Source organism: Microbacterium sp. CH-015 (assembly GCF_049707015.1).
GTDB lineage: Bacteria > Actinomycetota > Actinomycetes > Actinomycetales > Microbacteriaceae > Microbacterium > Microbacterium aurum.
Window position 1 is genome coordinate 1 of sequence record NZ_JBNAFJ010000005.1, and the last position, 54,961, is coordinate 54,961.

General features: G+C 71.0%; 52 protein-coding genes, 1 tRNA gene and 1 pseudogene (1 of these 54 cut by a window edge). 30 read left to right on the forward strand and 24 right to left on the reverse strand.

The features are described from left to right. The first annotated feature begins 218 nt into the window (after positions 1-218). On the forward strand, positions 219-758 hold the full coding sequence (locus ACPYN4_RS09060; protein ID WP_424446191.1) for a hypothetical protein: 540 nt from the start codon (positions 219-221) through the stop codon (positions 756-758). 19 nt (positions 759-777) lie between these two features. Here the strand turns inward: ACPYN4_RS09060 and ACPYN4_RS09065 are convergent, their stop codons facing one another. Both ACPYN4_RS09065 and ACPYN4_RS09070 read right to left on the reverse strand, forming a co-directional pair. Beyond that, a complete protein-coding gene (locus ACPYN4_RS09065) occupies positions 778-1,356 on the reverse strand; it encodes a GNAT family N-acetyltransferase (RefSeq protein WP_424446192.1) in 579 nt (192 codons plus the stop codon). Between the two features lie 67 nt (positions 1,357-1,423). Beyond that, entirely contained in the window at positions 1,424-1,750 is a 327-nt protein-coding gene (locus ACPYN4_RS09070) for an ArsR/SmtB family transcription factor (RefSeq protein ID WP_198159143.1), read from the reverse strand. A 16-nt stretch (positions 1,751-1,766) separates the two neighbouring features. Here ACPYN4_RS09070 and ACPYN4_RS09075 point away from each other — a divergent pair, with 16 nt between their 5' ends. The 3 genes and pseudogenes from ACPYN4_RS09075 (at position 1,767) to ACPYN4_RS09085 (ending at position 5,377) form a co-directional block, all read left to right on the forward strand. Beyond that, a complete protein-coding gene (locus ACPYN4_RS09075; protein WP_076690169.1) occupies positions 1,767-2,243 on the forward strand; it encodes an SRPBCC family protein in 477 nt (158 codons plus the stop codon). Positions 2,244-2,278: 35 nt separating this feature from the next. Then, positions 2,279-4,417: pseudogene (locus ACPYN4_RS09080) on the forward strand (DEAD/DEAH box helicase). A gap of 33 nt (positions 4,418-4,450) precedes the next feature. Continuing rightward, on the forward strand, positions 4,451-5,377 hold the full coding sequence (locus tag ACPYN4_RS09085; protein ID WP_084201940.1) for a DUF1990 family protein: 927 nt from the start codon (positions 4,451-4,453) through the stop codon (positions 5,375-5,377). Positions 5,378-5,464: 87 nt separating this feature from the next. On the opposite strand, the gene ACPYN4_RS09090 is transcribed toward ACPYN4_RS09085, so the two are convergent. Next, positions 5,465-6,091: a helix-turn-helix domain-containing protein gene (locus tag ACPYN4_RS09090; protein WP_424446193.1), complete on the reverse strand. Its 627-nt coding sequence runs from the start codon at positions 6,089-6,091 to the stop codon at positions 5,465-5,467. A gap of 169 nt (positions 6,092-6,260) precedes the next feature. Between ACPYN4_RS09090 and ACPYN4_RS09095 the strand changes: the two genes are divergently transcribed. The 4 genes from ACPYN4_RS09095 (at position 6,261) to ACPYN4_RS09110 (ending at position 9,152) form a co-directional block, all read left to right on the forward strand. Next, positions 6,261-7,049, forward strand: coding sequence for an alpha/beta fold hydrolase (locus tag ACPYN4_RS09095; protein WP_424446194.1), 789 nt, complete (start codon positions 6,261-6,263; stop codon positions 7,047-7,049). Between the two features lie 109 nt (positions 7,050-7,158). Then, positions 7,159-7,962 carry a thermonuclease family protein gene (locus ACPYN4_RS09100; RefSeq protein WP_239279558.1) on the forward strand — a complete coding sequence of 268 codons (804 nt, stop codon included), beginning with the start codon at positions 7,159-7,161 and terminating at the stop codon, positions 7,960-7,962. Positions 7,963-8,021: 59 nt separating this feature from the next. Next, positions 8,022-8,813: a hypothetical protein gene (locus ACPYN4_RS09105; protein WP_239279559.1), complete on the forward strand. Its 792-nt coding sequence runs from the start codon at positions 8,022-8,024 to the stop codon at positions 8,811-8,813. Positions 8,814-9,008: 195 nt separating this feature from the next. Beyond that, the gene (locus tag ACPYN4_RS09110) at positions 9,009-9,152 is read left to right on the forward strand and encodes a hypothetical protein (protein ID WP_239279560.1); all 144 of its coding nucleotides are present in this window, start codon (positions 9,009-9,011) and stop codon (positions 9,150-9,152) included. 35 nt (positions 9,153-9,187) lie between these two features. On the opposite strand, the gene ACPYN4_RS09115 is transcribed toward ACPYN4_RS09110, so the two are convergent. Together ACPYN4_RS09115 and ACPYN4_RS09120 are read right to left on the reverse strand one after the other, a co-directional pair. Beyond that, positions 9,188-9,559, reverse strand: a complete 372-nt coding sequence (locus tag ACPYN4_RS09115) for a histone-like nucleoid-structuring protein Lsr2 (RefSeq protein WP_076690174.1) — start codon at positions 9,557-9,559, stop codon at positions 9,188-9,190. 9 nt (positions 9,560-9,568) lie between these two features. Then, entirely contained in the window at positions 9,569-10,423 is an 855-nt protein-coding gene (locus ACPYN4_RS09120) for a helix-turn-helix transcriptional regulator (protein ID WP_239279561.1), read from the reverse strand. Positions 10,424-10,562: 139 nt separating this feature from the next. On the opposite strand from ACPYN4_RS09120, the gene ACPYN4_RS09125 reads away from it, so the two are divergent. Next, positions 10,563-10,913: a DUF485 domain-containing protein gene (locus ACPYN4_RS09125; RefSeq protein ID WP_239279562.1), complete on the forward strand. Its 351-nt coding sequence runs from the start codon at positions 10,563-10,565 to the stop codon at positions 10,911-10,913. After that, positions 10,910-12,544, forward strand: a complete 1,635-nt coding sequence (locus ACPYN4_RS09130; protein WP_424446195.1) for a solute symporter family protein — start codon at positions 10,910-10,912, stop codon at positions 12,542-12,544. The genes ACPYN4_RS09125 and ACPYN4_RS09130 overlap by 4 nt, the downstream gene beginning before the upstream one ends. Positions 12,545-12,629: 85 nt before the next feature. Here ACPYN4_RS09130 and ACPYN4_RS09135 read toward each other — a convergent pair whose 3' ends face one another. Further along, a complete protein-coding gene (locus ACPYN4_RS09135) occupies positions 12,630-13,184 on the reverse strand; it encodes a methylated-DNA--[protein]-cysteine S-methyltransferase (protein ID WP_424446196.1) in 555 nt (184 codons plus the stop codon). A gap of 215 nt (positions 13,185-13,399) precedes the next feature. On the opposite strand from ACPYN4_RS09135, the gene ACPYN4_RS09140 reads away from it, so the two are divergent. Further along, positions 13,400-17,095 carry an AAA family ATPase gene (locus ACPYN4_RS09140; protein ID WP_424446197.1) on the forward strand — a complete coding sequence of 1,232 codons (3,696 nt, stop codon included), beginning with the start codon at positions 13,400-13,402 and terminating at the stop codon, positions 17,093-17,095. Beyond that, positions 17,082-17,297 (forward strand): hypothetical protein, encoded by a 216-nt coding sequence (locus ACPYN4_RS09145; RefSeq protein WP_424446198.1) that lies wholly within the window; start codon positions 17,082-17,084, stop codon positions 17,295-17,297. Before ACPYN4_RS09140 ends, ACPYN4_RS09145 begins: the two co-directional genes overlap by 14 nt. 138 nt (positions 17,298-17,435) lie before the next feature. On the opposite strand, the gene mscL is transcribed toward ACPYN4_RS09145, so the two are convergent. The 3 genes from mscL to ACPYN4_RS09160 are packed head-to-tail and all read right to left on the reverse strand — an operon-like array spanning position 17,436 to position 18,792. Then, positions 17,436-17,858, reverse strand: a complete 423-nt coding sequence (gene mscL / locus ACPYN4_RS09150; RefSeq protein WP_424446199.1) for a large conductance mechanosensitive channel protein MscL — start codon at positions 17,856-17,858, stop codon at positions 17,436-17,438. A gap of 31 nt (positions 17,859-17,889) precedes the next feature. Further along, the gene (locus tag ACPYN4_RS09155; protein ID WP_424446200.1) at positions 17,890-18,171 is read right to left on the reverse strand and encodes an FmdB family zinc ribbon protein; all 282 of its coding nucleotides are present in this window, start codon (positions 18,169-18,171) and stop codon (positions 17,890-17,892) included. Between the two features lie 24 nt (positions 18,172-18,195). Further along, positions 18,196-18,792: a 5-formyltetrahydrofolate cyclo-ligase gene (locus tag ACPYN4_RS09160; protein ID WP_424446201.1), complete on the reverse strand. Its 597-nt coding sequence runs from the start codon at positions 18,790-18,792 to the stop codon at positions 18,196-18,198. Positions 18,793-18,870: 78 nt separating this feature from the next. On the opposite strand from ACPYN4_RS09160, the gene galU reads away from it, so the two are divergent. From galU to ACPYN4_RS09180, 4 genes are all read left to right on the forward strand, one after another. Next, the gene (gene galU / locus ACPYN4_RS09165) at positions 18,871-19,749 is read left to right on the forward strand and encodes a UTP--glucose-1-phosphate uridylyltransferase GalU (protein WP_424446202.1); all 879 of its coding nucleotides are present in this window, start codon (positions 18,871-18,873) and stop codon (positions 19,747-19,749) included. 34 nt (positions 19,750-19,783) lie between these two features. Next, entirely contained in the window at positions 19,784-20,416 is a 633-nt protein-coding gene (locus ACPYN4_RS09170; RefSeq protein WP_424446203.1) for a GNAT family N-acetyltransferase, read from the forward strand. Positions 20,417-20,530: 114 nt separating this feature from the next. Beyond that, entirely contained in the window at positions 20,531-21,454 is a 924-nt protein-coding gene (locus tag ACPYN4_RS09175) for a large exoprotein (RefSeq protein ID WP_239279570.1), read from the forward strand. Positions 21,455-22,063: 609 nt separating this feature from the next. Further along, a tRNA-Ala gene (locus ACPYN4_RS09180) sits at positions 22,064-22,136 on the forward strand. Positions 22,137-22,187: 51 nt separating this feature from the next. On the opposite strand, the gene ACPYN4_RS09185 is transcribed toward ACPYN4_RS09180, so the two are convergent. Both ACPYN4_RS09185 and ACPYN4_RS09190 read right to left on the reverse strand, forming a co-directional pair. Beyond that, positions 22,188-23,813, reverse strand: coding sequence for an AMP-binding protein (locus ACPYN4_RS09185; RefSeq protein ID WP_424446204.1), 1,626 nt, complete (start codon positions 23,811-23,813; stop codon positions 22,188-22,190). Between the two features lie 134 nt (positions 23,814-23,947). After that, a complete protein-coding gene (locus tag ACPYN4_RS09190) occupies positions 23,948-25,021 on the reverse strand; it encodes a Glu/Leu/Phe/Val dehydrogenase family protein (protein WP_239279572.1) in 1,074 nt (357 codons plus the stop codon). Positions 25,022-25,286: 265 nt separating this feature from the next. Here ACPYN4_RS09190 and ACPYN4_RS09195 point away from each other — a divergent pair, with 265 nt between their 5' ends. After that, positions 25,287-25,763, forward strand: a complete 477-nt coding sequence (locus ACPYN4_RS09195; protein ID WP_239279573.1) for a YbaK/EbsC family protein — start codon at positions 25,287-25,289, stop codon at positions 25,761-25,763. 10 nt (positions 25,764-25,773) lie between these two features. On the opposite strand, the gene ACPYN4_RS09200 is transcribed toward ACPYN4_RS09195, so the two are convergent. The 4 genes from ACPYN4_RS09200 to ACPYN4_RS09215 form a co-directional block, all read right to left on the reverse strand. Continuing rightward, a complete protein-coding gene (locus ACPYN4_RS09200) occupies positions 25,774-27,666 on the reverse strand; it encodes a glycogen debranching N-terminal domain-containing protein (protein ID WP_424446205.1) in 1,893 nt (630 codons plus the stop codon). Beyond that, positions 27,663-28,454, reverse strand: coding sequence for a carbohydrate ABC transporter permease (locus ACPYN4_RS09205; protein ID WP_239279633.1), 792 nt, complete (start codon positions 28,452-28,454; stop codon positions 27,663-27,665). Before ACPYN4_RS09205 ends, ACPYN4_RS09200 begins: the two co-directional genes overlap by 4 nt. A gap of 116 nt (positions 28,455-28,570) precedes the next feature. Further along, positions 28,571-29,689, reverse strand: a complete 1,119-nt coding sequence (locus tag ACPYN4_RS09210; protein ID WP_287269260.1) for a carbohydrate ABC transporter permease — start codon at positions 29,687-29,689, stop codon at positions 28,571-28,573. Positions 29,690-29,694: 5 nt separating this feature from the next. Further along, on the reverse strand, positions 29,695-30,954 hold the full coding sequence (locus tag ACPYN4_RS09215) for a sugar ABC transporter substrate-binding protein (RefSeq protein ID WP_239279576.1): 1,260 nt from the start codon (positions 30,952-30,954) through the stop codon (positions 29,695-29,697). Positions 30,955-31,143: 189 nt separating this feature from the next. On the opposite strand from ACPYN4_RS09215, the gene ACPYN4_RS09220 reads away from it, so the two are divergent. Continuing rightward, on the forward strand, positions 31,144-32,145 hold the full coding sequence (locus ACPYN4_RS09220; protein ID WP_281653062.1) for a LacI family DNA-binding transcriptional regulator: 1,002 nt from the start codon (positions 31,144-31,146) through the stop codon (positions 32,143-32,145). Between the two features lie 12 nt (positions 32,146-32,157). On the opposite strand, the gene ACPYN4_RS09225 is transcribed toward ACPYN4_RS09220, so the two are convergent. Next, a complete protein-coding gene (locus tag ACPYN4_RS09225; RefSeq protein WP_424446281.1) occupies positions 32,158-33,057 on the reverse strand; it encodes an IclR family transcriptional regulator in 900 nt (299 codons plus the stop codon). An 88-nt stretch (positions 33,058-33,145) separates the two neighbouring features. On the opposite strand from ACPYN4_RS09225, the gene hutH reads away from it, so the two are divergent. The 3 genes from hutH to hutI are packed head-to-tail and all read left to right on the forward strand — an operon-like array spanning position 33,146 to position 37,657. Then, the gene (hutH, locus tag ACPYN4_RS09230) at positions 33,146-34,714 is read left to right on the forward strand and encodes a histidine ammonia-lyase (protein ID WP_424446206.1); all 1,569 of its coding nucleotides are present in this window, start codon (positions 33,146-33,148) and stop codon (positions 34,712-34,714) included. A gap of 16 nt (positions 34,715-34,730) precedes the next feature. After that, on the forward strand, positions 34,731-36,464 hold the full coding sequence (gene hutU, locus ACPYN4_RS09235; protein ID WP_424446207.1) for a urocanate hydratase: 1,734 nt from the start codon (positions 34,731-34,733) through the stop codon (positions 36,462-36,464). Further along, on the forward strand, positions 36,461-37,657 hold the full coding sequence (gene hutI, locus ACPYN4_RS09240) for an imidazolonepropionase (RefSeq protein WP_239279580.1): 1,197 nt from the start codon (positions 36,461-36,463) through the stop codon (positions 37,655-37,657). The genes hutU and hutI overlap by 4 nt, the downstream gene beginning before the upstream one ends. Before the next feature lie 18 nt (positions 37,658-37,675). On the opposite strand, the gene ACPYN4_RS09245 is transcribed toward hutI, so the two are convergent. The 5 genes from ACPYN4_RS09245 to ACPYN4_RS09265 are packed head-to-tail and all read right to left on the reverse strand — an operon-like array spanning position 37,676 to position 40,939. Next, complete coding sequence (locus tag ACPYN4_RS09245; RefSeq protein WP_239279581.1) at positions 37,676-37,843, reverse strand: hypothetical protein; 168 nt, start codon at positions 37,841-37,843, stop codon at positions 37,676-37,678. Beyond that, positions 37,840-38,328, reverse strand: coding sequence for a SixA phosphatase family protein (locus tag ACPYN4_RS09250; protein WP_239279582.1), 489 nt, complete (start codon positions 38,326-38,328; stop codon positions 37,840-37,842). The genes ACPYN4_RS09245 and ACPYN4_RS09250 overlap by 4 nt, the downstream gene beginning before the upstream one ends. Next, positions 38,325-39,269 carry an arginase family protein gene (locus tag ACPYN4_RS09255; RefSeq protein WP_424446208.1) on the reverse strand — a complete coding sequence of 315 codons (945 nt, stop codon included), beginning with the start codon at positions 39,267-39,269 and terminating at the stop codon, positions 38,325-38,327. Before ACPYN4_RS09255 ends, ACPYN4_RS09250 begins: the two co-directional genes overlap by 4 nt. After that, a complete protein-coding gene (locus ACPYN4_RS09260; RefSeq protein WP_287272039.1) occupies positions 39,269-39,616 on the reverse strand; it encodes a gamma-glutamylcyclotransferase family protein in 348 nt (115 codons plus the stop codon). The genes ACPYN4_RS09255 and ACPYN4_RS09260 overlap by 1 nt, the downstream gene beginning before the upstream one ends. A gap of 51 nt (positions 39,617-39,667) precedes the next feature. Then, positions 39,668-40,939, reverse strand: coding sequence for a DUF445 domain-containing protein (locus ACPYN4_RS09265; RefSeq protein ID WP_424446209.1), 1,272 nt, complete (start codon positions 40,937-40,939; stop codon positions 39,668-39,670). A 34-nt stretch (positions 40,940-40,973) separates the two neighbouring features. Between ACPYN4_RS09265 and ACPYN4_RS09270 the strand changes: the two genes are divergently transcribed. After that, on the forward strand, positions 40,974-41,246 hold the full coding sequence (locus tag ACPYN4_RS09270; protein WP_076690198.1) for a metal-sensitive transcriptional regulator: 273 nt from the start codon (positions 40,974-40,976) through the stop codon (positions 41,244-41,246). A gap of 13 nt (positions 41,247-41,259) precedes the next feature. Here ACPYN4_RS09270 and ACPYN4_RS09275 read toward each other — a convergent pair whose 3' ends face one another. Continuing rightward, on the reverse strand, positions 41,260-42,420 hold the full coding sequence (locus tag ACPYN4_RS09275) for an acyl-CoA dehydrogenase family protein (RefSeq protein ID WP_424446210.1): 1,161 nt from the start codon (positions 42,418-42,420) through the stop codon (positions 41,260-41,262). 47 nt (positions 42,421-42,467) lie between these two features. Here ACPYN4_RS09275 and ACPYN4_RS09280 point away from each other — a divergent pair, with 47 nt between their 5' ends. Next, complete coding sequence (locus ACPYN4_RS09280; RefSeq protein WP_281653071.1) at positions 42,468-42,872, forward strand: pilus assembly protein CpaE; 405 nt, start codon at positions 42,468-42,470, stop codon at positions 42,870-42,872. 49 nt (positions 42,873-42,921) lie between these two features. Here ACPYN4_RS09280 and ACPYN4_RS09285 read toward each other — a convergent pair whose 3' ends face one another. Further along, complete coding sequence (locus tag ACPYN4_RS09285; RefSeq protein WP_424446212.1) at positions 42,922-43,677, reverse strand: alpha/beta fold hydrolase; 756 nt, start codon at positions 43,675-43,677, stop codon at positions 42,922-42,924. Between the two features lie 35 nt (positions 43,678-43,712). Then, on the reverse strand, positions 43,713-44,939 hold the full coding sequence (locus ACPYN4_RS09290) for an MFS transporter (RefSeq protein ID WP_424446213.1): 1,227 nt from the start codon (positions 44,937-44,939) through the stop codon (positions 43,713-43,715). Between the two features lie 405 nt (positions 44,940-45,344). Between ACPYN4_RS09290 and nrdH the strand changes: the two genes are divergently transcribed. The 7 genes from nrdH to ACPYN4_RS09325 all read left to right on the forward strand — a co-directional run. Further along, positions 45,345-45,578, forward strand: a complete 234-nt coding sequence (gene nrdH / locus ACPYN4_RS09295) for a glutaredoxin-like protein NrdH (RefSeq protein ID WP_076690203.1) — start codon at positions 45,345-45,347, stop codon at positions 45,576-45,578. Between the two features lie 60 nt (positions 45,579-45,638). Then, complete coding sequence (gene nrdI / locus ACPYN4_RS09300; RefSeq protein WP_076690204.1) at positions 45,639-46,070, forward strand: class Ib ribonucleoside-diphosphate reductase assembly flavoprotein NrdI; 432 nt, start codon at positions 45,639-45,641, stop codon at positions 46,068-46,070. Further along, positions 46,052-48,208: a class 1b ribonucleoside-diphosphate reductase subunit alpha gene (gene nrdE / locus ACPYN4_RS09305; RefSeq protein WP_076690205.1), complete on the forward strand. Its 2,157-nt coding sequence runs from the start codon at positions 46,052-46,054 to the stop codon at positions 48,206-48,208. The genes nrdI and nrdE overlap by 19 nt, the downstream gene beginning before the upstream one ends. A gap of 36 nt (positions 48,209-48,244) precedes the next feature. Continuing rightward, positions 48,245-49,225, forward strand: coding sequence for a class 1b ribonucleoside-diphosphate reductase subunit beta (gene nrdF / locus ACPYN4_RS09310; protein WP_076690206.1), 981 nt, complete (start codon positions 48,245-48,247; stop codon positions 49,223-49,225). 272 nt (positions 49,226-49,497) lie between these two features. Next, positions 49,498-52,440, forward strand: coding sequence for a YhgE/Pip family protein (locus ACPYN4_RS09315; RefSeq protein WP_424446214.1), 2,943 nt, complete (start codon positions 49,498-49,500; stop codon positions 52,438-52,440). After that, positions 52,437-54,611: a YhgE/Pip family protein gene (locus ACPYN4_RS09320; RefSeq protein ID WP_424446215.1), complete on the forward strand. Its 2,175-nt coding sequence runs from the start codon at positions 52,437-52,439 to the stop codon at positions 54,609-54,611. Before ACPYN4_RS09315 ends, ACPYN4_RS09320 begins: the two co-directional genes overlap by 4 nt. A gap of 12 nt (positions 54,612-54,623) precedes the next feature. Further along, positions 54,624-54,961: the 5' portion of a TetR/AcrR family transcriptional regulator gene (locus tag ACPYN4_RS09325; protein ID WP_281651783.1), read on the forward strand. It continues 325 nt past the right edge of the window; the window shows 338 of its 663 coding nt (coding positions 1-338); the start codon lies at positions 54,624-54,626; its stop codon lies off the right edge, out of view.

The window sequence follows — 54,961 nt, forward strand, 5'->3', positions numbered from 1 at the left end:
AATCACCACAGACCCCACACCGGGATCGGCGGCCAGACCCCCTCAGCCCGCGTTCACAACGTCACGGGGAAGTACAGTTAGCGCCCGATCACCGGGCAGCGCCCGATTAGGGATCCCGAGAGTGCGGGACTGTCACGATGGCGAGGAGTCGACTCGTTGGCCCAGCATCCTCGAGGGACGGTCCCGGAAGGCGACGCTCGACAGCGCATAGTGGAAGCATGACCGGCTTCACGCAGCTTGCCGATGGACTCGCCATCTTGGAGGCTCTTGATCTTGCTCGGCAGCGGAACGAGCACGCGACCGGCGTCACGTGGTCAGCACTCGATCGCCACGTCATCGACAGGGGCGACCTGCAGATCTTCCCGATCGCTCGCGCAGGCTCCGACGACGAGAGCCGCGAGCGGTTCCGGGGGATGGTCAGAGAGCTGTACTCCGACGCCATCCACTTCTTCGGTGGTGACGCGGTGCACGCCGAGCATCTGCTGACGCCCGACGAAGGCTACGGGAAGACGCTGGCCATGGCCGGAATCGTCAGCGAGAACCGCCTGTACATGTGGTTCATCGGCAACCACGGAGCCGTGCCCGTGGTGACCTCTGACCCGGAGAACAAGTCCACCGTCCTTGCGATCCACGTGATCCCTGCTGAGTGGGAGTGGACGCCGTGGGGTGGCACGAACACCGCACGGGGAGCCTCTCGTGCCCGCACGATGGCCAAGCGCTGCGCAGCGGCAGACCCGAGCTGGGATTGGCCCGCCTGACCCTCTGCGTACCCGAACCTCACGCCGGCAGGACGACCTTGCGCATGACGGTCTTGTTCTTGCCGATCCGGCGCTCGAACGTGAAGCCCGCCTCTTCGAACATGCCCGGCGTCACGTTGTGCAGGAACGACGCCGACACCCGCTTGCCCGGCTCAACGATGTTCGGGAACGACACCACCTCACCTCCGCCCGCCTGCGCGATCAGATCGAGCGCTCCCCGCAGCGCCTCGAGCGCGACCCCCTGGCGGCGATGATCTCGATCGACGAAGAAGCACGTGATGCGCCACGGGGCGGGGTGCGCCTCGCCGGCGTCGTACTCCTTGCGGTGGTAGATGCGGGGCAGCTCGGCAGGGCTGCCGTACTCGCACCACGCGATCGCCTGCTCGCCCTCGAAGACGAGCGCCGCGTGGGCGATGCCCTCCTCGATCATCCGCTTCTTGAACAGCGGGCCACCGGCATCCGCCTTCTTGGTCGTGGCCGTGTCGTCGTGGAAGTAGCTGCAGTAGCAGCCGCCCCACACGCCGTTGTGCTTCTCGGCCAGCGCCAGCCACGCCGGATACGTCTCGAGCGTCAACGCCCGGATCTCGTGCGCCGTCATGGCGCCATTGTCCGCCCGAACCGCTGGGGCCGCCAGGTGCCGGCGGCAGTGCCCGCGAGCCCTCGCGCTACGCCTCGTCCAGCTCTGCGAGCAACTGCACCGCAGCGCGGGCGTACTCGCTGATCCAGCGATCATGGATGCGCTTGATCGGCAGCGGGGCGAGCGAGAGGTGCCGCTCGCGACCGGACCTGCGGCCGGTGACCAACCCGGCTTCTTCCAGTACTCGCAGATGCTGCAGCACCGTCGTCCGATCGAGCTCCGGAAACAGCGTGCATAGGGCCCCGGTCGTCTGCGTCGACTCCTTCAACGCATCGAGTACCCGCCGCCGCACCGGCGACGCGAGCGCCTTGAAGACCCGATCGTCATCGGCGCTCTGGTCCTCGAAGGATGACATGTGATAAAAATACAACATGTCTGAAGCCACTCCGCTCGACGCGCTGTCTTTCACCGTTTCCGGCCGCATCTCCCGGCCCTGCGCAGAGGTCTACGAGGCGGTCGCCGACCCCGCGCAGCTGTCCCGCTACTTCACCACCGGCGGCGCCCGCGGCCGTCTCGAGGTGGGAGCGGACATCACCTGGGACTTCCACGACTTCCCTGGCGCCTTCCCGGTCACCGTCGTCGAAGCCGAACCGCCTCGACGCATCGTCATCGAATGGGATGGCGCCGCCACGACGGGGGAGAAGGGCGTCACGCGAACAACCTTCGAGTTCGAGCCCATCGACGACGACACCCGCACCCTGGTCACGATCAGCGAGTCCTCCTGGCTCGTCACGGCCGAAGGCGCCAAGCACGCCTTCGGCAACTGCGAAGGCTGGACGGGCATGCTCGCCGCGCTGAAGGTCTGGGTCGAACACGGCATCAACCTCCGCGACGGCTTCTACGCGTAGACCGCGATGTCGGCGGCACCGGCGATAGTGGGAGCATGACCACGACGACCTCCGCCCGCGCCGAGGCGCTCGACGTCCTGCGCACCCTCGTCGGGCGCGACGACGCCGACTTCCACGACGGGCAGTTCGAGGCGATCGAAGCCCTCGTCGAGGGGCGACGCCGCGCGCTCGTCGTCTAGCGCACCGGATGGGGCAAGTCGGCGGTCTACTTCGTCGCGACGCTCCTGCTCCGGCGCCGCGGCGGCGGCCCCACGGTGCTCGTCTCGCCGCTGCTCGCCCTCATGCGCGACCAGGTCGCCGCCGCCCAGCGCGCGGGCGTCCGCGCGGTCGCGATCAACTCCACCAACGCGCATGAATGGCGCGACGTACTCGCGCAACTCGACCGCGACGAGGTCGACGTGCTGCTGGTGTCGCCCGAGCGCCTCAACAACCCCTCGTTCCGCGACGAGCAGCTCCCGCAGCTCGTCGCGCGGATCGGCCTCCTCGTCGTCGACGAGGCCCACTGCATCAGCGACTGGGGCCACGACTTCCGCCCCGACTACCGGCGCCTGCGCGACCTCATCGCCCGCATCCCCGCCGGCGTCCCCGTGCTCGCCACGACCGCGACCGCCAATAGCCGCGTCGTGGCTGATGTCGCGGAGCAGCTCGGTGCTCTGGAAGGCGATGGCGGTGTGACGGATGCCGACACCCCGGCATCCGATGTCCTCGTCATCCGCGGCCCGCTCGCGCGCGCCTCGCTGCGGCTCGGCGTGCTGCGGCTGCCGAACGCGCAGAGCCGGCTCGCCTGGCTACTCAGCCACCTCGACGACCTGCCCGGTTCGGGCATCGTCTACACGCTCACCGTGTCCGCCGCGAACGACACCGCGCGGCTGCTGCGCGACCGCGGCTACGAGGTGCGCGCGTACACCGGCCAGACCGACGCCGACGAGCGCGAGGAGTCGGAGGCGCTCCTGAAGGACAACCGCGTCAAGGCGCTCGTCGCCACCAGCGCCCTCGGCATGGGCTTCGACAAGCCCGACCTCGGCTTCGTCGTGCACCTCGGCGCGCCCTCGTCGCCGGTGTCGTACTACCAGCAGGTCGGCCGCGCCGGCCGCGCCACGGCATCCGCCGATGTGCTGCTGCTGCCCGGCGCCGAAGACCGCGACATCTGGCACTACTTCGCGACCGCGTCGATGCCCGACGAAGATCGCGCCGGCCGCGTTCTCGCGGCCCTCTCGGCGGCCAGCGGACCGCTGTCGACCCCGGCGCTGGAGGCGATGGTCGACATCCGCCGCACGCGGCTCGAGCTGCTGCTGAAGGTGCTCGACGTCGACGGCGCCGTCGCCCGCGTGCAGGGCGGCTGGATCGCGACCGGTCAGCCGTGGACCTACGACGCCGACCGCTACACCCGCATCGCGGCGGAGCGCATCGCCGAGCAGCAGCACATGATCGAGTACGAAGAGCTCACCACGTGCCGCATGGAGTTCCTGCAGCGCGCCCTCGACGACGACACCGCCGCGCCGTGCGGCCGCTGCGACAACTGCGCCGGCCCGTGGTTCGCGGCGTCGATCGGCGAAGAGGCGACGGATGCCGCGTCCACCGCACTCGACCGCGTCGGCGTGCCGATCGAGCCGCGCCGGCAGTGGCCCACCGGAGCCGACAAGCTTGGCCTGCCGCTGCGCGGGCGCATCCCCGCGGAGTCGCAGTACGACGAGGGGAGGGCGCTCGCGCGCCTCACCGACCTCGGCTGGGGTGGAACGCTGCGCGAGATCTTCGCCGCCGGTGCCGCCGACGGCCCGGTGCCGCCGAACGTGCTCGCCGCGTGCGTGCGGGTGCTCGCGGACTGGGGGTGGGCGGAGCGGCCGGTCGCCGTCGTGGCGATGCCGTCGCGGTCGAAACCGCAGCTCGTCGCCTCGCTGGCGCGGGGGATCGCCGAGGTCGGACGACTCCCTCTCGCCGGCACCCTCGCCCTCGTGGACGGCGGTCCGACCGGCGGCCCGGGCGGCAACAGCGCCTTCCGGCTCGCGGGCGTGTGGAACCGGTTCAGCGCGGCGGACCTCGACCTGCCGACGGGGCCGGTGCTGCTCGTCGACGACCTCGTCGACAGTCGCTGGACGATCACCGCCGCCGCGCACGAGCTACGCCACGCCGGCGCGACAGCGGTGCTGCCGTTCGCCCTCGCGCTGCGCGGCTGACGGGTGCGCGCCGGCATCCGGCAGGATCGAGACATGCCGAGTTCGTTCACGCTGGTGACGGATGCCGCGGTGTCGCCCGAGGCCTTGTACGCGCTCTCGCTCGACATCGATGCGCACGTCGCGTCGATGCGGCAGTCGGGCGAGCGCGCCGTCGGCGGCGTCACGAGCGGATCGATCGGTCTTGAGGAGTCCGTCACTTGGCGGGCGCGGCATTTCGGCATCCGGTTCACGATGACCTCGCGGATCACCGAACTCGAAGAGCCGACCCGGTTCGTCGACGAGCAAGTGCGCGGGCCGTTCCGGTCGTTCCGGCACGAGCACCGGTTCGAGCAAGTCGGTAGCGGCACCCGTATGACCGACACGATCGAGCTGGCATCGCCTTTCTTCGGCCGACTCGCCGAGCGCGTCGTGCTGGTGCCGTATCTCCGGCGCCTCATTCGGCAGCGCAACGCTCACTTGCTCACGGCGCTCGGCGTCGCGCCGTCGACCGATCCCGAGGAGGTGACCTGGGAGCCCGGGGTCACTCACCCCTTCCGTGCTGCGCAGAGCGAGACGGTCATCGGCCGCGGCGACGCGTGCTGGCAGCGCGCGGCATCCGAGGTGCTGCGCTGGGGCGTGAAGACGCGCAGCGGCTTCGCCGTCGCATCACCGCATGACGTCATGCCGGGGGAGCGGCTCACCATCACCGCGCGCCTCGGGCCGTTCGTCGTGCGCGAGCCCGTGGAGGTCGTCGCGGTGATCCGACAGCCCGACCGCGTCGGGTTCTCGTACCGCGCGCTGCCGGGGCACCCCGTCCGCGGGGAGGAGGCCTTCGTCGTCCATCGTCATGCGGATGCGGTGCTGCTCAGCATCCGCTCACTGACAGCGCCGGCCGCGCGTGGCCCGTGGCGGCCGGCGTATCCGCTGCTGCGGGTGGCGCAGGTGATCGCCCGCCGCCGCTACCGCCGCGCACTGCGGTGACGGGTGCCTGGTGTCATGCGAGCGCGATGGCCGCCCCGCCCACCAATCGGATTCGAGCGGGCGTACACGTGCGGGCGAGTTCAGCGATCAGCTCGCGGAGGCCTCGAACAACATCCGTTCGTTCCAGCCTGACCGGCGCCTGGTCGCTGCGCATGCGCTCACCAACTCGGCCTCGTCAATCCACACGCCTCTCCGGCGTAGGGGTTCGGGCACCCTGTCGGCGTCGGGAAAGAGGCGACCAGCTGTCCACGGATCCCAGCGCCCGTCGGGGAGCCCCTGCACGTCGCTGACCCATGCCGGTGAGGGCAATCCGGATCGAGTGAGCTCGTGCTCAACGATGCCGGCAATCGCGGCATCCCATGTCGGAGCCAGGGGGAGTGGCGGATCGGTCGTCAAAGCCGCCTTCGCGAGCGGGCCCACGCTCTTGAGGTTGCTGGACAGCTGCACGAGCGCCTGTGCGCGATGTGCGTCGTCGAGATCGCGTCGAAGTGTCTCGGCGGTATCGGCTGCGCTCGCGCGCCGACCGGTATCGACGATGAGCAGACGCGCATCCGTCGCGGCGACAAGTGCCTCAACAGTGCTCAATCGCGCATCTCGACGTCCGGACTCGATCGCGTAGATGTTGCTCGCGTGTGTGCCCACCCGTAGCGCCAGTTCGGGCGCGGAGACGCCCGCGACGCGTCGGTGACGGGCGAGTTGCTCGAGCAATCCCATGTGTCGCCCCTAGGTCGAATGCGACCTACTATGCACCCGTCGTTGACGGCCGGCGAGAGGGTCGGCACGTTTCGTCTCGCTCGTTCCTCGCTCGCTCAACGACCGGTGGGCTGCGCGTGCCACGCCGGGACGCGCCGCGCCGTTCGTTGCGGCGTGAGAGATTGGGGACATGACTCACCTCTCCGACGCGCTCCGCCGCCCCGGAGCGATCATCCGATACTCCGACTCCGGCGGCGACGGACCGGCGGTTGTCTTCACCCACGGCGCCGGCATGGACCACAGCGTCTTCGCGCCCCAGCTCCAGGCGGTGCGCGCAACAGGCCGACGGGCGATCGTGCACGACCTCCGCGGGCACGGCGCATCGCCCCTCGACGACGGCATCCGGTTCACGGCCGCCGACGCGCTGGAGGATCTCGCCGCACTCCTCGACGCCCTCGATCTGCAGCATCCGGTGCTCGTCGGGCACTCGCTCGGCGGAAACCTGTCGCAAGCGCTCGTGCGCCGCCACCCCGATCGCGCCGCCGGCCTCGTCGTGATCGGCGCCACCTGGAACGCCGGCCCCCTCACCCCGGCGGAGCGCCTCGCGCTGCGCCTTGCGGCTCCGATGCTCGGACTCATCCCCGCCGGGCGCCTGCCCGGGCTCATGGCGAAGGCGTCGGCCGTCACTCCGGCGGCCGTCGCCGCCACCGAGGCGATGTTCCGACGAATGCCGAAGCGCACGTTCCTGGATGTCTGGCGCGCCACGGTCTCGCTCGTCGACCCCGACCCGGCCTATCGCACACCGGTACCCCTCGGCCTCATCCGCGGCGCCGACGACCGTACCGGCAACATCGCCACGGCGATGCCGCGGTGGGCCGCGGCCGAGGGCGTGACCGAGCACGTCATCCCGCATGCCGGACACGTCGCCACCCTCGACGCCCCGGAGGCGACGACAGCGGCACTCCTCACGCTCGTCTGACCGCGACCGGGCGGCCGCGGAGGGATGCCGGCGCGACCGCCGTTCGCCACGACACGGCGCCGGGCGGGGATGCCGGGATGGCGCGCCATGCGCCCCTAGGCTCGTGCTCATGCGTGGAATCTGGGGCCTCGCCGCCGTCGCTGCTGCCGTCCTCGTCCTGGCGGGATGCGCCGCCGAACCGTCGCCGCGGGCGACACCGTCCGCCAGCACGGCGGCGGAACCCGCCGTGACGGTCGACTCCGTCATCGACGGCGACACGATCGAGACGACCGCCGGCACGGTTCGCATCATCGGGATCGACGCGCCCGAACGCGGCGAATGCGGGTACGACGAGGCCGCCGCGCTCGTCGCGTCGCTCCTGCGTCCAGGGGATGCGGTCATCCTGCAGCTTCCCGATGGCGAGAACGATCAGGACCAGCACGGCAGGCTGCTGCGCTACGTCGACACCGTCGACGGCGTGGACGTCGCCGCCTCGGTGCTGGCCGCGGGGCTCGCCGTCGCGCGGTACGACTCGGCCGACGGATACCCCGCGCACCCGCGCGAGACCGCTTATCGTGCCGGCCAGCTCGCCACCCTCACCGCGGCCGGCGTCGTGAGCACGCCCGCCTGCGCCGCCGCAGAGGCCGCCGCCGCGCAGGCCGCCGCAGAGGCGGCCGCGGCGCAGGCCGCCGCCGACGCCGAGCAAGCGAGGATCGCCGCAGAGCAGCAGGCTGCGCAGCCCCCGGCTGCGCCCTCCGTCGATGAGTGGTGGCGACAGTACTCGTCGTGCACGAAGCTCAAGAAGAACCCCAACGGGCACCCCACGGGGCCGTTCTCGCGGGACAACCCTGCGGAGGCCGCCATCTACGACTGGTTCGCCAACGGCACCGGAAACAATGGCGACGGCGAAGGCGACGGCCTCGCGTGCGAGTAGGGCGAACGCGACCGTGACGCCGACCACGCCCGCGGCGTGCGACCTGGCAGAGTGAGTCCATGACCGACGTCGACGCCGAACTCGCGGCGCTGCGAGCCCGTGCGTACGGCGCGGATGCCGACATCCACGACGATCCGGTCGCGCTCGCGCGGTTGCGGGACCTCGAGGAGCGCCGCCGCATCATGGGGGAGGCGGCCGTCGCGCCATCGGCACCGGCCGCCCCGGCGGTCGGCCCGCCACCGTCCCTGCCCGCGTTCTCGTTCGTGTCGCCCCCGGCCGACACCGACGCCCGTCCGAGTGCCGGCCAGACCCCCGACCCGGACCGGGACGGGGCCGCAGACCCCGCGGCAGGCCCCGCCGCCGCACCCGCGGCATCCGGCACCGCGCCGCGCTCGCGTGGACGCCTGCTGCTGGCCTGCGCCGCCACGGCGCTCGCGACGGCAGCCGTCACCGCCGGGATCACCCTCTGGGCGGCGTCGGCGGGCGCCGAACGACCCGACGCCGTCGTGCGTCCCGCCGCCGACCCCACCCCGAGCGAGATCATCTCCGGTCCGTTCACCGACACCGTGCAGTTCGAGGACTTTCACGGCATGCAGGTGACAGTCGGAACGTCCGCCGGCGATCCGACGCAGCGCTGCGTCTTCGTCGCCGTCCCGCAGGGTGACTTCAGCAGCGGCACCGGCGGCTGCGCGATCGTCCCCTTCGACCCCCAGCTCGACCTCGCCCTCGCCACCTATGCCGGCTCCGAGCTCGCCGACGCGTTCGGCTCCGACGCCGTGCTGCGGCTGCGCGTCGTCGGGGACGAACTGCGCGTCTTCGTCGCCCACGAGCCGCCCGGTACCGGCGCCTGAATCCGCGAGGCGGATCGCCGCGTGGGAGCGCGGCGGGCGGGCGCGCTCTTGGCATGATCGGCGAGTGAGCCGTCGTCCCCGCCACCGCCTTCCGATCGTCGTCGCCACGATCGCCGGTGCCGCCGTGGCCGTCGCCACGGCGATCGCGGCCCTCACGCCGCGTACGCCATCGACACCCCGCAGCGCGGGTCCATCATGCTCATGCACGACATCCAGACCGGGACCGCGCGGGTGTTCGGTCGGGTCGTCGCAGGTCTGCGCGACCGGGGCCTCGTGCTCGTCACCGTCGACGCGCTGTTCGGCGGCGCCGTGCCCGCCGGCATCGTCCGGCACGGCTGAGCGCGGCGGACGGGAACGCGCGGGGCGGATGCGCGTCAGTGCGCGGCGTCGTAGGCCTCGAGGACGGATGCCGGGACGCGCCCTCGCTCGGACACGGTGTACCCGTTGGCGCTCGCCCACTCCCGGATGGGGCCGTAGTCGCGCTGACCGGACCGCCGCTGCGGAGCCCGGCCGCCGCCTCCGCTGCTTCCGCGACGCGGCGCGCTCGCGGTGGAGCGTGCCGAGACCGACCGGGCGGCGGCGATGAAGGGGGCGAGCGCCGCGCGCAGCGCGGCGGCGTTCTCGTCCGTGAGGTCGATCTCGTAGGCGGTGCCATCGAGCGAGAACAGTACGGTCTCGCCGGCGCCCACCTCCAGCACGGTGCCGTCGAGGTCATCCACGAGCTGATGCACGATTCTGCGGGCCATGAGGGGAGCCTAGGGCAGCAGCCCGGCGCGCCGGGCCTTGGCGACGGCGGCGTGGCGCGTCCCGGCATCCAGCTTCGCCATCGCCGACTGCAGGTACGACTTCACCGTGCCCTCGCGCAGCGCCAGCGTGACAGCGATCTCGGCGTTGGTCTGGCCGAGCGCGGCGCACGCCAGCACATCGGTCTCGCGCGGCGACAGCTTCACGTCCAGCGGCTCGACAGCCGCGGCGCCGTCGTGCGAGAGCGCGGCCAGCCGGCGCTCGATCTCGCCGAGCCGCTGCCGCAGGCCGAGGTCGGCGACGTCGGCGCCGATGCGGCGGAGCTCCGCGTACGTCTCCCGCAGCTCTTCGCGCGCCGCGACATCCAGGCTCGGCGTCGCGTCGGGGGAGGGGACCAGCGACAGCCGGCGGTTCACCTCGTCGCGCACCCGCAGCTCGGTCGCCAGGTCCGACGCCACCTGCAGCGCGTTGCGCGCCGTGTTCTCCTGCAGCGGCGACTGCGCCCACGATCCGCAGTACAGCACCCCGCGCGCCCTGCCCGAGACGACTACCGGCACCGCGAACAGCGTCGCGATGCCCTCGCCGAGAATGGCACGGTCGTAGTCATGCGTGATGTTGCGGGACGAGCGGTAGTCCAGCGCCAGCCGGGGACGGCGATCGACGAGCGCACGACCGCCGAGGCCGCGGGTGGCCTGCACCACGAGTCCCGAGATCGAGGGCGTACGGGTGCCGACGATCGACGTCACCTCGACCGCATTGCCGCGCTCGAAGCCACCGAAGGCCACTGGCATACCCGTGCGGGCGGCGAGGTCGCCGACAGCGTGGGTCAGCAGATCCTGATCTGAGGCGAGGGCTTCGACTGCCATCGCATCTACCTACTTCCGGGGGTGACGGCTGCGTCACTCGTTTTCGTAGCGTCGACGATATCACGCGGCCGGTCGAGGACGACCGGACGTGTTCCGTTCGGAGGTGCATCCCCCGCACCGCATGAGGCAAGGAGGCCACATGTCCCATCCGTCCCCCGAATCCGCCCCGCCGGGCGGCATCGACTACGTCGCGGTCGAGGAATCCCCTCGATTCGTCGACCTGAAGAAAAGGCATCGCAGCTTCGTCTGGCCGCTGACGATCGCGTTCCTGGTCTGGTACTTCGCCTACGTGCTGCTGTCGTCGTTCGCGACGGAGTTCATGTCGACCCCGGTGTTCGGCGCCGTCAACGTCGGCCTGCTGATGGGGCTCGGCCAGTTCGTCACGACGTTCGCGATCACTATGTGGTACGTCTCGTACGCGAACCGCCGGCTCGACCCGGTCTCCGCGGAGATCCGCGCCGACCTCGAGGCGCAGGAGGCCGGCCGATGATCCTCCGACAGCTTCAGGGGCCGTGGGAGGCCGCCGCGGCCACCGCGACCGCCGACAACAACCCCGTCCTCAACATCTCGATCTTCGGCGCGTTCGTCGCGGTGACGCTGTTCATCGTCATTCGGGCGAGCCGCAACAACAAGACCGCCGCGGACTACTACGCCGCGGGCCGCTCGTTCACCGGCCCGCAGAACGGCTTCGCGATCGCCGGGGACTATCTGTCCGCGGCATCCTTCCTCGGCATCTGCGGCGCCATCGCCATCAACGGCTACGACGGGTTCCTCTACTCGATCGGCTTCCTCGTGGCGTGGCTGGTCGCGCTGCTGCTGGTGGCCGAGCTCATGCGCAACACCGGCAAGTTCACGATGGCCGACGTGCTCTCGTTCCGTCTGAAGCAGGGACCGGTGCGGATGGCCGCGGCCCTCACGACCCTCGCGGTGTGCTTCTTCTACCTGCTCGCGCAGATGGCCGGTGCCGGCGGGCTCGTGTCGCTGCTGCTCGGCATCCACGAGCAGATCGGCCAGTCGATCGTCATCGGCGTCGTGGGCGTCTTGATGATCGTCTACGTGCTGATCGGCGGCATGAAGGGCACCACCTGGGTGCAGATCGTGAAGGCGTTCCTGCTCATCGGCGGGGCCATCGTCATGACCGTCTGGGTGCTCGCCATCAACGGGTTCAACGTCAACACGCTGCTGGAGTCGGCCGTGGCCGCCTCGGCCACCGACCCGAAGGACGCGATCCTCGGCCCCGGCCTGCAGTACGGCAAGAACCCGTGGGACTTCATCTCCCTCGCGATCGCGCTCGTTCTCGGCACCGCGGGTCTGCCGCACGTGCTGATGCGCTTCTACACGGTGCCGACGGCCAAGGAGGCCCGGCGCTCGGTGGTGTGGGCGATCTGGCTGATCGGCCTGTTCTACCTGCTGACCCTCGTGCTCGGCTACGGCGCCGGCGCGCTCGTCGGCCCCGAGGTCATCAAGGCGGCACCGGGCGGCGTGAACTCCGCGGCCCCGCTGCTCGCGCAGGCCCTCGGCGGGCCGCTGCTGCTCGGCTTCATCTCGGCCGTCGCGTTCGCGACGATCCTCGCGGTCGTGGCCGGCCTCACGATCACGGCCGCGGCATCCTTCGCCCACGACATCTACGCGAACGTCGTGAAGAAGGGCAAGGTCGCCCCCGACGGGGAGGTCAAGGTCGCGCGTCGCACGGTGATCGTCATCGGCATCCTCGCGATCCTCGGCGGCATCGGCGTGCAGGGACAGAACGTCGCGTTCCTCGTGGCGCTCGCCTTCGCCGTCGCGGCGTCGGCGAACCTACCCACGATCCTGTACTCGCTGTTCTGGCGGAAGTTCACCACCCGCGGCGCGGTGTGGAGCATGTACGGCGGACTGGCCGCGGCCATCATCCTCATCGTGCTCTCGCCGGTGTTCTGGGGCACCGAGACGAGCGTCTTCAAGAACGTCGGCGTCGCGATCTGGCCGCTGAACAACCCGGGGATCGTGTCGATCCCGCTCGGGTTCTTCCTCGGCTGGCTCGGATCGGTGACCTCGCGGCGCGCGGAAGACCCCGTCAAGGCGGCCGAGATGGAGGTGCGCTCGCTCACCGGCTACGGCGCCGAGAAGGCGGTCGACCACTAGCGGTCTGTTCTGCACACCGAGACCCCGCGTCGCGACGCGGGGTCTCGGCGTCTGCGCGGGGTCTCGGTGTGGGTCCGCGACCGGCCTACACGGCCGCGGAGTCTGGCCCGCCGGCGCGGTCCGCGCCGGCGGCGGCCTCGAGGTCGAGCAGGAAGCGCTTGCGCTCGGGGTGGCCGCCGTACTCGCCGATCGACCCGTCGCTGCGCACGACACGGTGTGCGGGCACGACGATCGAGATGGGTGTGCGGGCACAGGCCGACCCCGCAGCGCGGTGCGCGCCGGGGGAGCCCGCCAGGATCGCGACCTCGCCGTACGACGCCGTCTCGCCGTAGGGGATCGTGCAGATGGCCTCCAGCGCCCGCCGCGCGAAGCCGTCGACGCCGGACAGATCGAGGGCGAGATCGAAGTCCCGACGGATGCCGGCGAAGTACTCGTCCAGTTGCGTCGTGACCGCGGCGGTCGCCGCCTCGTCGGGCACCGGCACGGCGCGCAGTTGCGCGCTGACCTCGGCGAGTGCGGCCTCGCGGGCGCCGACGGCGATCTCGAGCAGGTGGAGGACGGCGAGGCCCTCGTCGGTCGTGACGACGAGAGCCTCGCCGATCGGCGTCGGGTGCACCGAGTATGCGGCGGAGGGGGTCATGCGTCCATGATGGCGGCGCCGCGGCATCCGCCCGCCACGAGCGGCCCCGATTGTGGACAACCCGAGGCAGAGGCCCGCGGGGGAGAGGGCGATGACACCTCACCAGGTCACAGGCGTCACATCAGCCCCAATCCCGCGACAACCCGCCGCGTTGCGGGTGTCGGCCCGCGGCGGAGCCTAAGGTGTCGAGTGTGTGGCGAGCAGACGGTGGCGCCGTGCGAGGCGTGAGTGACGCCGACCACGGATACTCGGTGACCCCGGCCGACCTCGACCTGTCCGAGCCGGGCGTCGTGGTGACCCACGTGGCCGAGTCCGAGCGGGCGCGCCTGCGCGAGGAGGCGGCGCAGCTGGGCGGCCGCTCGACGCTGCTGCACTACACCGACGCCGGTGACGCGGGCATCGACATCACGAAGGCCCACCCCGGGAGCCTGCCCCAGTTCATCACCGGACGCTCGACGCTGCTGTCGAACCTGTTCCGCGACGAGGTGGCGCTGCGCACCGCGCGCCTCGCGGCCGAGCGCATCGCCGCAAAGGACGTCGAGCTGCGCACCACGCGGGGCCTCGACGCTGTGCACCTCGCCGTCGCGATCGCCGGGTGGCGCATCGGCGGCGTCTCGTACGCCGCGCCCGTTCTGCTGCGTCCCCTCGCCATCCGCCGCCATCACGCCGACTTCGACCTCAAGCTGCACGGCTCGTTCACGATCAACCCCGAGCTCGTCGCCGCCGCGCGCACGCACTTCGGCATCGTGCTCGACGGCCGCGCGCTCGCCGAGCTCGCCTACGACGACGGCGTCTTCAAGCCGCAGCCGGTCATCGACCACCTGCGCGCCCTCACGGCACACGTCGACACCTTCACGGTGCTGCCGCGCCTGGTCGTGTCGACCTTCGCGGACGTGTCCTCGGCGATGGGCCGCGACGCCGGCGACCTCGACCACCCCGTCCTCAACGCCCTCGCCGGACACGACGCCGACCGCGAAGACCTCTCCATCGTGCGGATGCCGCCGCCCGCCGTCGACGCCGATGAGCGCCCGCCGGCCGCGGACCGGCTGCTGCTGGACGCCGACGCGGAGCAGGAGGCCGTGCTCGCGCGCATCGTGGCGGGGCAGTCGCTCGCCGTGCACACGCTGCCAGGCACCGGTGGCACCCAGACCGTCATCAACGCCGTCGGCGAACTCGTCCGCGCCGGCAAGCGCGTGCTCGTCGTCAGCGCCCGCCGCTCCACGCTCGAAGGCGTCCGCCATCGCCTCGCCGGCATCGGCCTGCCCGGTCTCGCCGTGTCGCCGCGTCACCTGCACCGCGACCTCATCCGCGCGATCGCCCGCAACGAGAAGGCCACCCAGCCCAAGGTCGCCGACGTCGACGACGCCCTGGTGCGCCTGCGCACCGTGCTGCGCGACTATCGCGATGCGCTCACGCAGCGGCATCCGCGGGTCGAGGTCTCGCCGCTGGAGGCGCTGCGCACCCTCACGACGATCGCCGCCGGCACACCGCAGCCGTCCGCCGCCACGCGGTTCGACATCGCGACGCTGCAGGCGCTCGGCACCCGCCGCGCCGAGGCCGCGCACGCGCTCGCGACCGCCGCGCGACTGGGGGAGTTCCGCTTCGGGCCCGACGACTCGCCGTGGTACGGCGTGGCCTTCGCGACCACCCAGCAGGCGCGCGACGCGCACGCCCTCGCGGGGCGCCTGCACCGCACCGATGTGCCGGCGATCCTCGAACGCGGCTACGCGCTCATCGCGCAGACGCGGATGCGTCCGTTCTCGACCGTCGCCGAGCTCGGCGCCTACGTGCAGCTGCTGCAGGGCATCCGCGCGTCGCTCGACCGGTTCAGCCTGACGGTGTTCGAGCGTCCCCTCGGCGAGCTCATCCAGGCGCACGCGCCGCGCCGCGACGCGCCGTCGCTGTCGGGCGCTCAGCGCCGGCGGCTGAAGGGGCTGTCGAAGGAGTACGTGCGTCCCGGCATGCACATCACCGATATGCACGAGTCGCTCGTGCGAGTGCAGCAGCAGCGGACGCAGTGGCAGCAGCTCGTCGAGCCCGGCGTCATCCCCGAGATCCCGCTGGGGCTCGACGACGTCGCCGCCGCCTGGCAGCGGGTGGCCGCCGACCTCGGCCAGCTCGACCGGGTGCTCGGACGCACCGAGTCGCTCGCGTCGCTGCCGATTCCGCACCTGCTGCGCACCCTGGCCGGCCTCGCCGCCGAATCCGACGTGTTCGACAACCTCGTCGAGCGGGCGACGCTCCGGGGTGAGCTCGCCGAGATGGGTCTGGAGGAGCTGCTCACCGAGCTGTCGGTGCGGCACGTGCCCGAAGAGCACGTCGCCGCCGAGTTCGAGTTCGCGTGGTGGCAGTCGGCGCTGGAGGCGATGCTGCGCTCCGACCGGGCGCTGCTGGGGGCGAACACCGCCGTCGTGGACCGGCTCGAGCGCGACTACCGGCTCGTCGACGAGGCGCACGCCGCCTCGGCGGGTCCGCTGCTGGCCGCTGAGCTCGCGACGAAGTGGCGCATCGCCGTCGTCGACGAGGCCGAGGAGGCCGCCCGGCTGAAGCAGCTGCTGCGTGCCGGCGGGGCGAACGCCGCCGAGCTCGTCGCCGCCGCGCCGACGCTCGTGCGCACGCTCGCGCCGGTGTGGCTCGCCTCGCCGTACGAGGTGCCGCAGATTCCGGATGCCACCCCGTTCGACGTCGTCATCGTGGCGGATGCCGGGGCGCTCTGTCTCGCCGAAACCGCACCCGCGCTGCGACGCGGCGGCCAGATCGTCGCGTTCGGCGACCCGGTGACGCAGAAGCCCACACCCTTCCGGGTCGGGGCGGGAGCGGCGACCGCAGACGACGAGCCCGAGGTCGACTTCGACGAGGTCAGTGTCTTCGAGCGTCTCACCGAGCTCATCCCCGTCGACACGCTCACCCGCAGCTACCGGGCGGGCGGCGAGGACCTCGCCGAGCTCGTCAACGACGCGTTCTACGACGGCCGGCTCGTCTCGATCCCGTGGGCCGGGTCGTACCTCGGGCGCGGAAGCCTCAGCGTCGACTACGTCGAGGGCGGCACCGGAACTCCCGACCCCGTGACCGGCGCCGTGGAGAGCCCCGATGCCGAGGTCGCCCGGGTCGTCACCCTCGTCGTCGAGCACGCCGTCAACCGTCCGACCGAGTCGCTGATGGTCGTCACCGCGTCGGTGCGCCACGCCGAGCGGGTGCGCCAGGCGGTGGCCGCGGCCTTCGCCGGGCGCTCGGACGTCGCCGACTTCGTCGGCCGCGATACGGCCGAGCCCTTCGCCGTGCTGGGCCTGGAGGAGTCGGTCGCCGAGAGCCGTGACCGGGTGGTGTTCTCCCTCGGGTTCGGCCTCACCAAGCACGGCCGCGTGCTCAGCGACTTCGGCGACCTGTCGGGCGAGGACGGGGAGCGTCTGCTCACCGTCGGCATGACCCGCGCGCGTCGCTCGATGGTCATCGTCTCCTCGATCCGTCCGTCGGCGTTCGACGAGGGACGGCTGGAGTCGGGGGCGGCGACGCTCATGTCGATCCTCGGCGGCATCGCCGCCCGCGCCCGCCAGTCGCGGCTGGAGGATCTCGCCGATCCGCTCACGCTGACCCTCGCCGGGCACCTGCGCGCGCTCGGGATCTCCGTCGACGTCGACTATCGCGGCCGGCTGCCGCTGGTCGCGCAGTACAAGGGCAAGGCCGTCGTGGTCGAGAGCGACTCCGACACGGTGCGCGAGACGCTGCGCGAGAGCCTGCGCTTGCGGCCGCAGGTGCTGCGCCGGCTCGGCTGGCACTACGTCCGCGTGCACGCGTTCGACCTCTACAGCGACCCGGCCGGGGTCGCCGCGCGGATCGCCGCGATCCTCGGCGCCCCGCCGGAGACGCCCACGGCCGACACGGTGACCCAGCCGATCGATGTCCTCGACTGAGGCGGATGCCGGTGATGCCGCCGACCGGCGACAGCGGGTCGTGCGGGTGCGGGGCGCGCGCCGCGCGCAGCTGACCCCCGCGCCAGGGAGCGACCCGGACCCGGAGCTGCCGGCGCGGCGCGACGATGCCCCCACCACGCGGGCGGGGGCATCGGGCCCCAACGACGAGCAGCTGCGGCGGGACGTGCCGCCGCACTACTGACGGGCGCGCTTGTTCCGGAACGGCGTGGGGCGTTTCGTCTCGCTCTTTCCTCGCTCGCTCATCGACCGGTGGGGAGGAACGGCGTGGGGCGTTTCGTCTCGCTCGTTCCTCGCTCGCTCAACGACCGATGCGGGGCGCTCAGCGATCGGTGGGGGAGGCGTTGCGCTCGAGGAGGTCGCGGATCTGGATGAGCAGTTCCTGCTCCGTGGGGAGCTTCTCCTCGGCATCCTCGGAGACACCGGCCTTGGCGGCCTGGCGCTCCTTCCACAGGTTCATCGGATAGACGAACACGAAATACACCACGATCGCCACAGCGAGGAAGCTGATGATCGCGCTGATCAAGTCCCCGATCGGGAAAGTGACCGTCCCGCCCCAGACCGCGGGAACCGGGATGCCGGGAACGCCGTTGTCGTCCGGCTTCCAGAACACCTCGATAAGCGGCGTGATGATCGACGACACGATCGCGTTCACCACAGCGGTGAAGGCGGCGCCGATGACGACGGCGACGGCGAGATCGATGACGTTGCCGCGCATGATGAAGTCTTTGAAGCCCTTGATCACGGTGCGTCTCCTGTCTCCGGCTGTGGCCGGACTACGAGCCCGACGGCGCGGGTGAGGTCTTCGCCTCAGATTTCGATGATGCCGGACTCGGCGTCGAGGCGCCACCCGCGGCATCCTTCTTGCCGCCCGTCCCGCCGGCACGCGAGTCGGTGCGGTAGAAGCCGGAGCCGTTGAACGTCACGCCCACCGACCCGTACTGCTTGCGAACGGGTCCGCCGCACTCGGGGCATTCGGTGAGGGCGGCGTCGGAGAAGGACTGGACGGCGTCGAAGCGGTGGCCGCACTGCGTGCAGGCATAGGCGTAGGTGGGCATGTCTCCTCGGGTGTTTCTTGCGGGTCAGCGTCGATGCGGGGCGAGCACGACGGTTCGGGTGGGTGTCACGACGCCGGTGACCGGCTGGTCCTGGAGATCGCGGGGCACCTCGTCGACGAGCTCCGAGTCGAAGACGACGGCGTACACCGGCGGGCAGTGCTCCATGGAGCCGAGGGTCTTGTCGAAGTAGCCGCGTCCCCACCCGAGTCGCATGCCGGTGGCATCGACGGCGGCGGCGGGGACGATCAGCAGATCGACGTCGTTAACGGCCAGCGGACTCAGGACCTCGCCGACCGGCTCCGGCATGCCGAACAGCCCCTCGGCGATGTCGCCGTCCGGGTCGGCGACGACCCAGTCGAGGAGACCGTCGGCCCGGGTGACCGGAAGCAGGACCCGGATGCCGCGGCGCACCGCGTCGGCGACGAACTCGTGCGTCCCGGGCTCGGTCGGAGCCGACAGGAAGCACGAGATCGACCGGGCGCCGACACTCGCGACGAGCGCGTCGAGCTGGGCTTTGACCCCCTCGGCGGCGGCGGTGCGCGCCGCGTCGGAGCGCTGCTGGCGGCGTTCGCGAAGCTCGGCGCGCAGCGCGCGCTTGGCGTCGGCGATCCCGTCGGTCATGGTCCGATTGTAGGCGGCGTGTCGCGCCCCGCGTCGCGGCGGTGGGCGAGGGGGTGACCCGGCCGGTAGTGTGGCGACATGGCTTCCACCCCCATCAAGGCCGTCATTCCGGCCGCCGGTCTCGGCACGCGCTTCCTGCCCGCGACGAAGGCGATGCCGAAGGAGATGCTGCCGGTCGTCGACAAGCCGGCGATCCAGTACGTGGTCGAAGAGGCGGTCGCCGCCGGGATCGAGGACATCCTCATCATCCTGGGGCGCAACAAGAACACGATCTCGAACCACTTCGACTCCGTGCCCGAGCTCGAGTCGACCCTCGCGCACAAGGGCGACCTGGAGAAGCTGCGTCACGTCCAGGCATCCTCTGAGCTCGCCGACATCCACTTCGTCCGCCAGGGCGAGCCCAAGGGTCTCGGTCATGCCGTGCTGCGCGCGAAGCACCACGTCGGCGATTCGACGTTCGCCGTCCTGCTGGGCGATGACCTCATGGACGAGCGCGACCCGCTGCTGACCAAGATGATCGCCGAGAACGCGGCCTCCGGCCTCACCGTCGTCGCGCTCATGGAGGTCAATCCCGACCACATCCATCTGTACGGCGTCGCCTCGGTCGAGGAGACCGACGACCCCGACGTCGTCCGCGTCACGGGGCTGGTCGAAAAGCCGAAGAAGGAGGACGCGCCGTCGAACTACGCCGTCATCGGCCGCTACGTGCTCACGCCGCGCGTGTTCGACATCCTCGAGCGGACCGAGCCGGGCAAGGGCGGCGAGATCCAGCTGACCGACGCGCTGCAGGAACTCGCCGTCACCGACGGGGTGCTCGGCGTCGTGTTCCGCGGCCGCCGCTACGACACCGGTGACAAGGTCGACTACATCAAGGCCATCGTCCAGCTGGCGAGCGACCGCGACGACCTCGGCCCCGCGCTGCGGCCGTGGCTGAAGGACTTCGCGGCGCAGCTGTGACGTCGCACGGCGCGGACATGCACCGCAGGAAGGGATGCCGGTGGACCTGACCGCGCCGCGCCAGCACGGGTCGGTGGCGATCCGGCTCGTGAAGCAGCGCGACGCGCGCATCCTGCAGTCCGAGCTGCTGAGCAACCGCGGCTGGCTCCGCCCGTGGGAGGCGACGAGTCCTGACGGGCCGGTGTCGTTCGACATGCGCGTCGGCGTCCGGCGGCTGCTGCAGCAGTACCGCGACGGGGGCGGGGTGCCATTCGTCATGGAGTACGACGGCGAGATCGCCGGTCAGCTGAACGTGTGGGGCATCGCCCGCGGCTCGCTGTCGTCGGCGACGATCGGATACTGGGTCAGCGAACGCTTCGCCGGGCGCGGCATCACCCCGACGTCGGTGGCGCTGGCGACCGACGTGTGCTTCCGCGAGATGGGGCTGCACCGCATGGAGATCTGCATCCGGCCGGAGAACAGCGCGAGCCTCCGCGTCGTCGCGAAGCTCGGGTTCCGCTACGAGGGGCTGCGGCGCCGATTCATCCATATCGCGGGGGACTGGCGCGACCACTACGCGTTCGCGCTCGTGCGTGAAGAGGTCCCCGAGGGCGTGCTGCAGCGATGGGTGTCGGGCCGCGCGCCGGCGCATGCCGCGGACATTCCGCAGTCCGACCGGATCGGTTGACACCGGCATCCGATCCACGTCACGGCGCCGCCAGAACCTTCAACGTGAACATGAACCTCAGACACGCGGGGCGCATGCCGGGCTGAGGCGGGCGGCGGCCCTACCGTGGAGCCCATGGGTGGACAGGTTCTCGGCGGCGGCGTGGTCGTCCTCGTCGCCGTCGTGCTCTGGCTGGTCTATCTGCTGCCGTCGTGGCACGGTCGCCATCAGTACTACGCCGCCGAGCGCAACGCCGTGCGGCTGAACCAGGCCCTGCGCGTGCTCGCCGAGACGAGCGAGACGCCGCAGGAGGTGCGGCTCGAACTCAACGCCCGCACCGCCCTCGCCCAACAGCGGCTGGCCCGTCAGGCGCAGTCCGAGCGGGAACAGGCCGAGCTCGAGCGCGTCCGCGCCGAACTGGCGGTGGCGAAGCTGCAGGCGAAGGCCGAAGCGGCCGCCGCCCGTGAGCGCGCGGCGGCCGAGGCCCGCGCCGCGAAGGCCAGCCCCGCCCTTCGCCGCGCCGGGGCGCGGCGCCGTGCCCGGCTGGTCACCACGATCGTCGCCGTCGCGGCCCTCGCGCTCGCCGGGTGGGGCGGCGTCGAGGTGGCCACCAGCGGCTCACCGGTGCTGCTGTGGACGGCCCTGGCTGCGCTTGCCACCTGCGTCGTGCTGCTGCAGCGGATGTCGGTCGTGCGTCGCCACAGCGAGGTACGCGTCGCGGCGCCCGCGACCGTCCGCGTCGCGGCCGACCTGCAGGATGTCTCCCTCGCCTCCGATCGCGTCGCGTGGACGCCCCGAGAGCTTCCCCGCCCGCTCACCGCATCCGCGGGATCGCGCGCCGCGAGCGTGCTCGACGAGGCGGACGCGCGGGAGGCGCTGCGCCGCGCCGCCCTCGAGGAGGCCATGCGCGCGCGGGCCGAAGCGCAGCGTCCGCCGTCGATCGTCGCCGCGCGCGCCGCGCGCCGCGATGTCGAGTTCGCCGGCGGCCCCGGCGCGGGCGACGAGGCGATCGAGGAGCACGTGCGGCGTCTGCTGGAGCGGCGCGCGAGCGGACAGTGACACCCGCCTGACACGCGGGGAGCTCGGCCTGCGATCGCCCGGGGTGTCAGCCGACGAGGACGCGCCCGCCCGCGATGACCAGCTCAGGATCGCGTCGATCTGGACGACCGGGTCGCGATCGATCGTCGCGGGATCGAGCCCGCCGATGTGCTCAACGCCGGCGCGGGCGGCGTCGCCCAGCAACTCGAGCACGCCGGGGCGGCGCAGCACGCCGTCCTGCGGAAACGCGACGATCTGCATCGTGAGTGCGCCGTCGTAGTCCGCGGCCGCCTCGCGAACCGCCTCGATGCCGCGCAGCCCGAGTCCGAGGTCGACGTCGACGTGCGTGCGCACCGCGGTCGTGCCGTGCGCGACGAGCTGCTCGAGCACGTTGCGGGTGATCTGCGCCGATGGCATCCCGATCTCGTCGCGCCGGGCACGCTCGTGCCGGATGTGCCCCTCGGTGCCGCCCTCGCCGCCGTAGGACAGGTCGACGGGGGCGTCGCCCCAGGGGCGGACGTTGCGGAGCAGGGGAGGGGTCGCAAAGGTCACCACCCTTGTCTCGCGCCCTGCGGCACTGCCGGCCGTCCAGAGCACCGCATCGCGCGTGATAACCTAACTGAGGTTCACGGGCCTGTGGCGCAGTTGGTAGCGCGCCTCGTTCGCATCGAGGAGGTCAGGGGTTCGAATCCCCTCAGGTCCACCGAAGAAACCCCCCGCTCGCGCGGGGGGTTTCATGTTTGGGGGGCGGACGTCACACCGCTTTCCTTGAGCCTGAGGCGGCGCTCTCGCGGGCGCGGAGGTCCTTTCGCAGGATCTTGCCCGAGGAGGACTTCGGGATCGCGTCGATGAACTCCACCCGGCGCACCTTCTTGTGCGGGGCGACGTTCTCGGCGACGAACGCCATGACCTCCTCCTCGGTGAGCCCGGAGTCTGGCGCCGGCACGATGAACGCCTTCGGGATCTCCTGCTTGTCGTCGTCGAGGACGCCGATGACCGCGGCATCCATCACCTTCGGGTGCCCCAGCAGCAGCGCCTCGAGCTCGGCGGGGGCGATCTGGTAGCCGTGGTACTTGATGAGCTCCTTGACGCGGTCGACGATCGAGAAGTAGCCGCCCTCGTGGGCGACGGCGACGTCGCCGGTGTGGAGGAACCCGTCGGCATCGAGCGTCTCAGCCGTCGCCTCCGGCTTGTTCAGGTATCCGAGCATGACGTTCGGCCCCTTCACCCACAGCTCGCCCGGGTGGGTCTGGCCGTCCTCGCCGAACTCGGTGATCTCTTCGCCCGTCTCGGTGTCGACGAGCTTGCAGACGATGTTGGGGAGTGTCACCCCGACGGAGCTGACCGGGATGTCGTCGCGCTGGTACGGCATGGCGTGGGAGACCGGGCTGAGCTCGCTCATGCCGTAGCCCTGCATCATGCGCGCGCCGATGCGACGCCCGGCGAGTTCGGCGGTCTCTCCGTCGAGCGGCGCCGCGCCGGAGAAGACGGTGTGCACCGTCGAGATGTCGAACTGGTCGACGATGGGGTGCTTGGCCAGGGCGACGGCGATCGGCGGCGCGATGTACAGGTACGTGCACCCGAACTTCTGGATGATCGTGAGGAACTCCACCAGGTCGAACCGGGGCATGGTGACGAGCGTCGCGCGCTGCTTCAGTGCCAGGTTCAGCAGCACCGTCATGCCGTAGATGTGGAAGAACGGCAGCACCGCGAGCACGCGGTCGGTCGGGCGGAGATCGATGCCGACGCGGCACTGCGCCACGTTCGCGACCAGATTGCGGTGGCTCAGCATGACCCCCTTCGGGATGCCGGTGGTGCCGGACGAGTACGGGAGCACCGCGACGTGGGTCGCGGGGTCGAAGCTCACCTCGGGGGCCGGCCGCCCCTCGGTCAGCAGCTCGCGCAGGTTCGGGTGGCCCCCTGTTTCTGAAGAGGGGGCGCCGTCGAGGACGATGAGCCGCTCGGCGGGGATGCCGACGGCATCCGCCGCGGCCTCCGCCTGCGGCAGCAGGGGACTCACCGTGACGAGCCAGGTGGCCCCGGCATCCGTCAGCTGCTTCTGGATCTCGCCCGGCGTGTACAGCGAGTTGATCGTCGTGACGGTCGCGCCGGCGCGGAGGATGCCGTGGAACACCGTCGCGAAGGCGGGGACGTTCGGGCACAGCACCCCCAGCACCGTGTCGGTGGTCACGCCCCGGGCCGCCAGCGCCCCGGCGAACGCGTCGATCTGCGCCTTGAGAGCGCCGTACGTCGTTTCGGCGCCCGTCCCCGGATCGATCAGCGCGACGCGGGCGCTGTCCTCGGCGCTGAGATCGCCGAACAGATCGTCGTAGATGCTGAGTTCGGGGATCTCGACATCGGGGAAGGGGCTGGTGAACACGGGCGGTCTCCTTCGACGGCGGTGCGCGGACCCGGCGACGCTGCCGGGTGGCTACATCATGCCATCCGGCGCGGACGCGGTTCCACACATCGCGGAACCGCGTGCCGCGCCGGGTGTCGGGCTCGCCCCGGGTCTCAGGCCGACGCGCCCGCCAGCTGCCCGGCGCTGAGACGCTCGGCCGCGCGCTCCTCGGCGGCGGCGAGCGGGGTGATGCCGCGCGCGGCGGCGGCCGCGAAGATGTCCCGCAGGGTGTCGCCGATGCCGGCGACACGGTCCATGATCTCGGCCCGCGTGCCGAGATGCTTGGCCTCCAGGTCGAGGTACACGACCCCGCCGGCGTTCACCACGAAGTCCGGCGCGTACAGGATGCCGCGGGCGGCGAGCCGGTCGGCGCCGGACCGCTCCGCGAGCGGGTTGTTCGCCGGTCCGCACACGGCGCGGGCGGCCAGCGCGTCGATGACGTCGTCGTCGAGCACGCCGCCGATGCCGGCCGGCACGAACACGTCCGCCTCGACGAGGTGCTCGGTGCCCGGCTCGACCCAGCGGGCGCCGAGCTCGGCGGCGAGATCGCGCTTGGCCGGGTTGACGTCGGTGACGGTGAGCACGGCGCCCTCCGCCGACAGGCGCACGGCGAGGCGGCTGCCGACCTGACCGAGCCCCGACACGGTGATGCGCCGGCCGGCGACGTCCGGCGAGCCGGTGGATTCGGCGAGGGTCGCGCGCAGCGACTCGTACACGCCGAGACTGGTCGGACCGGCCGGTTCGCCGGACCCGCCGACGGCGTCGGGCAGGCCCACGACGTGCGCGGTGCGCTCGCTGACGACGAGCATGTCGTCCGTCGTCGAGCCGACGTCTTCGGCCGTGCGGTACGCGCCGTCGAACCGCTCGACGGCGTCGCCGAGGTCGAGGTAGGCCGCACGTCGCCGTTCGGCGTCGAGGGTGGTGCCCGGCGGGAGACAGATGACCGACTTGCCGCCCCCAGCATCCAGACCCGCGGCGGCGTTCTTCAGGGTCATCGCGGCGGACAGGCGCAGGGCGTCGCCGACGGCGTCGCTCCAATGCGGGTACGTCCACATGCGGGCGCCGCCCAGGGCGGAGCCGAGCACCGAGGAGTGGAGGGCGACGGTGATGACCAGGCCGCTGCGCGGGCCCGTGGTCACCTCCACGCGCTCGTGGGTGAAATCGGGCAGGGGCAGGGTGTGCGTCATCGCATCCTCTTTCGGCTGGCCTTGTGGGCTGTGCTCTGCGGGTGCCGCGGCGTTGCGGCATCCGTCACCCATTCTGCCACTCGACGGCCGCGGTGGCGGGGTCGGGCTGGCGGCCGCGGCGGCGGGGTCGGGCCGTCGCGGCAGGGCCGGCTGGCGGCCGTCGCGTGCGAAAAGCAGGCTGGATCGACCCGCCGGCCGCCGCCCGGGCCCCGGAAGGACGATCCAGCCTGCTTTTGAGACGCGGTTCGGGCGATACGGTGGCACAATGACCGAGAATCTGCCGCCCCGCAGCCGCCTGGTCCACGACGCGCTGCGCGCGGCGGGCATCGGCGGCGAGATCGTCGTGCTGCCGGATGCCGCCTCCACCGCCCCGCTGGCCGCGGCCGCCCTGGGGGTGGAGGTGGGGGCGATCGCCAACAGCCTCGTGTTCTTCTCCGACGGCGCGCCGCTGCTCGTCATGACCAGCGGCGCGCATCGCGTCGACACGGCCGCGCTCGCCGAGCGCCTCGGCCGCGGGAAGATCCAGCGCGCGACGCCCGAACAGGTGCGCGAGGCGACGGGGCAGGCGATCGGCGGCGTCGCGCCGACCGGCCACCCCGCGCCCCTCACCACCGTCGTTGACGAGGCGCTGGCGGCCTACCCGGAGATCTGGGCGGCCGGCGGCACGCCCCACACGGTCTTCCCGCTGACCTTCGACGACCTCGTGCGCCTCACCGGCGGCACGGTGCTGAAGGTCGACTGACCGGTCTCGATCACGCCCTCAGGATGTCCCACGCCGTCACGGCGGCTGCGGCCGACCACGCCTGCGGGCGGCACGCCGCCGGGTAGGGCGCGGGACGCGGCAGATCGGTCGCCGCGTCGCCGGCGTGCAGCTCGGGCACGCGGTAGTCGAACGCCTCCGCTGCGGCGAGCATGCCGGCGACGACCTCCCGCGCGGGCGAGGCGAGTCCGGCGCGGGCCATGCCCCGCGCGACGATCGCGGTGTCGTGGGTCCACACGCTGCCGCCGTGGTAGCTCAGCGGCCAGTAGCCACCGGCATCCGTCGACAGTGTCCGCAGTCCGAAGCCGGACGACATCGAGGCCCCGGTCAGAAGCCGCGCCACCTCGGCTTCCTCCTCGGGCGAGAGGATGCCGGTGCCCAGCAGGTGCCCCGCGTTCGTCGTCAGCGTGTCGACCGCCCGGCCGTCGCGGTCGAGCGCGATGGCGGGGTAGCGGCCCTCGGGCGTCGTGACCCAGAACCGCTCGGCGAACCGCTGCTTCAGGCCCGCCGCCCATGCGCGCAGGCGCTCGGCGCCGGGCCGGCCGAACCGATCGAGCAGGTCCGCCCCGCCGATCGCCGCCTCGTAGGCATAGCCCTGCACCTCGCACAGCGCGATCGGACCCGCGGCGAGCGAGCCGTCGCGCCACTGGATCGAGTCGCCGGAATCCTTCCACCCCTGGTTCGACAGCCCGTGCCCGGTCTCGTCGACATAGTCGAGGAAGCCGTCGTCGCCGGCGCTGGCAGTGATCCACTCCAGGGCGGCCTCCAGGACCGGCAGCAGCGCGCGCACCTCGGCCTCGGGCATCCCGGCCGCGGCGGTATCGGCGAGCAGCGACACCCAGAGCGGGGTCGCGTCGACCGTGCCGTAGTACAGCGGTGGCAGCACGATGCCCTCGCCGGGCATCGCGAGAGTCCCCGCACGCAGCTCGTGCATGATCTTGCCGGGCTGCTCCGCCGTCGCCGGGTCGGTCCGCGTTCCCTGCAGACGCGCGAGCACACGCAGGGTGGATGCCGCCATCGTGCTGTCCAGGGGGAGCAGCAGCCGCGCGGCCCACAGCGAGTCCCGGCCGAACAGCGTGAAGAACCACGGCGTACCGGCGGCGAAGAACTCGTCGCCGGGGTGATCGGGCAGGGCGAGCCGCAGGGCCGCCAAGTCGTCGAGCGCGCGGCCGAGCCAGCGCTGCAGGCGCGGGTCGGCGCCCGTGGCGGATGTCGGCGCCGGCCACGGCGCGGGCGTCGCGGCCGCACGGACCACGAGCCCGGCGTCGGCCAGGCGCGCGGACCATTCCGCCGTCGCGGTCCCGTGCGCCGGGACCTCGAGGTCCCATGTCAGCGTCGCCTCGGCGGCCGCGACGCTGACGTCGGCTCCCGGGGCGGTGACGGTCAGGTGTGCGCCGCCGCCGTGCACGACGAGGCCGGATGCCGTGGTCTCGGCATCCGCTGCCGTGGCGCCGGCCGACCCGGCCTTCACCTCCTGCAGCGGCGAGAGATCCCAGCCGATCCGCGCGCGCAGCCGCAGGCGCACCGGCTCGGTCAGGTGGGCGTGCACGGTGAGCGTCTCCGTCGCGACGCCGTCGGCGACCCGTCGCTCGCGCACGAGCCGCACCTTCGGGTCGGGGAACGCGTCGTCGACGCCGCGCAGCAGCGCGTCGAAGCGCACCGTGCCCGCGTCGACGATCGCCGTCGCGACGTGCTCGGGCGCCGCGAAGGCGCCCGAGGCGCCGGCGTAGTCCACCCGCAGGGTCCGGACGAACCGGGTGTCGCCGTGGTAGATGCCGTCGATCGGCGCCGCGCCCATGTCGCCGTCGTCGGCCGACCAGGCCTGAGTCGGGGCCGACAGCGCCACGACGCGATCGGCCAGGAACGGCTGCAGTCCCGCCGTCATCCCTTCACTGCTCCTTCACTGGTGTTCATGATCCGCCGCTGGAAGATGAAGAACAGCACCGCGACCGGGATCGTCATGATCGCGGCGGCGGCGAGCTTCAGCGGATACTGGGTGCCCTGACTGAGCTGGCCCGAGGCGAGCGAGGCGACGCCCTTGGTGAGCACCGTCAGTTCGGGGGACTGGGTCGCCACGATGAAGTGGCTGAGCTCGTTCCACGAGCCCTGGAACGACAGGATCACGATCGTGATCAGGGCCGGTCGCGCCATGGGCAGCACGATCGACCAGAACACCCGGAAGGTGCCGGCGCCGTCGATGCGCGCCTGCTCCTCGACGGAGCCGGGGATCGACTCGAAGAAGTTCTTCATGATGAACACGCCCGCCGCGTCGACGAGGAGCGGGAGGATCATGCCGGCGTACGAGTCGTAGAGGCCGAGCTGGTTCAGGACGAGGAACTTCGGGATGAGCAGCACGACCGTCGGCACCGCCATGACGCCGACGACGAGGCCGAACACGACGCCGCGGCCGCGGAAGTTCAGGCGCGCGAGGGCGTAGCCGGCCAGCGACACGAAGAACACCCGGCCGAGGGTCACGCAGATCGTCACGATCGCCGAGTTCGCGAACCACAGCGGGAAGTCGCTGTGCAGGAAGAGCCGCTCATACGCTGCCGTCGTGAAGGTCTGCGGGATGAGCGAGATGGGGTCGGATGCCGCCTCCTGCTCGGTCTTGAACGACGTCGCCACCTGCACGAGGAACGGGTAGATGTAGATGAGGGCGAGCAGCACCAGCATCCCGTACAGCAGAACCTGACCGCCGATGCTGCCGGGGGTCAGGCGCTTGTGGCGGTGCGGGATCTGCACCGGCGGCTGCGCCTGCACCTCGACCTCGGTCAGTGCCGTCGTCGCGCTCACGACCGGACTCCCTTCGGCTGGTACGCGCGGATCCGGCGACGCGAGACCGGCCGGTCGCGCAGCACCCAGCGCTGGAAGAGCGTGAAGACGATGATGATGAGGAACAGGATGAAGGCGATCGCCGCGCCGATGCCCCAGTTCTGGTTCTGGAATGCGGCGGTGTACGACAAGTACGCGGGCGTCATCGTCGTCTTGGCAGGGCCACCCTGCGTGCCGGTGTAGATCTGGTCGAACACCTGCCAGCATCCGATGAGGCCCAGCGTGATGACGGTGAACAGCGTCGGGCGCAGCTGGGGGAGGGTGATGTGCCAGAACCGCTGCCACCCGTTCGCGCCGTCCATCATGCCCGCCTCGGTCAGTTCGTACCCGACGTTCTGCAGGGCCGCGACGAACAGCAGCATGAAGGTGCCGCTCGTGGTGAACACCGCCATGATGATGAGCGCGAACATGGCGACCGACGGGCCGGCCAGCCAGTCCCACCATGTGATGCCGAGGAACGTCCCCTGCAGGCCCGCCGGCGCGGAGGTCACGCCGAGCTTGCCGAGCAGGATCTGCACGAGACCGCGGGGGTCGTTGAACCAGTTGGGGCCGTTCATCCCGAACCACGCCAGGATCTGGTTGACGGGTCCGGCGAAGGAGAACAGGAACAGCCACAGCACCGTGATGGCCACGGAGCTCGTCACCGAGGGGAAGTAGAACGCGGTGCGGAAGAAGCCGCGCCCGCGGAGGATGCGGCGGCTGACGAGCACGGCGAGGAACAGCGACAGGATCGTCTGCAGCGGGACGACCAGCAGCACGTACCAGGCGTTGTTGCGCAGCGCGGTGCCGAAGTCGCGGGTCTGCAGGCCGCCGCCGGTGGTGATGGTGGCGTAGTTGTCGAGCCCCACGAAGTTGACCGAGGGCGAGAGAGGGCTGCCCCGGCCGCCCCAGTCCGAGAAGCTGACCCAGAGGGCCATCAGCACCGGGACCAGCAGGAACGTGCCGAGGATGAGGATCACGGGCGAGACGAACAGCCAGCCCGCGCCGGCCTCCCCCCGGCGCACCCCGCCGGAGCGGGGGCGCCTGGGAGAGGACGGTGCGGACGGCGTCGCGGCCGAGGCGACGGTGGCGGACATGGTGATCAGCCGACGACGGCCTCGAGGTTGGTCTGGACCGAATCGAGGATCGCCTTCACATCCCCGGTCTTCAGCGACTCCAGCTGGGCGTTGAAGTCGGTGATGACATCGGCCGCGCCCTTGTTGGTGGGAACGCCCTGCGCGTAGTCGGCGCCGGTGAGGAACGGCACGAGTTCGGGGTTGTCGCTCTTCCACTGGTCGGCAGCGGACTGCACCGACGGCATCGGGCCGAACGCCTTCGAGAAGGCCAGCTGCTGGTCGGCCGTCGTGAGGTACTGCACGAGGTCGAGCGCGGCCTTCTGGTTCGGGCTGTCGGCGGCCATGCCCCAGCAGTTCGTGAACTGCAGCGTGCCCTTGCCGGCGGGGCCGGCGGGCAGCTCGACGACCTTGGCCGTGACGTCGGGGTAGTCGCCGAGAGCGCCGGTGATCCAGTTGCCTTCGATCGTCATGGCGCCCAGCTGCTTGCCGAACGCCTCACCGCCCCATCCGGCGCCCACGTCGGACGCGTAGGCGAAGGTGCCGTCCTGCAGGTGCTGCTGCACGTAGGTCAGCGCCTCGACGTTCGCGTCGCTGTTCGCCTCGGCCTTCGTGCCGTCCTCAGAGACGAGGCGGCCGCCGGCCTGCGCCATGAAGGCGCCCAGGCGGGCGTACTCGCCGCCGAAGACGAGGCCCTTCGTGGTGCCGGAGGTGAGCTTGGCCGCGACATCCGCGAGCTGGTCCCAGGTGGTCGGGACGTCGGCATCCGTCAGCCCGGCGGCCGTCCACAGGTTCTCGTTGATGACGAGCTGCAGCGTCGAGAAGTCCTTCGGGGCGCAGTAGAACGAGCCGTCGTAGGTGAAGTTCTTCACGAGCGAGGGGTAGAAGTCGTCCTTGTTCGACAGCAGGTCGCCGTAGGCCTTCAGCGACCCGTTCTCGGCGTACCCGGCGAGCTGGTCCGAGCCGAGGTAGAACAGGTCCGGCGGCGAGCCCGCCGCGAAGCCCTGCGAGAGCTGCTGGGCGAGGTCGGTCGCCGCGACGACGCTCGCGTCGACGCCCGACTCCTTCGACCAGGCCGCGACGGCGTCCTGGACGGCCTTCGTCTCGGCATCCCCGCTCGACCCGATCATGACGGTCAGGGCCTTGTCCGACGAGGTGAGCTCGCCGGCGTCGCCGGAGCCGCTCGGGCTCGTGTCGTTGAACCCCTGGCCGCAGGCTGTCAGTGCGAGTGTCGTGGCGATCGCCAGTCCTCCCGCAGCGAGCAGCGTGCGTGCTGTGTGTCGCTTCATCGCATCTCCTTCGATCACGGTGGCCGCGCCGCGGTGCGTCGCGGCGCTCTCTCGGTGGCCGGCGTGGTGCCGTCTCCGTCCCGGTCTTGATCGTTCAAACCCGTCGCCGTGCGGTGGATTAGATCGTTCAAAATGTGGGATGCTTGCCAAGATAGACGGGACGGTGCGGATCCGTCAAGAGAGGCGACGATGAACAGACCGGCGACGATCGAGGACGTCGCCCGCGTCGCGGGGGTGTCCCGGCAGACCGTCAGCAACGTCATCAACGCGCCGCACATCGTGCGCGAGACCACCCGCACGCGGGTGGAGGACGCCATCCGGCGGCTCGGGTACGCGCCGCACGCGTCGGCGCGGCGGCTGCGTACGCGGCGCAGCTCGACGATCGGCGTGCACCTGGATCCCTACGCCGGCGGCATCTCGGGCGTCGTGCTCGACCGGTTCGTGCATGCCCTGACCGAGCACGCCGGCGAGCGCGGCCTGCGGGTCATGCTGTACGCCGCGCGCTCGCCCGAGGAGGAGATCCGCCGCATGTCCGACCTCCGCGACGGCGGTGACATCGACGCCGTCGTGCTGACCGGCACGTTCCCGGGCGATCCGCGGGCGGAGTGGCTCATCGACCGCGGGGTGCCGTTCGTGTCGTTCGGCCGCCCCTGGGGCGCGGACGACCTCGGCGCCCCCGCGCACCACTGGGTCGACGTCGACGGGGCGTCGGGCACGGCGCAGGCGACCGCCCACGCGTTGCGCACCGCCGGCGCGCGCGTCGCCTTCCTCGGCTGGCCGGCGGGATCGGCGACGGGAGATGACCGCGAGCGCGGGTGGCGCGAGACCCTGCCGACGGATGCCGCGGGCCCGCGCCTGGTGAGCCGCGAGAGCGTCGCCGAGGCGCGCGATGCCGCCGCGGCGGCCTTCGCGGAGCAGCTGCCCGACGCGATCGTCTGCGCGAGCGACTCGCTGGCCGTCGGCGCGCATCTGGCCGCCGTCGCGGCGGGATGCCCGCGCCTTCCCATCATCGGATTCGACAACACCCCGGCCGTCGAAGCGCTGGGGCTTCCGAGCGTGGAGCAGCTGCCGGAAGAGGTCGCCGCCGGCACCCTCGACCTGTTGATGGGGGAGGGCAGCTCCATCACGCAGGCTGCCGCGCTGCCGCACCGTGCGCACGTGCTCGTCACGCCGCGGCTCGTCGTGCGATAGCCGTCCGGCGCGTTACGCCGGGGCGGGGCCGGCCGCGCCGGTTGCCGGGGCGGCCCGGGTGCGCAGGGACGAGCCGGAGCCGTAGAGACGCTGCTGCAGCTCCGCCGCGGCCGCGGTCACCTGCGCGACGACGGATGCCGGGGGCGCGGCGGCCGGGCCGTCGGAGCCGCCGGGCCCGGGGCGGGAAGCGGCGGCCGGGCCGCCGGCGTCGGCCGAGCCGCCGGGCCCGGGGTGGAAAGCGCCGCCGGCGGCAACCGGCCAGGTGACGGCGATGGCCGCGACCGGCCAGCAGGCGTGGTCGTGGACGGCGACCGCGACGGAGCGGAAGCCGAGCGTCACCTCGCCGTCCTCCGTCGCGATCCCTGTCTGGCGCACCATCCGCAGCAGGTCGCGCAGTTCCCGCGGCGTCCGCGGACCGCGACCGGTGCGGTCGGCGAAGACCCCGGCATCCGGGTACAGCGCCCGCACCTGCTCGCGGGGGAGCTGCGCCAGCATCGCGCGCCCGGTCGCGGTGAGGTGGGCGGGCAGGCGCACGCCGACGTCGGTCACGAGCGCGGGGCGTCGCGGCGCGCGCTCCTCGACGAGGTACAGCACGTCGCGTCCGGTCATGACGGCCAGGTGCGCGCTCTCGCCGGTGCGGTCGGCGAGAGCGGCGACGAGCGGGCGGCCGAGGCGGGCGAGTGGCTGCTGCCGGGCGAAGCCCCCGGCGAGCTCGAACGCGGCCGTGCCGAGTCCCCACCGATGCTCCGGGCCCAGATGCACGACGAAGCCGTGCTCGGCCAGCGTCCGCAGCAGGTGGTAGACGCTCGACCGCGGGATGCCGAGGGCCTCCGCGATCGTCCGTGCGGCGACCGGCCCGCGCTGACGGGCGAGGAACGACAGGATCCGCAGCGTCTGGTCGGCGGCGGGCACCTGCGGCGCCGCGGACGTGTCTGGGATCACAGACACAGGATGGCACACCGCGGTGGCGGCGTCGGCAAGCGCGGAGTGGAATCGCAGGATGCCCCGCATCGCCCCCTTCGAGGTCCCCGCCCCCGTCGTCATCGGGGAGGAGCCGCTGACGGTCGCAGGCGTCGTGGACGTCGCCCGCCACGGCGCGCCCGTGCGGGTCGCTCCCGCCGCGTTCGAGCGCGTCGCGGCATCCCGCGCCCTCATCGAGCGCCTCGCCGACGATCCGCAGCCGCACTACGGCATCTCGACGGGCTTCGGCGCGCTCGCGACGACGTTCATCGCGCCGGAGCGCCGACGGCAGCTGCAGGCCTCGCTCATCCGGTCGCACGCCGCCGGCACGGGCGCCGAGGTCGAGCGCGAGGTCGTGCGCGCGCTCATGCTGCTGCGACTGCAGACGCTCGCATCGGGGCGCACCGGCGTGCGCCCGATCGTCGTGGAGACCTACGCCGCGATGCTGAACGCCGGCATCACGCCGATCGTGCGCGAGTACGGGTCGCTCGGCTGTTCGGGCGACCTGGCACCGCTGTCGCACGTCGCGCTGGCGGCGATGGGCGAGGGCGAGGTGCGCACGGCGACGGGCGAGACGGCGGCGGCCGCGGACGCGCTGGCCGCCGCCGGCATCCGCCCGCTCGTGCTGGAGGAGAAGGAGGGGCTCGCCCTCATCAACGGCACCGACGGCATGCTGGGGATGCTCGCCCTCGCGCTCGCCGACCTCGAAGAGCTGCTCACCGTCGCCGACGTCACCGCGGCGATCTCGATCGAGAGCCAGCTCGGCACCGACGCCGTGTTCGCCGCCGACCTCATGGCGCTGCGGCCGCAGTCGGGGCAGGCCGCCTCGGCCGCGAACCTCCGCGCCTTCCTCGCCGGGTCGGCGATCGTCGCGAGCCACCGCGACCCGGCCGTGTGCACGCGCGTGCAGGACGCCTACTCGCTGCGCTGCTCGCCGCAGGTGCACGGCGCCGCCCGCGACACGCTCGCGCACGCGCACACGATCGCGGAACGCGAGCTCGCGGCATCCGTCGACAACCCGGTCGTGACGCTCGACGGCCGCGTCGAGTCGAACGGCAACTTCCACGGGGCGCCGGTCGGGTACGTCCTGGACTTCCTCGCGATCGCCGTCGCCGACGTCGCCTCGATCGCCGAGCGCCGCACTGACCGGGCGCTGGATCGTACCCGCAGCAACGGCCTGCCGCCGTTCCTGGCCGATGAGGTCGGGGTCGACTCGGGCCTCATGATCGCGCAGTATGCCGCGGCGGGCATCGTCTCGGAGCTGAAGCGGCTCGCGGTGCCGGCGTCGGTCGATTCGATCCCGTCGTCGGCGATGCAGGAGGACCACGTCTCGATGGGGTGGGCCGCCGCCCGCAAGCTGCGGCGCGGCATCGACGGGCTCGCGCGCGTGCTCGCGATCGAGCTCGTGACCGGCTGCCGCGCCCTCGACCTCCGTGCCCCGTTGCAGCCCGGGCCCGTCACGGCGGCGGTGCGCGACCTCGTGCGCGGCGCCGGGATCGCCGGGCCCGGTCCGGACCGGTTCGTCTCGCCCGATGTGGAGGCTGCGACCGAGCTGGTGTTGTCCGGTGCCGTGGCGGCGGCGTCGGCAACTCCTTCGATCCGCGCCTGAAAGGGAGGAAAACCCCATGAACTCGACTGACAGCACGCGAATCGAAGGAGTTGGCCACACGCCGTCCGGGCGCTCACCCATTCGCGCGCCGCGCGGCGCCGCGCGCACCGCGAAGAGCTGGGGCGCCGAGGCCGCGAAGCGGATGCTGATGAACAACCTCGACCCCGAGGTCGCCGAGCACCCCGAGGATCTCGTCGTCTACGGCGGCACGGGGCGCGCCGCCCGCAGCTGGCAGGCGTACGACGCGATCGTGCGCACCCTCGACGAGCTCGAGCCCGACGAGACGCTGCTCGTGCAGTCCGGCAAGCCCGTCGGGGTGTTCCGCACCCACGAGTGGGCGCCGCGGGTGCTGATCGCGAACTCGAACCTCGTCGGCGACTGGGCGACGTGGCCGGAGTTCCGCCGGCTCGAGCACCTCGGCCTGACGATGTACGGCCAGATGACGGCCGGCTCGTGGATCTACATCGGCACGCAGGGCATTCTGCAGGGGACGTACGAGACGTTCGCCGCGGTCGCCCGGTCGCTGCGCGAGCGTCGCGGCGGCCGCGACGACCTCGCCGGCACTCTCACCCTCACCGCCGGGGCCGGCGGCATGGGTGGCGCGCAGCCGCTCGCGGTCACGATGAACGGGGGAGCGGTGCTCCTCGTCGACGTCGACGCGTCGCGCCTGCGCCGCCGGGTCGAGCACGGCTACCTCGACGAGGTCGCCCCCGACCTCGACGCGGCCGTCGCCCGCGCGTCGGCCGCGCGCGAGGCCGGCGAGGCGATGTCGGTCGGCGTCGTGGGCAACGCGGCCCAGGTCTTCCCCGAGCTCCTGCGCCGCCACACCGCGGGCGCGGTGCACATCGACATCGTGACCGACCAGACGAGCGCCCACGACCCGCTCGCCTACCTGCCGATCGGCGTCAGCGTGAACGAGTGGAAGGATGCCGCGGCATCCGACCCCGAGGCGTTCACCGCGCGGGCGCGCGCGTCGATGGCGGCGCACGTGGCGGCGATGGTCGGGTTCCAGGATGCCGGGGCCGCCGTCTTCGACTACGGCAACTCGATCCGGCGCGAGGCGGAGCTCGGCGGGTGCGCGCGGGCGTTCGCGTTCCCGGGGTTCGTCCCGGCGTACATCCGCCCGCTGTTCGCCGAGGGCCGCGGCCCGTTCCGCTGGGTCGCGCTGTCGGGCGATCCGGAGGACATCGCCAAGACCGACCGCGCCGTCGCGGAGCTGTTCCCCGAGGATGCCGCGCTCCGCCGCTGGCTCGACAAGGCGGGCGAGAAGGTGCACTTCGAGGGCCTCCCGGCGCGCATCTGCTGGTTGGGCTACAAAGAGCGCCACCTCGCGGGGCTGCGTTTCAACGAGATGGTGGCGTCTGGCGAGCTCGCCGGTCCCATCGTGATCGGCCGCGATCACCTCGACGCCGGCTCGGTCGCGAGCCCCTACCGGGAGACGGAGGCGATGTCCGACGGCTCGGACGCGATCGCCGACTGGCCGCTGTTGAACGCGCTGCTGAACACGGCATCGGGTGCGTCGTGGGTGTCGATCCACCACGGCGGCGGCGTCGGCATCGGGCGCTCGATCCACGCCGGCCAGGTCACGGTCGCCGACGGCACGGCGCTCGCCGCGGAGAAGCTCGAACGGGTCCTGACGAACGACCCCGGGACCGGCGTCATGCGGCACGTCGACGCCGGCTACGAGCGGGCGCGCGAGGTCGCGCGCGAGCGCGGGCTGACCGTTCCGATGATGGATGCCGGCGCATGAGCGCCGGCATGCTGTTCACGAACATCGGCGAGCTCACCACCAACGCCCCGGGACTGGGCGATGACCCCGACGACCCGACCGGTCTGATCCGCGACGCCGATCTTCTCGTCGAGGACGGCCGCGTCGCCTGGGTCGGCCGGAGCGACGCACGCACCCGCGACGGCTCCGAGGGCGATATCGACGTGGTGGATGCCGGAGGGCGGGCCGTCATCCCGGGGTTCGTCGACAGTCACACGCACCTGGTGTTCGCCGGCGACCGCGCCGACGAGTTCGAGGCGCGCATGCGCGGTGAGGCGTATGCCGCAGGAGGCATTCGTCGCACGGTCGCGGCGACGCGCACGGCGACGGATGCCGAGTTGCGCGCTCGTCTGGCGGGGCTCGTCGCCGAGCTGCACGCTCAGGGCACGACCACGTTCGAGGTCAAGACCGGCTACGACCTCACGGTGGCCGGTGAGGCCCGGCTGGCGCGTCTCGCGCGGGAGGTCACCGACGAGGTCACCTTCCTCGGGGCCCACGTCGTTCCCGACGAGTTCGCCGATGACCGCGCCGCCTACGTCGACCTCGTGTGCGGCCCCATGCTCGAGGCGGTCCGGCCACACGCCCGGTGGATCGATGTCTTCTGCGAGACGGGCGCGTTCACCGCGGAGGAGTCCGAGCGGGTCCTGCGGGCGGGTCTGGCCGCCGGGCTCGGCGTCCGCGTGCACGGCAACCAGCTGGGCGCGGGCGGCGGCGCGCGGATCGCGGTGGAGCGCGGAGCGGCATCCGTCGACCACTGCACGTACCTGACCGACGATGACGTCGCGGCGCTCGCGGCATCCGATACTGTCGCGACGCTGTTGCCGGGGGTGGAATTCTCCACGCGGCACCCGTACCCCGACGCGCGGCGGCTCATCGACGCGGGCGTCACGGTCGCGCTCGCGAGCGACGCCAATCCGGGCACGAGCTTCACGACATCGATGCCGCTCATGATCGCGCTCGCCGTGCGGGAGATGAGGATGACGGTCGCGGAGGCGGTGTGGTCCGCGACGGCCGGGGGTGCCCGGGCGCTGCGGAGGGCCGACGTCGGGCACCTCGGCGTCGGGGGGCGCGCGCATGTCGTGGTGCTGGATGCCCCCACGCGCACGCACCTCGCCTACCGGCCCGGGGTGCCGATCGTGCACGGGGTCTATCTCGACGGAGTCCTGATCGGGTGACGACGTCGCCCGCCGGCGTCAGGGGCGCGACCGGCGGCGGCGCAGCAGCAGCACGACCGCGAGGGCGACGACCGCGAGCACTGCGAGCCCGACACCGACCGGAACCGTGAGGTCGATCGAGCTGGTGTCGTTGCAGGGATCCTGCGCGACGACGCACGACGCCCAGACGAGGGTCGCGGCGGTCATCGCGCGTGCCCCGGGGCGTCGAAGCTCCAGCTGTCGGGATCGGTCGCCGTCGCGACTTCCCAGTCGGGAGTCTCCCACTGGAAGGTCGCGACGGCGCAGGTCGGCATGTGCCCGATCGCGCCGCCCGACAGGTGCTCGGCGAGCACCGTCATGCCGGGATCGTGCGCCACGATCACGACGCCGTCCGCCCCGGCCCGACCGCGCGCGCCCGCCGCGGAGAGTAGCTTCGCCGCCGGGGCGCCGTACAGGTCCGGGTCGAGTTCGGGCTCGAGGCCCAGTGTGGCGCCGAAGAACCCCGCGGTGGTGCGGGCGCGAAGCGCCGTCGACGACAGCAGCGCATCCAGGCGCAGTCCGGTCGCCGCCAGACGCCGCGCCGCGGCGGGAGCATCGCGCAGGCCGCGACTGTTCAGCGGCCGGTCGTGGTCGTCGAGCCCGGGGTCTCCCCAGTCGCTCTTGGCGTGACGGACGAGGACGAGCGTGGTCATGACGGATCCCTTCGGGCGGCCAGTCCCGCCAGCATCTCCAGCACGCACAGCGCCGCGAGGCGGACGGTGCGCTGATCGGGGGTGTCGGCGGTCGCGTCGACCTCGACGATGTCAGCGCTGCGCACCCGCGCGTCGCTCGACAGCGCGCGCACCAGCGTGCGCAGTTCGCTCGCCTGCAGGCCCCCGGGAACCGAGGCGGGGCAGGCCGGGGCGACCGAACGATCGCAGACGTCGACGTCGACGTCCAGGTGGATGCCGCGGCCCGCGCCCCCGGCGTGGCCAGCGGTCGCTCCCGAACCGCCCGAGCCGCCGCCCGCGACCTCGAGTGCCTCCGCGACGACGTCAGCGGCACCGCGACGGCGCAGCTCGTCGAGCGTGATGACGCGGATGCCGAGGTCGGCGGCGCGGCGCGTGTACGCGGCGGAGTTCGCGAAGTCCGCGATCCCGATCTGCACGACGCGATGCGGGTCGAGTCCGCCCGCGATGAGCCGTCGCACCGGCGAGCCGTTGGAGACGCCGTCGCGCAGGTCGAAGTGCGCGTCCAGGGTGATCAACCCCGCGGCATCCGCCCCCTCGGTCACGGGGCAGGTGAGGGAGTTGTCGCCGCCCAGCGCGACCACGAGGTCGCTGCGCCCGGCGAGATCCGCGACCCGCGCGCGCACCGCCGCCTCGCCGGCGGGACCGTCGGGGTCGGCGACGTCGCCGGCATCCGCGATGCGCAGCACCTCGTTGAGGTCGCGGGGCTCACCGGGCCCGATGACGGTCGGGCTGTAGCGCGTCAGCGCCTCGCGGATCGCCGCCGGCGTGGCGTGGGCGCCCGCCGGGGACAGCGACGTGCGGAAGGCGGGGATGCCGAGGATCACCGCGTCCCACGCGGGCGCCGACTCCGCGTCCGGCCAGCCGCCGGCCCGGGGCCACAGGTCGTCGTGGGAGAGTGCCATCAGCCCACGTACACCCAGGCCTGGCGACCGCTGGCCAGCGTCACCGCGATGCGGCGATACAGGGCGACCTCGTACTCGTCCGCGGCATCGAGCTCGTCGGCGGTGAGGAGCAGCACCCTGCCGACCACCCTGTCGACCGGACTGCCGGTGGCCCGCAGCACCGGGTGCACCGAGAGACCGGAGAGATCGACGACGCGGGTGTCGTCGATCTCGACGTAGTCGATCGTGTAGCCGGGGAGGGTGTCGGGCTCGCCCGCGACCAGCCGCCCGAACGTGTCGAGCTGCACCTCGGCATCCTGCAGCGTGCCGTAGGTGAACAGGAGCTGATCGCGAGGGAGGTCGGTCACCTCGCCAGGCTACCGCCGGCGCCATCCCGCGGCCAGGAGACCGGGCGGCGGCTACCCCAGCACGGCGTGGGCGATCGAGAAGATCGCGAGGCCCGCCAGGGCGCCGACGATCGTGCCGTTGAGGCGGATGTACTGCAGGTCGCGGCCGACCATGAGCTCGATCTTCTCGGTCGTCTCGGCCGGGTCCCACTTCTCGACGGTGTCGGTGATGATCGAGGCGATGTCGTGCCGGTACCGGTCGACGAGGAAGACCGCGGCATCCGCCACGCGCGTGTCGACGCGCTGCTGCAACGCGGCATCCGTCGCGAGGCGCTCGCCGATCTCGCCGAGCGCGGCGACGATGCGCCGCCGCAGGCCGCTCGCCGGGTCGCCGAGCGCGGTGAGCAGGCCCGCCTTGGCGGTGTTCCACGCCTCGGCGGCGAGCTCGCGCACGCGGGGACTGTCGAAGACCGAGCTCTTCGCGTCCTCGAGGCGCCCGATCGTCGTGGGGTCGTGCTGGAGGTTGTCGGCGAGGCGCTCCAGGTAGCGGTCGATGGCGCGGCGCGCGGGGTGGTCGGGGTCGGCCTGCACGGCCGCGGCGAACTTGACGGCCTCGTGGTAGACGGTGTCGTCGACGAGGCGCATCGCGACCGACGGCACCCACGAGGGGAGGCGCCGCGAGACGAGGCCGCTGAAGGAATCGCGGTTGGCGTTCAGCCACGTGACGATGCTGTCGACGCCGAGATCGACCGCGCCGCGGTGCGCGTCGGCGGCGACCACCCGCGACAGCCACGCGCCAAGCGTCGGGGCCCACTCCGGGTCGAGCAGGTGCTCGCGGGCCAGGTCGCTGATGAGGTCCTGCACCTCGTCATCGCTGAGGGCGCGCAGGATGCCGGCGGCCACCGTCGACGCCTCGCCGCTGACCGTCTCGGCGTGCGCCGGGTCGCGCAGCCACGCTCCGGCCGTCGCAGCGATGGGGGTCGATTCCAGCTTGGCGCGCACGACGCGGCCCTCGAGGAAGTTGGTCTCGACGAACTCCCCGAGGCTCCGGCCGATCTCGTCCTTGCGGCGCGGAATGATCGCGGTGTGCGGGATCGGGATGCCGAGCGGGTGACGGAACAGGGCGGTCACCGCGAACCAGTCAGCGAGGGCGCCCACCATGCCGCCCTCGGCGGCGGCCCGGACGTAGGCGAGCCACGGATGCTGCTCCTGCAGGACGAATGCGATGACGAACACGATCGCCATGACGACGAGGGCGCCGAGCGCGACGCCCTTCATGACCTGCAGCGACCGTCGGCGCTCCCGATCGGCGGGGCTCAGCAGTTCGGTCGGGGTGCGCGCCATCTGGGTAGTCTCGCACGCGGCGTATCCTGACGGAGTGATCGAAGACATCCGCAAGCGCGCGCTGCACCGCACCAGCATTCTCGAGGGCCAGGTTCGGGGGCTCGCACGGATGATCGAGAACGAGGACTACTGCATGGACATCATCGCCCAGTCCCGGGCGATCCAGAAGGCGCTCGCGTCGCTGGACAAGCTGCTCATCGAGAACCACCTGCGCACCCACGTGGCCCACATGTTCGCCGAAGGCGGGGAGCACCGGGAACAGGCCGTCGCCGAACTCCTCAAGGCCTACGACCTCGAGACCCGCTGACCGCGGCATCCGTTCAGGTGGCCGCCGGCCCCAGCCACGCGGCGGCGACCGTCGCATGGGCCGACTCCGGGTCGGAGGGGTGGAACATGCCGGCGAGCACGTCGCGGTACAGGCGGCTGAGCTCGCTGCGGGTGAAATACGACGAGCCGCCGGCGACGAGCATCGCCTCGTCGACGATCCGCTTCGCCATGACGACAGCGCGATGCTTCAGTCCGCTGAGCTTGGCGAACCACAGCGCGCCGTGATCGGCCTGCGCGTCGACGTCGGCGCTGAGCGCGGCGAGCTGCGGCAGCATCCCGTCGTAGGCCAGCGCCATCTCCGCGATGCGCCAGCGGATGTCGGGATCGTCGCTGTACGCGAGTCCGGTCTTCTTCGACCTGCGGCTCTTCGCGGTGTCGACGGCGAGATCGAGCGCGCGGCGGGCGACGCCAGTGTAGACGGATGCCAGGAGCACCTCGAACACGCTGAAGATCCCGAACACGATGGGGTCGGGGTTCGGGCCGGGGTCGACGATCCGCACGACCCGATCCGCGGGCGCGACGGCGCCGTGCAGTTCCGTGGTCCGCGACTGCGTACCGCGCATGCCGAGGGTGTCCCAATCGTCGCGGGTGACGACGGCGTCGTCGCGGTCGACGAACGCGTACACCAGCTTCGGATGGTCGGGATCTGTCGTGTCGAGCCCGTGCAGCCCCAACTGGGTCCACACCGGGCCGAGCGAAGTGAAGATCTTCGTCCCGGTGAACGCATAACCGCCGTCGCCGGTGGGCACGGCGGCGGTGTCGCTGCCGAACAGGACGAGGTCGTTGCCGGCCTCGCTGATCCCGAACGCGTAGACCTCTCCCGCCACGGCGCCCTCCTGCACGAACCGCAGCGTGTCGATGCCGCGGTCGGCGAGCACCTTCGCCACACCCGTCCACACCAGGTGCATGTTGATCGCGAGGGCGGTTGCGGGCGCCGCCGCGGCCAGGCGCTGCTGCAGCAGCGACGCCTCGGCGAGGCCCCATCCCGCGCCGCCGAGCGAGGTCGGAACCAGGATGCCGAGGTATCCGGCATCCGTCAGGTCGGCGAGATCGTCCTCGGGGAAGACGTTGTCACGGTCGACCTGGGCGGCACGGGAGCGGAACCGCTCCAGCAGCTCGTCGGGGAGGATGGCGGCGGGATCGAAGGCGGTCACTCCTCCATCCTGCCCCCGGGGCGGTGCGGGCGGGGCAGGATGAGGAGATGATCTCCACCGATCTGGCCCTGTCGCTGCGCGATGCCGGGCTCGTCTGGCACCCGGCATCCGGCGACCGTTTCCAACTCGACGAGCCGGAGTTCGAGGCCGACGTCTTCACTGTCAGCGAGATGACCATCGAGCCGCGCACCTATCCGACGGGGACGATCCTCGCCTTCAACGGCACGACGGAGTGGGCGCTGGATTCGGTCGCCCTCGAGGACGCGCTGTGGCTGCCGCGCGAGGACCAGCTGCGCGAGCTCCTTCGCGGCGCGTTCCGCAGGCTGGAGCGGCTGGCGGACACGCACCGCGTCGACATCGAGTTCGCGGGGGAGCGGCAGAGTTTCGAGCATCCGCAGCCCGAGGACGCCTACGGACTCGCGCTGCTCGCGGTGCTGCGGCGCATCGCCTGACCCGGCGGGCGGCCGCGACGGCGCGACGCGTCGCAGCGCACGGCGAGGCTCACGTCAGCGCGTCGAGCAGCTGACGCATGGTCTCCTCGGGCTTGTCGCGATGCGGCGAGTGGCCCGCGCCGGCGACCACCGACATCGTCACGACGGGGTTCGCGAGCACCTCCTGGGCGAGGGCGCCCCTGAAGATGGAGTACACCTTCGGGTCGCTCGCGATGACACGGGTGGGCACGGTGAGCCGCGCGGCGGCCTCGCGCACGTCCCACGGGGTGTTCTGCACGCTGGTCTGCTCCACCGCCCACCGGCTGGCCTGCTGCGCCGACAGCGCCTTCAACTCGATGTCGTGCGGGTGCCAGTGCGGATGCTCGGCGCGCACGGCGTCGACCGATGTGTCGGCGAAGGCGCGCTCCTGGCTGTTTCGCACGACCTGCCGGTCGTGGTCGGCGAGATGGATGCCAGGGTCGATGAGCACGAGGCGGCGCGTCCACGCCGGGGCGTTCGCGCTCGCGACCGTCGCCGCTGCACCCCCCAGCGAATGCCCGATCACGAGGTCCCACGGTTCGCCGTCGGGCGCCCCGGTGTGGACGACATCCGTGGCGTACGCGGCGATGGAGTAGTCCAGGGCGCGGGGCGCTACGCCGTGGCCGCGCAGGTCGACCGCGGTCGCGTGCCACCCGGCATCCGCCAGTGTCACGCCGTACCGCCACATGAGGGCGCCGTTGGAGCCGAGCCCGTGGATCAGGAGGGCGTGCTTCGCGGCGTGCGGCGCGCCCCACGCGAGGGTGGGAAGGGTCACGGGCGTCGGCATGGATTCAGCCTAGACGCGCCGCCGAAGTGGGCGTCTCAGGTGATGACGGGCACCGGTTCGGTGTCGGGGATGGGGCTGGCATCGCGGCCGCGCAGGTCGGGGAAGCCGCGGACGAACACGACGGCGACGAGGGCGCCGACGATCGCGAAGCCGGCCGCCGCCGCGTAGGCGCCGGCGCGACCGACGCCGTCGATGAGGAACCCGGCGATCGCCGAGCCGAGCGCCGCGCCGATGAGCTGGCCGGTGCCGATCCAGCCGTACGCCTCGGCCGTTTCGCTGAACTTGACGGATGCCGAGGTCATCGCGAACATCACGGCGAGCGCCGGTGCGATGCCCACGCCGGCCACGACGAGGCACGCGCTGACCCACCACGGCGTCGCGGCGGAGGTGACGTCGCCGACGACGAAGATCGCGGCGACGAGGCCGACCCCGACGATCGCCATGCGGCGCGCCATGGCCCACGGGCCGATCGGGATATGGCCGAACGCGAGGCCGCCCGCGAGGCTGCCGACCGAGAACACGGCCAGCACGAGGCCCGCCTCGAGTCCGCCGTGCCCGAACGTGGCGACGACGGCGGCCTCGACGGCCGCGCACGCGCCGATGAGCAGGAAGCCGATGACGGTCGCGAGCAGGACGACGGGCTTGCCAAGCACCTTTCCGAACGCGCGACGGCTGCGCGGGATGCGGACGCGACCCACCTCCGGCGAGAGGATGAACCACGCGCCGCCGGCGACGAGGAACACGACGATGAGCAGCAGGCCGGGCACCGTTCCGGCCTGCGTGGCCACGAGCGTGATGACGACGGGCGCGAGGATCCAGATGATCTCCTGCAGGCTCGCGTCGAGGGAGAACAGCGGCGTGAGCTGGCGGGCGTTGACGAGCTTGGGGTAGATCGTGCGGACCGCCGACTGCACGGGCGGCGTCGACAGGCCCGCGACGAGACCGAAGACCATGTACCCGGCGACCCCCATCGGAATGAGCGCGAGCGCCAGCAGCGCGGCGGCGCAAACCGCGGTCGTCAGCGTCAGCACGCGGCGCATGCCCCAGATGCCCATCCACCTGCTCGTCACCGGCCCCGAGGTCGCCTGGCCGACGGATGCCGCGGCCAGCACGAGTCCCGCGGCGCCGTAGGAGCCCGTCATCTGCTCGACGTGCAGCAGGATCGCGAGGCTCGTCATGCCGTTCGGGAAGCGCGCCGTCAGCTGCGCCGCGATGATGCGCGCCACGCCCGGCGCGCGCAGCAATTCCCGGTATCCCGCCACCCCTCCACGGTACCGCTCGGCTCCCGGCATCCGGTCACGCGGACTCCGACGCAGGGGAGGCTGTCGCGCGTGCTGCGCGACACGCCGACGACACGCCGAAGGGGAGTTTCCACACCCGAATCCGTGTCGGAGGCCCGGCGTATCGTCCGAGGCTGTGGATGGATCACGACCGGCCCGGTGAATTGCCCGCGATTCAGGCATTTTTCAGGTTCGCAGGATCGCCGCGATCTGTGGATGAAACGGTGGACAAGCTGTGTTGTACATGGGGAGAGCGGTGCAAAACTACACGGATGTAACTACTAGCCCTTGTGGTGCCCCCCATTGTCCGTACCCATATGTAGTATTGGACTCCCGGCGGGGCACTGCCGGAGAACTGGGCAGGACCGAGGGGAGAAAAGGATCGACATGGCGATCACGGTTTACACGAAGCCGTCGTGCGTGCAGTGCAACGCGACGTACCGGGCACTGGACTCGAAGGGCATCGAATACGAGGTCCTCGACCTGTCCGAAGACCCGGCAGCGCTCGAGCGCGTGAAGTCGCTGGGCTACCTGCAGGCGCCGGTCGTCGTCACCGACGAAGACCACTGGTCGGGCTTCCGTCCCGACAAGATCGACGAGCTCGCCTCGCGTCTGGCGTGACCGCTTCCGGTCGCCCTGCGAGCGCCGCGAGACGAAACGCCGCAAGCGATCGGAGACAGGATGATCACGGCGACGCAGGCCCCGCTGCTCGTCTACTTCTCGAGCGTGTCGGGCAACACCGCACGATTCATCGAGAAGCTGGGGATGCCGGCCAAGCGCATCCCGTTGCTGCCCACCGACCCCGGGATCGAGGTGGACGAGCCGTTCGTGCTCGTCACCCCGACCTACGGGGGCGGCCAGGGGCGCGGCACGGAGAAGGGCGCCGTCCCCAAACAGGTGATCCGCTTCCTCAACGATGAGAAGCACCGTCACCTGATCCGCGGAGTCATCTCCGCGGGCAACACCAACTTCGGCGAGCACTACTGTCTCGCCGGCGACATCATCAGCCGCAAGTGCACCGTGCCGCACTTGTACCGGCTCGAACTGTTCGGCACGCCAGAAGACGTCGCCCGCGTGAGCGACGGATTGGAACGATGGTGGAAACTGCAGTGACCCAGGCGGAATTCAAGACCGACGCGCGATTCGAGGGTCTGGACTACCACGCCCTGAACGCCATGCTGAACCTGTACGGCGCGGACGGGAAGATCCAGTTCGACGCCGACAAGCGCGCCGCGCGGGAGTACTTCCTGCAGCACGTGAACCAGAACACCGTGTTCTTCCACTCGCTCAAGGAGCGCCTGGACTACCTCGTCGAGAAGGAGTACTACGAGGGCGCGGTGCTGGAGAAGTACCCGTTCGAGTTCATCCAGCGCCTCAACGACCGGGCGTACGCGGCGAAGTTCCGCTTCGAGACGTTCCTCGGGGCGTTCAAGTACTACACCAGCTACACGCTGAAGACCTTCGACGGCAAGCGCTACCTCGAGCGCTTCGAGGACCGCGTCGTGATGACGGCCCTCGCCCTCGCCGACGGCGATCAGCGACTGGCCACGCAGCTGGTCGACGAGATCATCTCCGGGCGCTTCCAGCCCGCGACCCCGACGTTCCTCAACGCCGGCAAGGCGCAGCGCGGCGAGCTCGTCAGCTGCTTCCTGCTGCGCATCGAGGACAACATGGAGTCGATTGCCCGCGGCATCAACTCCGCGCTGCAGCTGTCCAAGCGCGGCGGCGGTGTCGCGCTGCTGCTGTCGAACATCCGCGAGGCGGGCGCGCCGATCAAGCAGATCGAGAACCAGTCCAGCGGCATCATCCCCGTCATGAAGCTGCTCGAAGACAGCTTCAGCTACGCCAACCAGCTGGGCGCCCGGCAGGGTGCCGGCGCGGTGTACCTGTCGGCGCACCACCCCGACATCCTGCGGTTCCTCGACACCAAGCGCGAGAACGCCGACGAGAAGATCCGCATCAAGACGCTGTCGCTGGGTGTCGTCATCCCCGACATCACCTTCGAGCTGGCGCGCAACGACGAGGACATGTACCTGTTCTCGCCGTACGACGTCGAGAAGGTCTACGGGGTGCCGTTCGGTGACATCTCGGTGACCGAGAAGTACCGCGAGATGGTCGACGATGCGCGGATCAAGAAGACGAAGATCAACGCGCGTGAGTTCTTCCAGACCCTCGCCGAGATCCAGTTCGAGTCGGGCTACCCGTACATCATGTTCGAGGACACGGTGAACAAGGCCAACCCGATCAAGGGCCGGATCAACATGTCGAACCTGTGTAGCGAGATCCTGCAGGTGAACACCCCGACGACGTTCAACGAGGACCTCTCGTACGACCAGATCGGCAAGGACATCTCCTGCAACCTGGGCTCGATGAACATCGCCCTGGCCATGGACGGCCGCGACCTCGCCGGCACGGTGGAGACCAGCATCCGGGCACTGACGGCGGTCAGCGACCAGAGCCACATCCGCTCGGTGCGCTCCATCGAGGACGGCAACGACCGCTCGCACGCGATCGGACTCGGGCAGATGAACCTGCACGGCTACCTCGCCCGCGAGCACGTGTACTACGGCTCGGAAGAGGGCGTGGACTTCACGAACATCTACTTCTACACGGTGCTCTTCCACGCGCTGCGCGCCTCCAACAAGATCGCGATCGAGCGCGGCACCGCTTTCGACGGGTTCGCCGACTCGACGTACGCGTCGGGGGAGTTCTTCGACAAGTACACGGATGCCGCGTGGGAGCCGCAGACCGACAAGGTCAAGGAGCTGTTCGCCGGCATCCACATCCCGACGCAGGACGACTGGCGCGAGCTGAAGGCCTCGATCCAGGAGCACGGCATCTACAACCAGAACCTGCAGGCCGTGCCGCCGACCGGGTCGATCTCGTACATCAACAACTCGACGAGCTCGATCCACCCGATCGCGTCGAAGATCGAGATCCGCAAGGAAGGCAAGATCGGTCGCGTCTACTACCCGGCGCCGTTCATGACGAACGAGAACCTGGAGTACTACCAGGACGCGTACGAGATCGGCTACGAGAAGGTCATCGACACGTATGCCGCCGCCACCCAGCACGTCGACCAGGGCCTGTCGCTGACGCTGTTCTTCAAGGACACCGCCACGACGCGTGACATCAACAAGGCGCAGATCTACGCGTGGCGCAAGGGCATCAAGACGATCTACTACATCCGCCTGCGGCAGATGGCGCTCGAAGGCACCGACATGACCGAGTGCGTTTCGTGCATGCTGTGATGCTCTGACCTGGTCTTTTTTGAGAAGGAATACACGATGACCCCTCCCGAGCCGCTCAAGCTCATCGACCACGTCCAGGCGATCAACTGGAACCGCATCCAGGACGACAAGGACCTCGAGGTGTGGAACCGCCTCGTGAACAACTTCTGGCTGCCCGAGAAGGTGCCGCTGTCCAACGACATCCAGTCGTGGGCGACGCTCACTCCTGAGGAGCAGACCACCACGATGCGGGTGTTCACCGGGCTGACGCTCCTGGACACGATCCAGGGGACAGTCGGCGCCGTCTCTCTCATCCCCGACGCGATCACTCCTCACGAGGAGGCCGTCTACACGAACATCGCGTTCATGGAGTCGGTGCACGCGAAGAGCTACTCGTCGATCTTCTCGACGCTGTGCTCGACGCCCGAGATCGACGACGCGTTCCGCTGGTCGGTGGAGAACGAGAACCTTCAGAAGAAGGCGCGCATCGTCATGGACTACTACCGCGGTGACGAGCCCCTCAAGCGCAAGGTGGCCTCGACGCTCCTGGAGTCGTTCCTGTTCTACTCGGGCTTCTACCTGCCGCTGTACTGGTCGAGCAAGGCGAAGCTGACGAACACGGCCGACATCATCCGCCTCATCATCCGCGACGAGGCCGTGCACGGGTACTACATCGGGTACAAGTTCCAGAAGGGGCTCGAGAAGCTCAGCCAGGCCGAGCGCGACGAGCTGAAGGACTACACGTTCTCGCTGCTGTACGAGCTTTACGACAACGAGGTGCAGTACACGCAGGACCTCTACGACGGCATCGGCCTGACCGAAGACGTCAAGAAGTTCCTGCACTACAACGCGAACAAGGCGCTGATGAACCTCGGCTACGAGCCGATGTTCCCCGCGCAGGTGACCAACGTGAACCCGGCGATCCTGTCGGCGCTCTCGCCGAACGCCGACGAGAATCACGACTTCTTCAGCGGGTCGGGCTCGAGCTACGTCATCGGCAAGGCCGTCGCCACCGAGGACGACGACTGGGACTTCTGACCTCCCGATTCTGACTCCGGCCCGAAACGGCCGGTGAGAGGCCCGGATCCGCGGAATTCTGCGGATCCGGGCCTCTCTCGTGCCTTCTCTCAATGGACAGAGGAGGACAGCAATGAACAGGAATGGCCGTTCGGCGTGGCACGAGGGGGGCACGAGTGCACCTTGCTCGGGAGAGCGGGGTCGCTCAGCAGCCGGAATCCAGCTCTCGCCGGACACCGACGAAGAACTTGCACAACGATGTGCAAGCAACCGCTAAGGTCTGCAGAGTGCATATGAGTTGGCGCGTCTTCACGCGAGACATCGGTCGCCTGGCGCGCGCCCGCAAGACGTGGGTGATCGTCGTCGGTGTGCTCGTCACCCCGGCCTTGTACGCATGGTTCAACATCAACGCGTTCTGGGATCCGTATTCGAACACCTCGAACATCGGCGTCGCGGTGGTCAACCTCGACGAGGGAGCGACCTCCGATCTCACCGGCTCCGTCGACGTCGGCGCACAGGTGGTCGAGCAGCTGGAGGACAACGACCAACTCGGCTGGCAGTTCATGAGTGAGGCCGCGGCCCACGACGCAGTCGCCTCGGGTGCCGTGTACGCCGCGATCGTCATCCCCGCCGACTTCAGCAGCGACCTGCTCAGCATCACGTCCGGCGAATTCACACAGCCCGCCCTCATCTACTACGTCAACGAGAAGTCCAGCGCGATCGCTCCGAAGGTCACCGATGTGGGAGCCTCGACCCTAGATCGGCAGATCACCCAGGCCTTCACGGAACAGGTCGCGGAAGCGGCGACCCAGGCGCTCAAGAACGCCGGAGACTCCGCGGAGCAGGGCTTGCTTACGGCGCGCGGCGACGCGTTGAGCGCGCTGGACGAGGCGGCGGAGACGATCGGGGCCGCGCGCCAGGACATCGCCGATCTGAACAGCGGGCTGGCGGATTCGCGCGACACGCTATCGTCGGCACGGGCGACGCTCGACGACGCCGACCAGACCCTGCAGGACGTGCAGACCGCGATCGCGCAGGCCCAGACGATCATCGACGAGGCGCAGCAGGAGATCCTCGTCTTCACGGATGCCGCGACGTCCGCGTACGTGGACGGGGTGACGGCGCTGGCGAATGCCTCGGCGTCCGTGCGCGTCTCGATGACCGACCTGAACCGGGCGCTGCAACAAGCCGGCACCGGCGTGGATACCGCGATCGACGAGGTCTCCGCCGTGGTCGAAGCGAATGCGGCCGCGATCGCGAAGCTCCAGGAGATCGTGGACGGCGCGGGCGTCGACGCGGAGACCGCGCAGCGGCTCACCGAGGTGATCTCCGCGCTCGAGCAGCGCAACCAGACCGATCAGAAGCTGCTGGCAGATCTGAAAGCGCTCAACAGCGGTGTGGCGGACACGATCGCCGCGATCCAGGCATCCGTCGACGCCGTCGACTCAGCGCTGACACAGGCGCAGGCGGCGGCGACCAATCTGCGCGACGTCCTCACCACCTCCGTGCCCGGGCTCAATCGTGCGATGTCCGCCCTCTCGGCGGCGGCCGGGTCGTTCTCGGCCGCAGTGCAGGCGCAGCGAGGGCAGCTCACCCAGGCCGACCTGCTGCTCGCGGGTCTCGATACACAGCTGGCCTCGACCTCGAACGCGCTGACGAGTCTCGACGGCGACCTCGCGAGCATCCAGGACGGACTCGGGGTGGCGCGCACCGACCTGGTCGCCCTGAGCGCGGCCTCTGTCTGGTCGGGGCTGAGTACACTGACGGGGCTGGACCCGGAGCAGATCGCGCAGTTCATCGCCGAGCCCGTGCAGGTCGATGAGAACGTGCTGTTCCCGGTGGCGTCCTACGGCTCGGCGATGGCGGCGCTGTTCACCAATCTCTCGCTCTGGATCGGCGCGTTCGTGCTCATGGTGATCTTCAAGACCGAGGTGGACGCCGAAGGGGTGGCGGGGATCACGGTGCGCCAGGCGTACGTGGGCCGGTTCCTGCTGTTCGCGATGCTCGCCGTCGCGCAGGCGCTGATCGTCTGCATCGGCAACCTCGTCATCGGCATCCAGACGGTCAGCGCCGTCGCCTACGTCGGCACTGGCGTGCTGGTCGCGCTCGCCTACGTCAGCATCATCTACGCGCTCTGCGTGTCGTTCGGGCATGTCGGTCGCGGGCTGTGCATCCTGCTCGTGATCATGCAGATCCCGGGGGCGTCGGGGCTGTACCCGATCGAGATGATGCCCGGATTCTTCCGCGCGATATACCCCGTGCTGCCTTTCACGTACGGCATCGACGCGATGCGCGAGACCATCGCCGGGTTCTACGGCGCCCACTACTGGCGCTTCATCGGCACCCTGGCCGTCTTCGTCGCGCTCGCGTTCCTGCTCGGGCTCGTGCTGCGGCGCCGCTTGGCGAACCTGAACCGGGTGTTCAACCGCGAGATCGCCGCCACCGATCTGCTGATCGCGGAGGACGTGCAGATCACCGGGGGCGGCTACCGCCTGACGCACATCCTGCACGCGCTGTCGGACCGACAGGAGTACGGTCACGACCTGCGACGGCGCGCCGGTTCGTTCAGTCGCCGCTACGGGTCGTTGCTGAAGGCGACCGTTCTCACCGGAGTCGCCGGGCTCGCTGTGCTCGGCGTGATCGCGTGGCTGGTCCCGGGGGGCAAGGCGACGATGCTCGGCATCTGGGTGGTGTGGTGCCTGCTGCTCATCGCCGTGCTCGTCATCCTCGAGTATGTCAAGCAGAGCTTCGAGTCCGCGCAGGAGCTCGTGGGCATGGGGGACGCCGAGCTCCGCCAGGCGCTGGAGGACGGACCACGCGGGGCGGGCAACCGCACGAGCGCGGTGGGCGCGGACGCGCCGTCCACGTCGACGCCAGACACGCCGACCGCCGACGCTCAGCAGCTGGTCGCCGAAGACATTGGGACGGCCGACCCGCTCGACGGATCACGGTCCGCGGATGTCGCCGCGGGCGCACCCCGCGACGAGAGCGCCGACGAGCCGGACGCCGCGGGTCCGGACGCCGACGGCCCGGAGGCCGACGGGGCGGATGACGCCGAGCCGGTCGAGGACGACGGTGTGGATGCGATCACGTCGCTGCTGGACGCCGGACCGGCCGACGAGGCCGAGCCTTCCACCCCCTCGGCATCCGGCGCGGACACCGACGATCAGACCGGCTTGGGTGATCAGACCGACCCGGGCGATCAGGCCGGTGCAGCGGGGAGCGACAGAGTATGAGAGACATCCTCCGCCTCGTCCGCCGCGACCTGCGGCACGCGACATCCCACGTCATGGCCGTCATCGTCCTGTTCGGTCTGGTCGTGATCCCCTCGCTGTTCACCTGGTTCAACGTCATCGCCAGCTGGGATCCCTTCTCGAACGTCAAGAACCTGAAGGTGGCGGTCGCGAGCACCGACGACGGGTACCAGAGCGACCTCGTGCCGATCCGGATCAACGTGGGGGAGCAGGTCCTGTCGGCATTGCGCGCGAACGACGACCTCGACTGGGTTATCACCACCGAGGAGGACGCCATCGACGGCACCCGCTCGGGTGCCTACTACGCCGCGATCGTCCTACCGCCCTCGTTCAGCGCCGACATGCTGACCTTCTACGCCGATGGGGCGCAGCGCACGCACATCGCCTACTACACCAACGAGAAGAAGAACGCGCTGGCGCCGAAGATCACCGGGCAGGGCGCCGAAGGCCTGTCCGCGCAGATCAGCGAGACGTTCACCCGGACGCTGAGCGACATCGCGCTCAGTCTCTTGTCGTCGCTGAGCGACTACCTCGCCGACGGCGACACGCAGGCCACCCTCGCCCGTATGGAGGCCCGGGTGGGAGCCCTGGCGACGCAGCTCCGTGCCGGCGCGCACACTGCCGACATGTTCACCGCGCTGATCGGCTCGAGCATCCCGCTGGCCGACAGTGCCTCCAACCTGATCACGGCATCCGGCAGCGCGCTGAACGACGCTGCCGGCGCCGTGGGCGACGGCAGCGCGGCGATCGACAGCCTGAAGTCAGAGCTCAGCGCGGCCTCGAAGGCGCTCTCGGACGCGATCGGCTCGACGAACGACGCCTACGACGCGGTCGCCGACTCCATCGACGAGCTGTTCACCCAGGTCGATGGCCTCACGGGCGCGCAGGTGCAGGTCATCGAGACGCTCGCCACCGCGGTCCAGCAGCAGATCGACCGATACACCGCCCTGCGCGACACGCTCGAGACGGAGATCGGCCCCAGCCTCCCCGCGTCGGCGCAGCAGGACCTCGCAGCCGTCATCGACATCCTCGACGACGCCATCGCCCGCCAGCAGAACGTGCATGACCTGCTCACCCAGGCCGCCGACGACATCGCCTCCGGAGGCGCCGCCGCCCAGGCGTCGCGTCAGCAGATCCTCGACGCCATCGACGACGCCCAGGCGGCACTGGCCGCGGCACAGGACACCTACGACTCGCAGCTCAAGCCGCAACTGGACCAGCTGGCGGCGACCCTCGAGACCATCGGCGACGACATGGCCACCGTCAAGTCGGATCTCGCCGGGCTCGCCGGGGCATCCGGCGGCGTGAGCACCGCGCTCACGCGCGCGCAGGGCGTGACGTCGCACATCGCCACCTCGCTCGGCGAGGCCGCCGACACGTTCGATCGCGTGCAGGGGGCGCTCGTGAAGGCCGCCGACACGGGCGACTTCGACGAGCTCAGCGCCCTCATCGGCGCCGACCCGAGCGTGCTCGCGGCGGCCCTCGCCGAACCCGTGCGGGTGGACCGGACGCCGGTGTATCCGGTGGTCGGCTTCGGAGCGGGCATGGCGCCCCTCTACACGGTGCTCTCGCTGTGGGTCGGTGCCCTGCTGATGACGGTCGCGATCCGCGTCGACGTGAACCGGCGCACGCTCGACACGTCCGCCGAACTCAGCCCCACGCAGAAGTATCTCGGCCGCTACGGCATCTTCGCCCTCCTGGGCCTTGCGCAGAGCACGCTGGTGACCGTCGGCCTGGTCCTGTTCGTGCAGATCGATCCCGTGCATCCGTTTCTGTTCATCCTCGCCGGGTGGGTGTCGTCGCTGGTGTTCACGCTGATCATCTACACCGCCGTCGTCGCTTTCGGAAACGCGGGCAAGGCCCTCTCCGTGCTGCTGCTGGTCATCCAGATCTCCGGCTCCGGCGGAGCGTACCCGCTGCAACTGCTGCCGCAGTGGTTCCAGAGCGTCAGTCCGTTCCTTCCCGCCACGCATGCCATCAACGCGATGCGCGCCGCGATCGCGGGGACGTACGGTGCCGACTACTGGGTGTCACTGGGCCTGCTCGCAGCGTTCATCCTCCCCGCGCTGCTGCTGGGGCTGGTGCTGCGCCGCCCGCTCATCTCCTTCAACCGCGGCCTCGCCGAGGCGCTCGAGTCGACGAAGCTCATGTAGGGGGCGCCACTGATGAAGACCACGCCGAGGATCTCCGCTCCGGCATCGACACCACGGCTCAACGTTCGTCGAGACGCCGTGGCGAATCGCGATGCGCTCCTGCGGGCCGCGCAAACGGTCCTGGCCTCCGATCCGCACGCATCGCTCGACACGATCGCGCGTGCTGCCGGGCTGTCGCGGCGGGCGCTGTACGGCCACTTTCCCGATCGCGACTCGCTGTTGCGCGCGGTGATCGCGGTGGGAGCACAGCGGTTCAACCGGATCGCCGACCTCACCGGTGATCCCGATCCGCGCATCGCGCTCGCTCACCTCGCCGTTCGGCTGTGGCAGGAAGCGTCTATCGTGCGTGC

What these genes read in the sequence shown, in the direction of transcription:
- ACPYN4_RS09060 (WP_424446191.1), top strand. Translation starts at nt 219, where the DNA reads ATGACCGGCTTCACGCAGCTTGCCGATGGACTCGCCATCTTGGAGGCT.
- ACPYN4_RS09065 (WP_424446192.1), bottom strand. Translation starts at nt 1,356, where the DNA reads ATGACGGCGCACGAGATCCGGGCGTTGACGCTCGAGACGTATCCGGCG.
- ACPYN4_RS09070 (WP_198159143.1), bottom strand. Translation starts at nt 1,750, where the DNA reads ATGTCATCCTTCGAGGACCAGAGCGCCGATGACGATCGGGTCTTCAAG.
- ACPYN4_RS09075 (WP_076690169.1), top strand. Translation starts at nt 1,767, where the DNA reads ATGTCTGAAGCCACTCCGCTCGACGCGCTGTCTTTCACCGTTTCCGGC.
- ACPYN4_RS09085 (WP_084201940.1), top strand. Translation starts at nt 4,451, where the DNA reads ATGCCGAGTTCGTTCACGCTGGTGACGGATGCCGCGGTGTCGCCCGAG.
- ACPYN4_RS09090 (WP_424446193.1), bottom strand. Translation starts at nt 6,091, where the DNA reads ATGGGATTGCTCGAGCAACTCGCCCGTCACCGACGCGTCGCGGGCGTC.
- ACPYN4_RS09095 (WP_424446194.1), top strand. Translation starts at nt 6,261, where the DNA reads ATGACTCACCTCTCCGACGCGCTCCGCCGCCCCGGAGCGATCATCCGA.
- ACPYN4_RS09100 (WP_239279558.1), top strand. Translation starts at nt 7,159, where the DNA reads ATGCGTGGAATCTGGGGCCTCGCCGCCGTCGCTGCTGCCGTCCTCGTC.
- ACPYN4_RS09105 (WP_239279559.1), top strand. Translation starts at nt 8,022, where the DNA reads ATGACCGACGTCGACGCCGAACTCGCGGCGCTGCGAGCCCGTGCGTAC.
- ACPYN4_RS09110 (WP_239279560.1), top strand. Translation starts at nt 9,009, where the DNA reads ATGCTCATGCACGACATCCAGACCGGGACCGCGCGGGTGTTCGGTCGG.
- ACPYN4_RS09115 (WP_076690174.1), bottom strand. Translation starts at nt 9,559, where the DNA reads ATGGCCCGCAGAATCGTGCATCAGCTCGTGGATGACCTCGACGGCACC.
- ACPYN4_RS09120 (WP_239279561.1), bottom strand. Translation starts at nt 10,423, where the DNA reads ATGGCAGTCGAAGCCCTCGCCTCAGATCAGGATCTGCTGACCCACGCT.
- ACPYN4_RS09125 (WP_239279562.1), top strand. Translation starts at nt 10,563, where the DNA reads ATGTCCCATCCGTCCCCCGAATCCGCCCCGCCGGGCGGCATCGACTAC.
- ACPYN4_RS09130 (WP_424446195.1), top strand. Translation starts at nt 10,910, where the DNA reads ATGATCCTCCGACAGCTTCAGGGGCCGTGGGAGGCCGCCGCGGCCACC.
- ACPYN4_RS09135 (WP_424446196.1), bottom strand. Translation starts at nt 13,184, where the DNA reads ATGACCCCCTCCGCCGCATACTCGGTGCACCCGACGCCGATCGGCGAG.
- ACPYN4_RS09145 (WP_424446198.1), top strand. Translation starts at nt 17,082, where the DNA reads ATGTCCTCGACTGAGGCGGATGCCGGTGATGCCGCCGACCGGCGACAG.
- ACPYN4_RS09155 (WP_424446200.1), bottom strand. Translation starts at nt 18,171, where the DNA reads ATGCCCACCTACGCCTATGCCTGCACGCAGTGCGGCCACCGCTTCGAC.
- ACPYN4_RS09160 (WP_424446201.1), bottom strand. Translation starts at nt 18,792, where the DNA reads ATGACCGACGGGATCGCCGACGCCAAGCGCGCGCTGCGCGCCGAGCTT.
- galU (WP_424446202.1), top strand. Translation starts at nt 18,871, where the DNA reads ATGGCTTCCACCCCCATCAAGGCCGTCATTCCGGCCGCCGGTCTCGGC.
- ACPYN4_RS09170 (WP_424446203.1), top strand. Translation starts at nt 19,784, where the DNA reads ATGCCGGTGGACCTGACCGCGCCGCGCCAGCACGGGTCGGTGGCGATC.
- ACPYN4_RS09175 (WP_239279570.1), top strand. Translation starts at nt 20,531, where the DNA reads ATGGGTGGACAGGTTCTCGGCGGCGGCGTGGTCGTCCTCGTCGCCGTC.
- ACPYN4_RS09190 (WP_239279572.1), bottom strand. Translation starts at nt 25,021, where the DNA reads ATGACGCACACCCTGCCCCTGCCCGATTTCACCCACGAGCGCGTGGAG.
- ACPYN4_RS09195 (WP_239279573.1), top strand. Translation starts at nt 25,287, where the DNA reads ATGACCGAGAATCTGCCGCCCCGCAGCCGCCTGGTCCACGACGCGCTG.
- ACPYN4_RS09200 (WP_424446205.1), bottom strand. Translation starts at nt 27,666, where the DNA reads ATGACGGCGGGACTGCAGCCGTTCCTGGCCGATCGCGTCGTGGCGCTG.
- ACPYN4_RS09205 (WP_239279633.1), bottom strand. Translation starts at nt 28,454, where the DNA reads ATGCTGGTGCTGCTCGCCCTCATCTACATCTACCCGTTCCTCGTGCAG.
- ACPYN4_RS09210 (WP_287269260.1), bottom strand. Translation starts at nt 29,689, where the DNA reads ATGTCCGCCACCGTCGCCTCGGCCGCGACGCCGTCCGCACCGTCCTCT.
- ACPYN4_RS09215 (WP_239279576.1), bottom strand. Translation starts at nt 30,954, where the DNA reads ATGAAGCGACACACAGCACGCACGCTGCTCGCTGCGGGAGGACTGGCG.
- ACPYN4_RS09220 (WP_281653062.1), top strand. Translation starts at nt 31,144, where the DNA reads ATGAACAGACCGGCGACGATCGAGGACGTCGCCCGCGTCGCGGGGGTG.
- hutH (WP_424446206.1), top strand. Translation starts at nt 33,146, where the DNA reads ATGCCCCGCATCGCCCCCTTCGAGGTCCCCGCCCCCGTCGTCATCGGG.
- hutU (WP_424446207.1), top strand. Translation starts at nt 34,731, where the DNA reads ATGAACTCGACTGACAGCACGCGAATCGAAGGAGTTGGCCACACGCCG.
- hutI (WP_239279580.1), top strand. Translation starts at nt 36,461, where the DNA reads ATGAGCGCCGGCATGCTGTTCACGAACATCGGCGAGCTCACCACCAAC.
- ACPYN4_RS09245 (WP_239279581.1), bottom strand. Translation starts at nt 37,843, where the DNA reads ATGACCGCCGCGACCCTCGTCTGGGCGTCGTGCGTCGTCGCGCAGGAT.
- ACPYN4_RS09250 (WP_239279582.1), bottom strand. Translation starts at nt 38,328, where the DNA reads ATGACCACGCTCGTCCTCGTCCGTCACGCCAAGAGCGACTGGGGAGAC.
- ACPYN4_RS09255 (WP_424446208.1), bottom strand. Translation starts at nt 39,269, where the DNA reads ATGGCACTCTCCCACGACGACCTGTGGCCCCGGGCCGGCGGCTGGCCG.
- ACPYN4_RS09265 (WP_424446209.1), bottom strand. Translation starts at nt 40,939, where the DNA reads ATGGCGCGCACCCCGACCGAACTGCTGAGCCCCGCCGATCGGGAGCGC.
- ACPYN4_RS09280 (WP_281653071.1), top strand. Translation starts at nt 42,468, where the DNA reads ATGATCTCCACCGATCTGGCCCTGTCGCTGCGCGATGCCGGGCTCGTC.
- ACPYN4_RS09285 (WP_424446212.1), bottom strand. Translation starts at nt 43,677, where the DNA reads ATGCCGACGCCCGTGACCCTTCCCACCCTCGCGTGGGGCGCGCCGCAC.
- nrdH (WP_076690203.1), top strand. Translation starts at nt 45,345, where the DNA reads ATGGCGATCACGGTTTACACGAAGCCGTCGTGCGTGCAGTGCAACGCG.
- nrdI (WP_076690204.1), top strand. Translation starts at nt 45,639, where the DNA reads ATGATCACGGCGACGCAGGCCCCGCTGCTCGTCTACTTCTCGAGCGTG.
- nrdE (WP_076690205.1), top strand. Translation starts at nt 46,052, where the DNA reads ATGGTGGAAACTGCAGTGACCCAGGCGGAATTCAAGACCGACGCGCGA.
- nrdF (WP_076690206.1), top strand. Translation starts at nt 48,245, where the DNA reads ATGACCCCTCCCGAGCCGCTCAAGCTCATCGACCACGTCCAGGCGATC.
- ACPYN4_RS09315 (WP_424446214.1), top strand. Translation starts at nt 49,498, where the DNA reads ATGAGTTGGCGCGTCTTCACGCGAGACATCGGTCGCCTGGCGCGCGCC.
- ACPYN4_RS09320 (WP_424446215.1), top strand. Translation starts at nt 52,437, where the DNA reads ATGAGAGACATCCTCCGCCTCGTCCGCCGCGACCTGCGGCACGCGACA.